The 47021-nt window shown below is 63.8% G+C and carries 28 protein-coding genes; 8 read left to right on the plus strand and 20 right to left on the minus strand.

The window, feature by feature from the left end; translation table 11 throughout:
- Positions 1 to 279: 279 nt before the first annotated feature.
- On the plus strand, positions 280 to 414 hold the full coding sequence (locus tag ABFE16_20755; GenBank protein MEN6347734.1) for a hypothetical protein: 135 nt from the start codon (positions 280 to 282) through the stop codon (positions 412 to 414).
- Positions 415 to 422: 8 nt separating this feature from the next.
- Positions 423 to 848 carry a transposase gene (locus ABFE16_20760; protein ID MEN6347735.1) on the plus strand — a complete coding sequence of 142 codons (426 nt, stop codon included), beginning with the start codon at positions 423 to 425 and terminating at the stop codon, positions 846 to 848.
- Between the two features lie 279 nt (positions 849 to 1127).
- Here ABFE16_20760 and ABFE16_20765 read toward each other — a convergent pair whose 3' ends face one another.
- The 15 genes from ABFE16_20765 to ABFE16_20835 form a co-directional block, all read right to left on the minus strand.
- Entirely contained in the window at positions 1128 to 5372 is a 4245-nt protein-coding gene (locus tag ABFE16_20765; protein MEN6347736.1) for a 3'-5' exonuclease, read from the minus strand.
- Positions 5373 to 5564: 192 nt separating this feature from the next.
- Entirely contained in the window at positions 5565 to 8093 is a 2529-nt protein-coding gene (locus ABFE16_20770) for a hypothetical protein (protein MEN6347737.1), read from the minus strand.
- A 351-nt stretch (positions 8094 to 8444) separates the two neighbouring features.
- Positions 8445 to 11660, minus strand: a complete 3216-nt coding sequence (locus ABFE16_20775; GenBank protein ID MEN6347738.1) for a tubulin-like doman-containing protein — start codon at positions 11658 to 11660, stop codon at positions 8445 to 8447.
- Positions 11661 to 11696: 36 nt separating this feature from the next.
- Positions 11697 to 13832 carry a vWA domain-containing protein gene (locus tag ABFE16_20780; GenBank protein MEN6347739.1) on the minus strand — a complete coding sequence of 712 codons (2136 nt, stop codon included), beginning with the start codon at positions 13830 to 13832 and terminating at the stop codon, positions 11697 to 11699.
- A gap of 21 nt (positions 13833 to 13853) precedes the next feature.
- Positions 13854 to 16106 (minus strand): AAA family ATPase, encoded by a 2253-nt coding sequence (locus ABFE16_20785; GenBank protein MEN6347740.1) that lies wholly within the window; start codon positions 16104 to 16106, stop codon positions 13854 to 13856.
- A gap of 156 nt (positions 16107 to 16262) precedes the next feature.
- On the minus strand, positions 16263 to 17390 hold the full coding sequence (locus ABFE16_20790; GenBank protein ID MEN6347741.1) for a nucleoside hydrolase: 1128 nt from the start codon (positions 17388 to 17390) through the stop codon (positions 16263 to 16265).
- Complete coding sequence (locus ABFE16_20795) at positions 17390 to 18487, minus strand: hypothetical protein (protein ID MEN6347742.1); 1098 nt, start codon at positions 18485 to 18487, stop codon at positions 17390 to 17392. Before ABFE16_20795 ends, ABFE16_20790 begins: the two co-directional genes overlap by 1 nt.
- A 19-nt stretch (positions 18488 to 18506) precedes the next feature.
- A complete protein-coding gene (locus ABFE16_20800) occupies positions 18507 to 19625 on the minus strand; it encodes a hypothetical protein (protein MEN6347743.1) in 1119 nt (372 codons plus the stop codon).
- 206 nt (positions 19626 to 19831) lie between these two features.
- Positions 19832 to 22066 (minus strand): hypothetical protein, encoded by a 2235-nt coding sequence (locus ABFE16_20805; GenBank protein ID MEN6347744.1) that lies wholly within the window; start codon positions 22064 to 22066, stop codon positions 19832 to 19834.
- Between the two features lies 1 nt (position 22067).
- Positions 22068 to 23132: a type III-B CRISPR module RAMP protein Cmr6 gene (gene cmr6, locus ABFE16_20810; GenBank protein ID MEN6347745.1), complete on the minus strand. Its 1065-nt coding sequence runs from the start codon at positions 23130 to 23132 to the stop codon at positions 22068 to 22070.
- A 3-nt stretch (positions 23133 to 23135) separates the two neighbouring features.
- Positions 23136 to 23573 (minus strand): type III-B CRISPR module-associated protein Cmr5, encoded by a 438-nt coding sequence (locus tag ABFE16_20815; protein ID MEN6347746.1) that lies wholly within the window; start codon positions 23571 to 23573, stop codon positions 23136 to 23138.
- Positions 23566 to 24573, minus strand: coding sequence for a type III-B CRISPR module RAMP protein Cmr4 (gene cmr4 / locus ABFE16_20820; protein MEN6347747.1), 1008 nt, complete (start codon positions 24571 to 24573; stop codon positions 23566 to 23568). Before cmr4 ends, ABFE16_20815 begins: the two co-directional genes overlap by 8 nt.
- On the minus strand, positions 24570 to 25682 hold the full coding sequence (gene cmr3, locus ABFE16_20825) for a type III-B CRISPR module-associated protein Cmr3 (GenBank protein ID MEN6347748.1): 1113 nt from the start codon (positions 25680 to 25682) through the stop codon (positions 24570 to 24572). The genes cmr4 and cmr3 overlap by 4 nt, the downstream gene beginning before the upstream one ends.
- A 1-nt stretch (position 25683) precedes the next feature.
- A complete protein-coding gene (gene cas10, locus ABFE16_20830) occupies positions 25684 to 27609 on the minus strand; it encodes a type III-B CRISPR-associated protein Cas10/Cmr2 (GenBank protein ID MEN6347749.1) in 1926 nt (641 codons plus the stop codon).
- On the minus strand, positions 27606 to 28925 hold the full coding sequence (locus tag ABFE16_20835) for an RAMP superfamily CRISPR-associated protein (protein ID MEN6347750.1): 1320 nt from the start codon (positions 28923 to 28925) through the stop codon (positions 27606 to 27608). Before ABFE16_20835 ends, cas10 begins: the two co-directional genes overlap by 4 nt.
- 1016 nt (positions 28926 to 29941) lie before the next feature.
- Between ABFE16_20835 and ABFE16_20840 the strand changes: the two genes are divergently transcribed.
- The 5 genes from ABFE16_20840 (at position 29942) to ABFE16_20860 (ending at position 36070) form a co-directional block, all read left to right on the plus strand.
- Complete coding sequence (locus ABFE16_20840) at positions 29942 to 30625, plus strand: hypothetical protein (GenBank protein MEN6347751.1); 684 nt, start codon at positions 29942 to 29944, stop codon at positions 30623 to 30625.
- Positions 30626 to 30660: 35 nt separating this feature from the next.
- Positions 30661 to 31902 carry an anaerobic sulfatase maturase gene (locus ABFE16_20845; GenBank protein ID MEN6347752.1) on the plus strand — a complete coding sequence of 414 codons (1242 nt, stop codon included), beginning with the start codon at positions 30661 to 30663 and terminating at the stop codon, positions 31900 to 31902.
- Between the two features lie 150 nt (positions 31903 to 32052).
- Positions 32053 to 33546, plus strand: a complete 1494-nt coding sequence (locus ABFE16_20850; protein ID MEN6347753.1) for an arylsulfatase — start codon at positions 32053 to 32055, stop codon at positions 33544 to 33546.
- A 70-nt stretch (positions 33547 to 33616) separates the two neighbouring features.
- Positions 33617 to 35110, plus strand: coding sequence for an arylsulfatase (locus ABFE16_20855; GenBank protein MEN6347754.1), 1494 nt, complete (start codon positions 33617 to 33619; stop codon positions 35108 to 35110).
- A gap of 39 nt (positions 35111 to 35149) precedes the next feature.
- On the plus strand, positions 35150 to 36070 hold the full coding sequence (locus ABFE16_20860; protein ID MEN6347755.1) for an HAD family hydrolase: 921 nt from the start codon (positions 35150 to 35152) through the stop codon (positions 36068 to 36070).
- A 180-nt stretch (positions 36071 to 36250) separates the two neighbouring features.
- Here ABFE16_20860 and ABFE16_20865 read toward each other — a convergent pair whose 3' ends face one another.
- The 5 genes from ABFE16_20865 to ABFE16_20885 all read right to left on the minus strand — a co-directional run bounded on the left by ABFE16_20865 (position 36251) and on the right by ABFE16_20885 (position 44048).
- Positions 36251 to 37411: a hybrid sensor histidine kinase/response regulator gene (locus ABFE16_20865; protein MEN6347756.1), complete on the minus strand. Its 1161-nt coding sequence runs from the start codon at positions 37409 to 37411 to the stop codon at positions 36251 to 36253.
- Between the two features lie 5 nt (positions 37412 to 37416).
- The gene (locus ABFE16_20870) at positions 37417 to 40965 is read right to left on the minus strand and encodes a PAS domain S-box protein (protein MEN6347757.1); all 3549 of its coding nucleotides are present in this window, start codon (positions 40963 to 40965) and stop codon (positions 37417 to 37419) included.
- 83 nt (positions 40966 to 41048) lie between these two features.
- Entirely contained in the window at positions 41049 to 41636 is a 588-nt protein-coding gene (locus ABFE16_20875) for an HdeD family acid-resistance protein (GenBank protein MEN6347758.1), read from the minus strand.
- A gap of 106 nt (positions 41637 to 41742) precedes the next feature.
- Positions 41743 to 42114, minus strand: coding sequence for a response regulator (locus tag ABFE16_20880; GenBank protein ID MEN6347759.1), 372 nt, complete (start codon positions 42112 to 42114; stop codon positions 41743 to 41745).
- 185 nt (positions 42115 to 42299) lie between these two features.
- Positions 42300 to 44048, minus strand: a complete 1749-nt coding sequence (locus ABFE16_20885) for an ATP-binding protein (GenBank protein ID MEN6347760.1) — start codon at positions 44046 to 44048, stop codon at positions 42300 to 42302.
- A 414-nt stretch (positions 44049 to 44462) separates the two neighbouring features.
- On the opposite strand from ABFE16_20885, the gene ABFE16_20890 reads away from it, so the two are divergent.
- The gene (locus ABFE16_20890; protein ID MEN6347761.1) at positions 44463 to 46898 is read left to right on the plus strand and encodes a hypothetical protein; all 2436 of its coding nucleotides are present in this window, start codon (positions 44463 to 44465) and stop codon (positions 46896 to 46898) included.
- The last annotated feature ends 123 nt before the right edge of the window (positions 46899 to 47021 follow it).

Consider the following 47021-nt stretch of genomic DNA (forward strand, 5'->3'; position numbering starts at 1 on the left):
CCCGTAGGGGCCCAAAACTAACCTGCAGGGCCTGAAACGCCCCTCGGGCTTCAGTTGCAGGGTCTGGCTCCTCAGTGTTGAGTTCGTCGTCCAGCGCGGCCATCCTCCCCAGGTGTTCTGGCTGCCCCTCCCGAGACCCGTAGAGCCTGTGGCTGTGGGGGATGTGGCCACAGCAGGACTAGCCCGCATCATTCATGAGTTCCCAAGGAAGTGAAACCGGAGAGACGTCGAAATGGGCTTCTGCGCCAACAGAGTGCCCTTTCGGGAGGTCTCTCCGGTATGACACAGTGTCTGGGCCAACTGCCCCTTGCATTCCCTCGTGGCAAGCAGGTCGTCGGCGAGTTTTCCGGCCGCGACATCTCCAGCGACGGCGGCCTTGTGTTCCTGTCGCGGCCGATGCCCAGCTCGGGCTGAGCCATCGGTTGGCCGCCTGCCTTCCCGACACGCGCCAGGCCGCGAAGGTCCGCCATCAGGTGCAGGAGTTGGTTACCCAGCGCGTGTTCCAGATCGCCGCGGCCTACGAAGACTGCAACGACGCCACGCAGTTGCGCCGCGATCCGGTGCCCAAAACGGTAGTCGGGTGTCTGCCGCAGAGCGGTCATGACCTGGCCAGCCTGCCGACGCTGTCGCGGCTCGGGAACTCCATGGGCCGCCGCGAGCTGTGGCGGATGGCGCAGGTGCTGGTGGCGCGACTGCGGCAGGCCTGGCCAAGGACCCGCGACAGCTGGCCCCACCCGCGGCGGATATGGCTGGGCTTCGGGCTGCCCGGTGCAGGACCTGTGGCGGGACCTGCTGCAGCGCCTCCAACCGCCACCAGAACCCACCGCCACGACGAGGTTCACGGGTAATGCGGGCTAGCATGGTGTGTGCGCGTGCCTTTGGACCTGGCGAAGGGCGAGGTTGACGGCGAAGTGGGCCATCGCCGTGGCGCTGCTGACGCGACGCAACACGCTGTCGGCGTCAGGTCATCACGGGTCTCGGGATGGTTGTGACAGCGCACGTCGGCAGGCACCGGTACGAGAGCAACGGCACCTGCCGACGCCCTGCCGGGACATGCGTGCCCTGAGTGTGGCGTTGCCACCGGATAGCTATGTACCCTCGCGGGCAGGCTGGGGCCGCTAAGGCCGTCACCAGCCGACCAGAACCTCCTGCCCATCGACCCGGATCCTAAGCGCAAAGGTACTGTCATGTCTCCTTGCTTCCACAGAGTAGCCCCCGCCGTCAAACTGCGCGATGGAATGATCGCCTTCGGGACTGGCCGACTCGGGGCTGGCATTGGTGTGCCCGATGGTGAGTGGCGACTCCATGACGCGAATGGTGTCAAAGGTCCGACGGTCAATGATCAGCACCATGCCGAGCTTCGCATCCGCCTGTATCTCCAGGTGTGCAAACTCGAACCGCACTCCTTGGTCGCCGTTGCCAGTGACCTGTGCCTTGGGGATGCCACTGACTGACGGGCGGCGAAGGCCGGGCGCGGAGTCGTGCGCGGCTAGTTCAGTGAGCACAGGGTATTGGGGGATCTCCTCGTGCTCGTCGATTCCCCACGCGCGCCGTTGGTCGTCGAGGACGCTCCGCTGCTTGTTCGCGTTGTCCTCCTGGCGGCGCTCCTTGAGGTATGAGACCTGACTGATCTTCGTTGCCACCCAGCGACGTCTCGCCGCCGGGGCTGCTGCCAGTATCCGCTCCGCGATGCCATGGTAGAACTTAAGGGTGTCACTAAGGAACCCCGACCGCTCGTAAGCTGCCCCGAGCTCCTCCCAGCTCGCATGCATCTCCCATCCGTCTGAGGACGACACGGCCCTGAGAATACCTGAGAGCTGACGTTGCGGGTTGTGCGCTCCCCACGCTTCGTTGGACCGTGCAAGCGCCCGCACCAGGCGACACCGAAGCACAAGCAGCTCGCTGTCGTCCAACTCCAGACGGTGGGGATCACGTAGGGCGTCGATGGCCTCCGAGCCCCACCCCTCTGAGACAAGGGCTTCGATCAGATCGCCGAGGACAGTCTTCCCTTCCTCCCTCTTGGCGCCTGCTACTCCCGCCGAATCCCAGGCGTCGAAAGCCTGTCTGGCCTTCTTCGCCTCACCGATTCTGAGGTAGGCTCTCGCTGCCTCGTCGCCGCGCCCTGCTCGCTGCAGGGCAACCGCTACGTACCGCAACCAAGCAGGGGCATTGGGGCTGCCTTCGGCTTCCCAGGCACCTATGACCTCCTGCGCCGCTTTCGCTCTGTCGCTGAGCCCCAGCAGCCACTCAAGCGCTCCCGGCATACCCACCACTTCGGCCTTCGATCGACGGTATTCGTCGCAGTCTGCCTTGCACTTTTCGAAGAGCTCGACTGCGCGCTGGTGTAGTCCGGACCTGTGATACGCCAGGGCCGCAACCTGGAGCGGAAGGTACCCTCGCCGCGTAAGCTCCTCGGCCGCCCTGCCGACGGGTGCCCCGTCGGGACCCCAGTCTGTGCCTGGGTTGCCGACCTGGTCGCGCATATTGGCGGCCACCGCCACCCACTGGGCTGCAGCTTCCGGTACCACAAGACCCTCGTCAAGTCGAGCGACCAGGTCTCCGGAAAACTGCTGGAGGGACCTTACTCCGACAATGAAGGGAGTAAGGAGACGCGCCGGGTGTCCGGGCCGCAGGTCGGCGTACTCGCTCAGCATCAGGTGCAGCTCCGCCCAGTGACACCCCTCCCAGTAGCAGCGCCACGCATCGTCCTGCATCCCAAGGCCGGCGAACTGCTCGCCCGCTGCAAGGGACTGCCGACGGTACTCGAGCGCATACGCTCCGCATAGTATGGCCTCACGATCCCTGTGGGCGCGCTCGTAGTAGCCCTTGGCCCTGTCCAGCAGGCTCGCGCTTCTGTTCTCAATCCCCCACTCCTTGAGCCGGGTTGCCTGGGCGACGAGGTCGATACCTTCATCCAGGTTGGGGAGAGTGGTTATCCTGTCCAAGCCGGTGGTCAGGTCACCCCACGAGGACCCCGGTCTAGACGCGTCCGCCAGAGCACAGCTCGCCTGGATCGCCTCTGGTGTTGCGTGCTGCCAGAGCCGCTCGTAGCCCTGCGCCGTGTCTATGATGAACAGATCACTCTTCGCTCGTGTCAAGGCGACGTAGAGGCGATTGAGGAAATACCTGAGCTCCAGGGAATCTGAATGGTCAGCGAAGTGGTCCCAGTCTATTGAGGGACAGGCTTCGCCGAACTTGTAGACAACCACTTTGTCGAACTCGAGGCCTTTTGCATCGGCCACGCTGTAGACGTTCACCGCTTGTTCCTCGGTGACCATCGTCCTGAGGACCTCGTCGCCCTCGATGTAGTCCGCGAGTTGGTTGGACCCCACCGGGACGATGATCGTGACATTGCGGGCGTTCTGGCGCAAGCTCTCAGCGTCTGAGCCGTCACCAAGGACGTAGAGACCTGGGGGTGGACCACCAGGCGATGCCCAGGGGCGCTGGGGTTCGATGCTCTCGCCGACTAGACGACGCCAGAGCAGCACCACGTTGCACACCTTGACGATCGGCTCGGTTGATCGGTAGTTCCTGGTAAGGTCGAACCGCTGGAGCCCCAGGGTGTAGTTGCGCTGCCACTGTGGCAGCACGACATCAATGAGCCCTTCTTGCAGCATGACACCAAGGTTCTCCCATCGGAACCCGGTCGGAGACAAGGTCTGGCAGGGATCGCCGCCAAAGGCGAAGGGAAGGCAGGACACAGGTGGGGCAATCTCGTAGCGCGAGAAGACCGACAGACGACGTATAAGGTCGGTCTCGATCCTGGTGAAGTCCTGCGCCTCGTCGCAGAAGACGGCAGTATGCCCGGGCCCGAGGTCTCCCTCAAGCAGCGCTTGCCTGATCAGGTCCTGATCGTCCCAGAAGCCACCGTCGCCAGTCAGTTGCCTGTACCAACCGCTCCAGACCGTGCTGAAGATATCCTGGTACATGTCCTCCGTCAGCGTTCGGTCGTCTCGCGGTAGTTCGCAGTAGTCCTCTGGGGGTAGAACATCATCGAGGCTCGCGATGTCGGTACACCAGCCCTTCACGTACGAGCGTATAGCGTGCCATGCCTCGTCGGCCGAGAAGCGGCGGTTCCCGGCCTGCTGGAAACCTCGGCCGCCTGGCTCCTGGTTGTAGTAGAGGCTACGGAAGCGATGGAAGTCGATGTAGTTGTTCTCTCCAAACCTGCCGCGCATCCCAAGGGGCAGCAACCCGCGTACATACTCCAGGAACACGGAGAAGAGGCTATCCACGCTGCTCTTTTCGGGAGGGGCACCCCCACTGGCCACATACTTCGCGTGGTGCTTGAGTATGTTCAGGACACCTTCACCCGCACGCTCCAGCAGGCTCTCGCTGTAGGTCAGGTAGATCGGCGTCGGGAGGCACGCCCGATGCGGGCTCTGCAGGAACCGATCGCAGTACTGTGCGTAGAGGAACCACAGCATCGTCGTCTTGCCACTGCCTGCCCGACCGTTGATGAGAAGCGGTAAGGTCAGCATCTCACCGGTCGGGGCACTCGTGGTCCGAAGGAGGCCCTCCTCCTCGCCAGACAAAGCAAGGTTCGCCGCTTCGTTCTCCTCGATGGCAAGCCAAGCTCCGTCGTCATACAGGAGGTACTCTGGGTAGGTTCTCTGAGACAACGCGGCGACCTGGTCGAGTTCGGTGATGCCCTCGTGGGCCTGAGCGGGCACCCCGCCGGCGTCGGCGTTCGGCTCCGTAAGGGCAAGGAGGAGTATGACGCTGTGGGCCGATGGTCCGTCGACTACGACGCGACAGTGCCAGATGCCTACCCCTCCGCCCGGGGTGTAGTGTGGCTCCCCCGCTGCATCGCCTTCCCCGCCACGCACCAATTCACACACCTGGACTATCAGGTCGCGGTAGTTCAGCCAGTAAGCGCGATCAACCCTCTCCATCTGTCTGACCCATTCGATGCTCTCGTATACTGCGAGGCCCCCCTTCTTGTCCAGAATGCCTTCCGGGGGCAGAAGCCACTCTTCCAGCAAGGCGGGAAGGGGCTGCGGCTCTTGTACAGCCCCTTCCACCAGACCTGGTGCGATCCTATTGAGGTTCACGGCGACCCACTCCTCAGTGGCCCACTCCTCTGGTTCGCTCAGGTCCTCGTAGTCGAAGCTCGCGTAGGCCGCGTCACCCCGTCTGAAAGCCTTGCACAAGTGCAGTACCGGTCTCCCGCTGATTTGCAGGAGGTAGCCGAACACACGGTACCTGCCCCACTGGAATAGGTAGCGGGGTGAGCGGTGGCGGCGTGCCTGCGCCGCGATGCCCCCCATCCCCTCTCGGCGCATTGCTTCCTCGAGGTTCTCTCGCCGGTTCGTCAGTTGCCATTCGCCTATCTGCCTGTCAACTTCAGCCGTCGTGTACAGAAGCACCATGGGGTCCTCCCACCTAATGCGCCGGATATTGCCCAATGCTGCCTGGGCGTTCGTCTGACGTCGCAGCGTTCGGCGGATTGCGGATTGAGAAGCTGGCGAGCCCAGTCCCCAAGGCGTCTGCATCGGAGGCAAGGGCCACCTGAACGCCAGGCGCCCCCTGGCCCAAGCGTGTTCGGCACCAACTCAGCCCGCCTATTCCTTGGGGATGCAGTCGTGTGCAAAGAGCACCTCAAGGGCCTTCCAGCTCACCGGACATAGTGTCCTCAGCCTCGCGTCCTGGATGGTGTCTCCTTTCTGAAGCGGCTCGAAGGCTCCGGCGTACTCTTTCAGCCATTTCGTTGCCATATCGATCACTTTCCTGTGTTGCTTGGCCCAGGTCGGCTCTACCTCAGCACGCCTGATGAGACGTTGCCTCAGCGAGATATCATCATCGTAGAGACGGTAGTGCTCGGGGGGGATCTCAGGCAGGAGCCTGCCGTCCTCGCGCCCGGATTCACGACAGGGGTTACCTATCATGTGTTCCCTTTGCCAGATCCCGCGCAGGTAGTCGACAGACAGCAGGAGAACCGGCCTTCGAACGAGAGACTGGCGGTCTTCGAGGATCTCTCCGTCCAGAAGCGTGTCTCCTGGACCCAGACTGAACTCAACGGGCCACAACACCTCGATACCGAGCTCTGTGGGGTTGATACTGAACACAACGTTCTGACAGGTCCCGGGCCCATCGTCAGGCATCGATGTATCCTTGACCTCCACCGTCCCGAGCGCGTTGTGGAAGGGGAAGTATGAGAACCCCTCTCTGCTGTCGACTACCAAGAGACCGTCCTGTTCGCGGCGCAGGTCACGATGGCGGCTTGAGTACTGCTTCCAGACCTCCCTGTCGGGATCGTGCCATGGGGGAATGATCCCGTCCAGGAGCGGAAGACGTTGCCGGACCCGTATGGTCTCAGTCCCGCTGTCTACCGCGAAGCGCTCCACGACCATCATCTCTTCACCGAATTCCCGTTTCATCAGGTAGGTCGCGGGGCTACGCCATTCCCGGTCTCTCTCGGACGCCCCGTTGGCCACGTTCCAGCCAATAGGTGCGATGTCGCGGAAGAACAGGGCGCAGTAGAGCTTACCTCCAAGACGGGGGAAGGGAATGATCCCCCCTGAGGCCCACCGCAGGGGAAATTCCACGGGATCCACCACCTTCACCGTGGGTTCCCGGGACAGGAGAGCTTGATGGATCTCATCCGACAGGCGATAGGCGTCCTCCGCGCGGTTCTGGGGCACCATCTCCCGAAGCATCAGGTTCTTGCCCCTGTTGTTGTAGACGCCCCATTCCTGTCCATCAAGTTGGATTTGCAGCGTATGGAGACCACTACGTTCCACCTTGATGATCACGGGGTGCTTAAGATAGAGGACCTCGAAGGCCTTGCGGGGCCAGGCGTGGTGGATGTGACGTCTCTGGACTAGCAGTGGAAAGCCATCACAGAGGCTGCGTCTGCATATGTCAGCATACGGGTCCGGGTCCTGATCGAGGGTGCCTGCGCTGTAGTCTACGTCAAGGAGCCCTCCGAGGCTAGCCGTGTCGCCGATCAGGGGGAGACTCAGCCACTCCTCGATCCGCGTCCGCAGGTCAGCCTCGTTGTCCCCGCCGAGTACAGCGACTTCCTCGGGCAACACGTCCCCCTTCCCAACTAGCTCCACCAGCTCCGCTCGGCAGCTCTCCAGTTCATCTCGGACCATCGTCTGCGCCAGAGCGATCAGGTCTCTATGCGACTCTGCAGGCGCCCCATCCAGCAGCGGCGCCGGGGCCTGATCAAGCCACTGATCGTCTAGGCTGACAGGTTCGATCACAACCATCTCTGGGAGCATATGGACGCGCCGCACGGTGCGATGCATCAGGTAGTGCGTGTTCTGGGCTCTCAGGAGCCCCTCAAGCTCCGGGGTTGGTTGGTCTAGTTTGCGTATCTCCTCTCTCACTTCCGCTGCCTTGGCCTCAATCTGCTCCAGGTCACGAACCCAGCCAGAGCCGATCTGGCAGCCGTCAGACAGCGCGAGGAGGGAAGCCAGAACGCCCACCCGTATGGGGTATATCTTGGCCATTTGCTCATCGCCGTGAAAAGGATACGTATCGTTCTCCTCTACCCCTGCATTACGGCGGTCCGCGCCTCGCCGGTGCAGGCCCACCACCTTGGCGACGATACGGGCCCAACCGCCGTTGTGCGCCATCAGAGGGTTGGCCGCCCTGGCAACGCGCCAAGCACCGATATCGGCATGAAGCTTGCGGATCGTCGACGGGCCGATGATGCCAGACGCGCACTCTTTCTGGACCCGGCCGCGGGCATCGGCCGATATCAGCTCACAGTCCTGGTTCCTCACCTCCCCGAGCGCGGTCTGGCGGAACTGCTCGACTTCGCTATGCGGGCAGGACATGCCCGCATCGTGCAGGTATGCTGCGCACGCTAGGGTGAACCACTCCCCGGGATTGTGAAGGACGGGTTCTTCGAGCTTGTGCTCTATGGCCTGTATGATGCGCGGGACCGCGGCGTAGGTCTGTCTCGCATGGTCCCAGTAGTGGTCGATCATCATCCACATGGGCATATGCGGGGTCGGACTGAGTGCGCCTTGCCACGTCGGGATGAGGACCGTGAACAAGCTCGAAAGGTACTCATCCCGACCGATACCGCGGACGGCGAAAAACTCATTGGCAGCTCTCACCTCGGCGTCGATATCCATGGTACCCTTCCTTCCTGTGTGTTGCAGGAACCTATGAGACTTGATGGCTCCAGACCATCGCCGACCCTCGAACCCCTTAGGTCCCGCGACCGTCGGTCCTCGGCAGACACGCTTGTTAGCCCGGAAGTCCGGCTTGGGTGCGGGAGGCATGCGCCCGTTCACACGAGCGCATGCCCGAGGGCCTGGCTCCCAGGACGTCTGGTCGCCATAGGTGTCAGGCTGTTAGCGTCCTCGCAACCACGGCTACTGCCCCGCTCACAAGTGCGAGGAGTAGAAGGCAGCACCGCCACCAAGGCTTGCGCGGGACGTACCAGCGCTTTGGGTCCCATCGCTTTCGTCTCTGGTGAGTCCTCATATCCCCAGCACACCGTTGCAGTACTGCCAGCAAGCCGCCCAGATGGCCCATTGCAGATGGGTCCTGTTCAGCCCTTCAGGGCCGGTGCTGGTCGTGTCTAGAGGTGGGAGGGCAACAGCGGCGGGGCTTTGCGGCCTCATTGCTGCCTCAACCGCGGGGCTGGCAGACGGGTCGATGGCGAGGTACCTCGGCAAGTCCTCCCGGCAGAACGTGATGAGCCGGGATCGGGCTGATTGGGCCAGCGGGGTGTCCGCCATCAGGGCAGTGAGGGCACCGTCGAGGTTGCAGGCGAGGCCAAGGTCGCAGACGGCCTGTGGGCCGGCTCCAGTCTGGCAGTCGGGTATCTGCAGCCGACGTGCCGCTACCCCTCCGCCGGTATCGGCAAGCGGATACTCGACGCTAAGCGAAGTGCCCAGAAGCGCGAAGCACACGGCGAAGCTCTGGAAGGCTTCCCAGTTCCCCAAGTGGCGACAGACGCTGGGGTGGAGCGGCAGTTGGGACTCCTGAACGACGTGGCCGGCCAGCAAGAACTCCTCGACGTAGTCCGTCGCATTCCGCTCTTCTGCGTGGCAGTGGCAAGGGAGGCCGCCCCTCCACTCATAGTAATCACTCCGTGTTCGTGGGTAGTACTCCCACTCAGGCAGCCGCAGACGAGCGGCGACGCGGGCGACGGCAACGGAGTACCGGAAGGGCGAACCCGCCGCAACCCCCGCAGGGCGGATCTGGTTCGCCGTCAGGGCGGCGTTTACGGCAACGGGGAGCGCCGAAGCGGCACTGGGGATATAGGCGCCAAAGCTCTCCTCAGTGGGCGTCGCGTCTCCCACCAGCAGGAGCGCCGGCTCGGACTTGGACACCAGGGAAGCAGCCATCTCATCGCCGAACTGTTGAAGATCCCGACCGCGCGCCGTTGCCTCCAGGGCGGCGATCTCCCAGATGTCTTTGGTGGCCAGCGGCCCCCCACACTTGTTCCGGCCATCCTGGACGAAGAGCTCTGGCTTGTGACGGTAGGTGAGAGTCTTCCTATACGACCCACTCACCCCATCGGCAAGCCACTGCCGGAGCTGGTCCGGGGGATCGTAGCCCGGCACGTCTGGGCAGACGAGGAAGCAATCGAACGACGTGGCGATGCCGTCCGCTCCCACGGTAGTCCCGAAGGCAAGCCCGCCTCCGCTACGGAACTGGCTGTGGAACTGCCACTGCATCTGGCCGAGGAGCGCGCCGATGATGCCGCTGTCGGTTACCAGACTGACGTAGAGCTGTCGCTCGGTAGGGCCTCCGGGGTCTGGAAGGTAGCAGCGTGGTAGTGCTTTTGCATACTCCTGCCGGAAGGTAAGGTCCTTCTCGCTGGCCGTCTGCATCTGCTCGCGACAGGCCTGAAGATAGCCAATCCACCCGTCTGCCGTCTCACCAACCTTCATCCAGAGGTCGTTGGTTAGTGCAAGCATGTCCGCGAGCGTGAGTTCATACGCCTGGAGCAGCGTATGCCATTCCACGAGGGTGTGGTACCATTGGTAAGGACCCTCCACGAACACCGCCTGATTCCCTCTGCTCGGGGGCTGCGAGAGCAGGTTCTCCTCCTCCCCCTTCAGGACGCCCTCGGCACGCTGCATGACCTTCTCGTCGGCGAACCTGTTGAGCCACGCCCGCACCTCCGCCAACTCCGCATCCAGCAGCTTCCGGCAGCTCAGCAGGACGTCCCGCGCGATGACTAGACTGTACGGGCGCTGCTCCAACGTCCGCCACTTGCCCTGCTGGGTGTCGTAGAACAGCTCAAGGAGTTGGTGGGCCAGTTGGACGATGAAGTCTCGGCATATACCGGCCCGCTGGTAGTTGATCCAAGCCCACAGTGTCGCATCGTGCCCAGGGTCAGGGGTGTCAGTCTGTTGCCCCACTGTCTGCGCGGTGAAGCCATGGCACTGTGAGACAACGTCCTGATTCGGCACGGGGCGGAAGATCCGGCTGAGGTCAAGCCAGTCTACTACAGTCGCATATGGGGGCCTGGGGCCCTCCGCATTTGCTGGCCCGTTGGTGTTGAGATTGCGCCGCAAAGTCACGAGACCCTCGAGCGAATCGGGCTGGTTCAACTCGGGCCACCGAACGGGCAGGCCGCCTGCAGTCGCGACGGTTAGGCTAAGCGTCCCAGGGCCCGTGGTTCGCAGCGCCGCCTCAGCGCGCTGCCGCCCCTTGTCGGCTTCGTCGGGCGGCACAGTGAGCAGCCTGTCGTAGATCTCACGCGCGAACCCGAAAGCAAAGCTGGTTTCCAGAGCCTTCCAGTCATACAGGTACGTGTAGATGCCTGGCACCATGTACCCTGGCTCAGAAGGCCCACCGGGCACCTGCACGGTACAGTGTTGTCGCCAGTTGGCGGCGGATGTCCCTGCCACACCCGTCCCGTAAGTGCACAGCAAGTGGTCGGCCAGTGCAGGGCAGACCCCGAAGAGTGGGGCCTTGCCGTTCAGGTTGACCCCGCCGCGCCCCTCTCCGTCGATGATGAAGCACCCGTCGAACAATTCGCTGTTGCTGACCGACGTTCCAGGGCAGTAGTCGACATGGCCAGGCTTCATAAACAACCGCTCCAGCTCCCTCATCCCCGCGAAACCGCGAGCGTTGCCCTGGCCCCGGCTCTGGTCGTCGCCGAAGATGGCCCGGAACCCATTGGGCAATGCGACGTAGGCGTGGAAGGGAGTCGACGGTGGCTTCTCCTTGCGCAGGATTTGTGCTACATCCAGGAGCATCCCGGAACCGGTGCCACCCGACTGTGACCCGATCATGACGATGAAGTCCTGCCCCTGCACCAGTGCCCGCAACCGGGGCGCCAAGTCGCTGGACTCCAGGAAGAACCCAACACGACCGGCAGGGCGTACCTGGCCGTAGCCTGTCTCAGGGATGATGCCGTTGGGGTTGCTGATCTTCTGCGCCTCTGACCTCCCGAGCCACCGGTCGATGTAGGGATGGGAACGGCCAGCCTGAATGTCTACAATGGCCGGCCCCGGACGCTGCTCAAGTTGGTAGAACTCGGTGGATTGGGGGCTGACATCGATCTGGAACCCGTCAGGCAGCTTGTACTGGTTGTCGTCCTCCCCGGGACCGTCTATGACCAGCATCGAGAACCCGGCGGCGGCGGCGCTTCCGTACTCGTGTTCCAGCCTATGTTTGAGCCAGTTACACACACCGCGCCCCACCCCACCGACACCGACGACGAGGATTGACATGATCGGCCCCTCCTGCGTGATGGTGGAAAGCTCTGTCTAGCTCCGAACCCTGATCAAGCCGATGGCAGTCGCTTGACCCTTCCTGAGGCGTGATGGTACTGCGAGACCCCAGACGAACCGCGCGCAACCGACCTGCACCCCCGCGCGGTCGATGCCCCAGAACGCGAAGCGGCGGGGCCGCACGCGCAGTGCCCGTTTGCCCTTTGCCGGCGTGGGGTCCTTCCAAGGAGTCGTCCTCACCCATGCGACCCGTTTCCCTGCATTCCTGAAGGTGGCGAGTGCCTGACCCGTTCCGGCGTGGGTGATACGTATGTCCATGCTCATGCGCCGGGCACCTAGTAGCCGGCAGAGCAGCCATGCCCAGGAGAGAGCAATCAGTGCAACGTATAACAGGGCGAGAAGGATGAGCACTCGGAGCGGCGTGCTCCACCCCGTTGCTCGGATATGGACAACCTGCATGCTCGTGTCATGGCACGTGGACTCCACGTCTCCTGCTGGCGTCCCGGTATGCTCGACGTGAAGCACGCAGTCGCCCGGCACTGGCTGCTGGATGAACAGTCTCGTCCGCATAGGCACAGCGAACCGCGTTGAGAAGCGGTTGCCGTTGGCCTTGAGCCAGAGAACCGGCGAGTCCTTGCCATCGGGCATCTCTGAGAGCTGAGCCAGGTAGAGATGGTTGGGATGGTTGCTGAACTGCTTTTCGGGCTGGGCAGGCTTCCCGGAGAGCATCAGCGTCCCATCCACCGCGAGGAACTGCTGGGTGAAGGGGAAGCCAGTGAGGGTGACCGGCGTGAGTTCGAGATAGGGGACTGAGGCCACCTTGACGTTGTAGGTAGTGGTGGCATCCAGGACGCTTCCCGCCTGTACACGCAGAGTCAGCTTGTAGACACCGGGGAGCTTCGTGGGTATCGCCGGCTCACCGTAGTACAGACTCCTGGCAGGCTTACCGAACTCAAGGTTGACGGGCCCGCCTGTTGGCCCAAGGACCTGGGCGCTAAGGCCGAGGGGGTAACGCGCGTCTGACTCCACTGGCTTCCCACTGTGCCGAGCGAAACTTGCAACGACGCGGAGGCTCTTTCCCTGCGGGTGAACCGTCTTGGGCAGCACCAGGTTCATCTGCAGAGGTACTTCGTTACGGTAGACCTCGACTCGGCCCGTTCCCTCGGTGATCTCATACTGCCACTGCCCAGTCTCGGGGTCAAAAACCGAGATGATGTCGTAGCCTTTGAACTGGCGCCTGCGGGTATCTGGGTCGGCTCCCGGCGACAGGGCCGTGCCGTCGGGCCGCAGTATCCGGAGCCTCAATTCGGGTGTCGCGGGGAAAACGTGGAACTCCACGCGGTCCAGGTACGGCCTGACCGTGAACGTCTTTCGGCCTGCGGTCAAGATGTCTGGCGGGACGTTGGGGATGCCGAAGATGCGGTTGATGACCTGATTGAAGCGCTCCCTGAGCTCGGACACCGACTTGATGCACGCCACACGCTCGCTACCGGCGATCGCACTCCAAAGTTCGGCGCACTCCGCCCAGGTGTCACCTTGCTGGTCTACGGCGATCACGTAGAGCTCGCAGCCATTCGGGACCAGTTCCTTTTGGACGAAGGCACTGATCTCATCGAAGTAAGCTGAGGTGCTGAGCTTGCGGCTATCCTCAGGCTTACCATCCGTGAACAGGACGATTCGACACTTGCGCCCCTCGTCAAAGCCTCCGGCAGAGCGCAAGCTGCCGGTCGCAGCCTTGAGTGCTGCCAGTGTGTTGGTGCCCCCCATGCCCTTTGCGGCCACGCGGGCCGAAACCTCCTGAAAGCCAGAACTGGGAGTGACTGCAGTGAGTGGCGCAGTCTCCGGGCTCACACGGTCCCCGAAGTCCAGCACCGCGATCCGGTTAGGTTGGTCCTCGGCGCTCTTCTCAGATATGTTGGCGATCAGGTAGCGAGCTGCCTCGACACGCACGCCCTGCGGATCCGTGCCCTGGGGACCGTTCATGCTGCCTGACTGATCCAGAAGCAGAGCCACGTCCACAAGAGGCGGGCTTGGTTCTGGTAGCTTCAGAGTGATCTCCGACCTTGCGGGCGGCGCAGTGCACCCGCCCAGCCCACACAGGGCCACGATCAGCACAGCGAGGCAGGCGGCTGCACACAGGCGCCACCTGACTGTGACGCTCTCTTCTGCCATCGCCAACTCCATCGTGTGCGTTCACTCCTCTTTGCGGTTGATGACCACCTTGCCGTCTACCCAGTCGAGATGCAGAGCTTGCCCCCCCAGTTCCGGCTGAGCGGCCAGGAGTTCGGCAAGCGAGGCCGTCACGACATGCTCCACGGCGCGTTGCATGGCCCGAGCGCCGTAGCGTTCGTCGTAGCCCGTCGCCACCAGGTGCTCGAGCAACCCCTCACTGGGTACCAAGGTCAGCCCCCGACGCTGGACGCCTGTCCGATGCATCAAGGCCGTGATCTCACGCCGGGCGATCTGGCGCACGGTGTCGCGATCTAGTGGTGAGAAGCTCACTACTCGGCTGAGGCGGTTCAGGAACTCCGGTCGGAAGGCTGTGGCCAGTTCCTTGTTGAGGTCCTCGTCAGTGATCTGCCGAGTGCTTGCCTGGGAGAAGCCAACCGGGGCCCTGCCGAAGAGGTAAGCGCCGACGTTCGACGTCATGATGATGATGGAGTTCAGGAAACTGCCTGTACGACCGGTCTCGTCGGTAAGGCGTCCCTCTCCGAGGACCTGCAGAAGCAGGTTGAACACGCTATCATGCGCCTTCTCGATCTCGTCAAAGAGAACCACTGAGAAGGGGGTTGCGCAGACGTCCTCCACCAGCCTACCCGCTTCTTCCTGCCCGCCTCGACGGCCGCAGAGCTTCGCAAAGCCGTCAGCCCCGGCGAACTCCGACATGTCGTAGCGCACAAGTGCTTCCTCCGTGCCAAACAGGTGCTTAGCCAGCGCACGCGCCAACTGAGTCTTCCCGACTCCAGTGGGGCCCGCGAAAAGCAGTGTGCCTACCGGCCTGCTCTCTGGGGCGACCTCTGCCTTGTAGGCCAGCACCACATCGCAGGCGGCGCTTACGGCGCCCTCCTGCCCGATCACGTGTGCACGGAGGGCTTCCTCAACCTGCGCTCTGGTCACAGCAGCGTCCGTACGGACTATGTCCTGACGTAGGCCTGACAAATTGCACACTGCGTTCTCGACGTCCCGAACAGTGATGGGGCCGGCCTCTGGCGACTCTGACCGGTAGGCGATGACCTCACTGAGAAGCTCTAGCGCCTTGCCGGGGTACTTTCTGGTGCGGAAGAAGCGGCCTGACATGTCCACGAGACGCTCGCAGACGCCCTCTCCAAACTCGACGGCGCCACCCGCCGTGTTGCTGTCAGTGAACCTGGCCACCCGGTCTCGGACCATCAGAAGAGTGTCTTCACGACATGGTTCGGGTACGTGCAGTAGGTGGAAGCTCTCCGCGAACCGCGGGTTGAGCTTCAGCATGAGCTTGTAGCCGTCGGAGTCCGTTGCGCCGATGATGGTGATCTCGTTGCGCGAGATGAAGGGCAGAAGAAGGTTGGCGATGGTGCGGTCGAGCTTCTCGTCGAAGCGTCCAGTGGTCACGGCCAGGTGGGTCTGATCCAGAAACAAGATGGCGTTCTGCTCGATGCAGTTCTCAGCCACGAGCTGTGTCTTGTTCTCAAGCTCGTGGGCGTATAGGACCGAGGCTTGAAAGGCTGCAGGCACACATTCGTAGATGTGGCGATCGCGAAGATCACCGCGATCCACACGTGCATCGCCTGCAGCGATCCATGTGGCCAAGGCGTGGACTACAGCGCTCTTGCCGGTCCCCGAGTCACCGACCAAGAGTATCTGCTGCCGCGGCCCACTCAAGGCCGAGATCAGGGACTCCACCAAGTCGTCCCGCACGTACATCGGCAGTATCTCGCGCTCGGTAGCCAGCTCGACGAGGTCACGTCCGAGGTTGGGAAGATCAGCAGCTTCGGGTATCCGATCGGCAGCATCACCTGACAGGGCATGGCGAGCCCTCTCTAGGACCTTCGCGATCTCCGGGCGGGCTGCCGATACCGCCTGCGCGAACACCTGGAGCACTTGGAGGAACTGCTCCTCCGTGGGAGGACCATACTCGATGGGGAGGTACCATGCCGCCCGCAGTTCGCCGTCCCTGGCATCCCACTCATACTTCGGGACGATAGTGTCCCAATGGAGCGACATCAGGCGCTCGAAAACGACCCGCTTTGCCCTCTTGGGCACTCTGGCCAGGCCCACAGCCTGCACAAACAGGAAGTAGGGACTCCACCGAACTAGAATGCTAAGGCCTTCCTGGCCGTCCCCAGCGCTTCCAGCCTCCACCACGAAGGCGTCGAGCGAGGTCGACCATTCATACTCCCATCCCAGAGCCGCCAGGTACCCATCCATCGTGAGCCGCATCGAGGCGGCATCGAGAGGCTTTCCCATCGCAATCGCTCACACCCGCACAAAGAGTACCGTCCTGACAACGAGTGCTACGCTTGGCCGCAGGGCCCAACCTCATCATCTCAACGACCGCAAACTGTCACCGAACAACGATGGCCTCTGGGAGCCCTACCGGCATCTGCCGACGGCAAGACACGGTCAACTCGTCACCGGTGGCAGCCGTTCCGAATCCATACAGACTGCCCTCAGTGAACGCATCAGACGCAGACGGAACTCAGGGCTGTCCACTGCGAGCGCGATGTCCTTCCGTGGCTCACGCTCCCGGTTGCCGCGAGCGCGGTGGTCAATGACCGTCATCCCCCGAACCGGTGAGTCGTGGGCGCCCAAGAAGGCGTCAGCCATTCCGGCCTCGGCAGAACCCAGGGCTCGGTCCCGCGCTGTGATGACTTGCACGTTGTACGGCCTCGTCCAGACCAACTCGGGCCAGATCGCCACCGCCATCGCCAGCGGATCGTGCATGTAGCAGCCGTTGAACCCTTCGTTGTCCCGGTAGAACCCCATGTAGTGACTGGTGATGTCCCGGACGAACTTGCCCCGCTTCCACTCCTCCGGGCGCAGGCCGACCTCGATGTCCGCCAGCGTCAACGGACACTGCAGCGCCACGTCCAAGCCGACCACCGTCATCGGGATGGGGCTCGCGAACACCTCGGCCGCCGCCACCGGGTCCATCCACACGTTGAACTCACCGTAGGGGGCGATGTTGCCCGGCACCTTGAAGGCACCGCCCATGAAGACGATGCGGGGGATGTTGGCGGCAATGCCCGGCTCTCGCCGCAGGGCCTCGGCCACATTGGTCAGAGGCCCGGTCACCAGCAGCACCACGTCGCTGGGCTCGCGGTAGGTCTCCAGGATCAGACCCACGGCGTTCGTTGCTGACAGCCGCGCCGGGTCGGGATCGGGCTGGCAGTTCTGCCCCAGCCCCCCGGGGCCATGGATGAACTCCGCGTCGGGCTTGTCACCCGGCGGCCAGCCGCTCAGCGGCATATCCAGACCCGCACACACCGGGAAGCCCACCTGCAGCCCGGCCGCATCGAAGACCTTCAGCGCATTCAGGGCGCTCTGCCGAGGCCCCACATTGCCGCACGACGTCCCCAGCCCCACGATCTCGACTTGGCCACAGCCGATCGCCAACAGCAACGCCAGTGCATCGTCCACCCCTGGGTCCATATCCAGAAGTAGCCTGGCCGAGTGGTGCGTCAGGCCGGCCACCGCACCATCGATCTCAGAGCACAGAGCATCGATCTCGTGCCATCGCAGACCGTCCATCACCGCTCTGCCTCCTTCGTCTTCCGACTCCACGCTGGAGCGGCGGCTAACCCGAGCGAAGCAAACGCGAGCTGGTAGACCTGCTCAACAACGTGCCACAGGGCCACGTCTCGGGCCGTGACGCGATGTGCTTGCTCGCGTATGAGGTAGTCCAGGTCCATATGCAGCACGTCCAGACGCGTAGGCAGCGCCCAGTATGACTCCGTGTGGTAGTCGTCCGGCTTGCTCCACACAGCTCCCGCAGCGCCCTGCAACTGGGCTGGCTCCAGGCAGCGCAAGACCCCTTGGCTGTTGAACGACCAGATACGTGCGTCCCCGAAGCTTGGGCCGTGCGAAGTCATCGGGCAGAAGAGCGAGTACATCGGGGCCTGACGCCCGTTCTGAGTCGCCTTGCTCCATCGCGTTCCCTGGCGGACCCATAGCCGCAGACCACACCCGCCTTCCCCATCACCTCTCCATAGGAGGGCGTTGGGCATGGCGGCGCGGGTACTCGTCACGCGCATGCTGCGCAGGATCATGGTATGTGGGTGGGCTGATAGCACCACGTCGTTCGAATGGCGACGCTGGGCAATATCCTCGGCAGGTGCGTAGGCGGTGCGCAGCTCGTGGACGATCTCGCTGTCGGCTCGCTCCAGGTCTCGCAGGTAGAGCTTGGACATCTCCCTGAGTGCCGCCGCGTTCCCTTCGCACCACTCAGGGACGGCCCCGGTCTGGCATTCACCCGCTGCTAGCGCCTGCAAGGCGTACTGGTCCACCTGTTCGCGGAGAACCCGCCCATCGTGGCTCTCACGCACCGTCACCCCAAGCAGCTTGACGTGGTCGGAGCATACCTGCCCAGTGCCGGCCAGCTGGCACTGGTGAACAAGAGACACAAAGAAGCACGCCGACGGATGCTGTGTGAAGCGCCAGCCCACGGGGGTCTGATCCTCCAGCGCTGCCAGCGCCTCATCCAGAAGACCTTCCGCCTCGCCTTGCGTCTCTGAACTGCCGCAGCACGCGGTCGTCTGGTCACTCGGCAGCCCTTTGCAGAGAAGCCGCTCGCAGATCCGCTCGACGATGTGCTGCCGGGCCTTCTCCGTGACCCTGAACTGCGCCATCGCTGCAGTTCCTCCCAATTCACCAGCCCGCGACCAGACGACGCAGCTCCTCCAGCAACCAGTCACGGTGGTTGACAGTCTGACAGGTTGTCAGGACTCGCAACTCCAGCCCCATCGCACCGTCGCCGCACACCACACGGAACTCGTCGAGGGGTACCGTCCCCGAAGCCTTGACGAAGCTGCGACCCGTGTTCACGAAGCGTAGGTTCTCCACGCGGGTTACTGGTGACAACCTGGCAAGCTGCTGGGCGCGCTGAAGGCTGTCTTTGGGGGCATGCGGCATCTCTGCCATGTTCAGGTGCAACCTCTGAGCGATCGGTACGTCTGAATCGGGAGGCTGTTCGGCGCGAGCGGGGGGAGAGCACTCGAAGGTCTGGTGCATAAGCTCCAGCACAGGGCTCAGCGCATACAGGGTCTGACCGTCGACCTGCTCAGTGTCCAGCAGCGGCCGCAGACGAACGTCGGGGTCGAGGCGATCGAGCTGCGACTGCGGCACTATCGTCTCCTCGGCCAGGGCCCGGAAGAGAGAGTAGTTCTCTATCCACAGCGACCGATCAAAGTCCACTGGCATGGGCGGCAGCTCAATGCACTGGGCGAACTGCTCGAACAAGTACACCACGGGCACCTTGAGCGCTTGGCCAAGGAGCCCTGTCAGGCTGATCTGCGCCTTGTAACCGCCGGTTGCGTTGATCACGCACTGTACCTGAGGGTCGCGTCGGCGGGCCTCCATGAGACAGCGTGCGGCGGCCTTGACCAGCGCTCTGAGGCCCCTATGTGCGAAACGCTTCGGGTCTCTGCCGTCCAAACCATCAATCATCTCATAGGTGGCTTCGGTCACGTCCTCCCACCCGCCGATGTGCGAGGTGAGCACTTCACCGGACCACTCGCCTTCGGGCGTGTCGGAGACCAGCAAGTGCACTCGGAAGGGGGGCTTCAAGACACCCACAGACAGCTCTTGGCCCTCCAGCAGAAGCGCCAGGGAGTTGACTTCGGCACCGCAAGCACGGCTGGTGCGCCCTTCGCCGTTCAGCACCGCAAGAGCGTCCTGGCGGGACGGCAATCCATCGTTCGTGCCTTTCCCACGACGCATCCCTTGCAGAAGACTAGTGCCCACCGTCACCACAAGGTAGGAGCCCATGCGTACCACCTCCAAAGGCGATGCTCAAGGCGACAGGCCACGCTGCACATCTGCAGATCCGACTCGAGCGGCCATATAGCGAGGCGTCCCATAGGACGTTCTGGTCGCCGCCCTACACTTCACATGGAGCAGCTCCGAGCCGTCGCGATCGATAGGCTCCGAGGAACGCGGCAGGGGGTGCATCGCTTCTGCCCTCGGGCCTCAGGCTAGGAGTCAGCACCCCCAAGATCACCTGTCGGCAGCTTTTGGGCAGCTGGGGTCCCCTTCAGCTCTAGCGGAGCGTCAGAGCAGTCCGACCAGCAGAAGGACAGCGTGAGGGGAGCGCCAAGCTTGGCCGAGAGATAATCCACCTGCGGGTGGTCCTTTTCGTCGCCGGCTTCGCTGCTCACCTCGTCGAGCAAGTACTTCCTCAGGGTCCGGCCATTGAGCTCCCCCTTGCAGTCGTCGCGTTCCTTCAGGGCTTCAGCGTCCAGTTGCTCCTGAAGACTGGGCTCGGGGACGAGCTCGAACCGCAACTCGCAGCCGCCTTTGCCCCAATCGCCTGCCGGGAAGATGGCGATCCGGCGGACCGCCTGATGCTTCAGTGAGTGTAGGTACTGGTTGTCGCGCAGTTGGACTTCGTCTCGAGCCCGGGCGAGCGCCGTGTACAGCGAGTTCCAGACTGGGTCGGCGCATCCGCCCATGGCCAGAGCAAGCCTGTCGCGAGGTGACAGCTTCGGCATCGCGCCGCTACAGCTGCTGTTGACCCACGACCACGCTCCCCTCGCGTCCTCGGCACCAGTTGGGGCGGAGCCGGCCTTGCTGTCGAGATGGCTAACGCAGGCCTCGGCAAGGCGTATGAACTCCGCAAGGTGCGTCTTCCGGTCCTGCTCGAACAGCTTCTGCTGAGCCTCGACCATCAGTGCGCCGCCGACCCGACGCGTCTGGTTGTCACAGCCATCGATCAGGCGCAGCAGGGCAACAAGCTTGGGGAAGTCGACCTTCTCGGAAAGTCCGTACTTCTTCTGCGCGTCCAGGGGTGTAGCCAACTCCATATCGCGGTAGCAGCACTTGTTGCCTTCGCCTGCCCGTGTCCAGCCGGTTCGCCGCCGGTGGTAGGCGCACAAGTAGGCGACCTCTTTTGCCAGGCAGGCCCTTGCGTTCCACCCCAAGTCTTCGCCACACTTTGTCAGTCGGTAGAAGGATAGGAAATGGTGCAGCGACCGCACCTCGGACGGGAACAGCCGCACCAACTGCCCATCCGGGCGGGGTAGAGCATCTATAGTGTGGCCGCAGTCATGCAGTAGCAAGGCCGCGAGCAGTACGAAGCGTTCGTGTGCGTTGAGGAAGCGGCAGTCCTCGGAGTCCGGGCCATTCTCGATGACGCGGTCGAGGAGCGGCAGTAGCACCAACTGGGCGACTTCCAGCAGATCGCGGTGGTGTTCAGAGGCATGCCCGGCAGCCATGGGGAGCTTGTCGCCGAGCCAGATCAGCGGCCCTTGATCGCAGACTAGGCGCTCGAGCCTCGCGACGTAGTCGCCGGGAGCCCCCTTCAGAAGGTCATACACCACATGTAGGCTGTACTCCTGGAAGGGATCTATCTGCGTCTGCCGATCGTACAGCTTCTCAAAGATCGCTTGTGCCGGTGCTGGGTCGCTCTCGCTGCCCGCCACAGACTGCATCCGCGGGTCAAGCTTATCGCGGTAGCCTTCCCAGAGGACCGCTGAACGACGCAGTGCGTCCTCGCGATGCCAGAGCTGGAAGTCCAGTCCAATCGGGAAGGGAGGAAGCGTCGTGATCTCTGTTGAGCCCGAGAACAGGTAGTGCATTTCGTAGGGCCTGTCCATGAGCGCAGCGGCGATCGTGGCATACGGAATCAGCTCTTTGAACCCACCCGTTGCGTTGATGATGACACGAGAGCCGTCGTCCGTGCCCTCTTCTGCAAGTTGGTGTATGTGTTCGATGAGGTTGGGTGCCCCGGTCGTACGGAAGAGCTCCGGGTCCTCGACCTGCAGTCCCTCCACCGGTATGACCTTGATACCCTCGACCCGTCGCCACAGATCATAGGCCGCTTTGGCTGTGTCCTCCTTGCGGGCCTTGACGAACCGGCGGATGATCCTGGCACAGTCGCGTCCCAGCTTCGAACTGGACGCCAGGAGGTGGACTTCCAGGGATTCATCGGGAGGCAGCTTGTCCCGCAGCAGCAGATAGAGGTAGCTCAGCTCCTGTGGCAGGCGGTCCTGGTAGCTGTCGTCTCCACATGTCCGCCATTCCTTGACCTGCTTCTCTTCATCTAGCTTGGTCAGCTCCTTCAGAACCTCGCAGACCCGCTTGGCCTCGTGGGGCCGCTCTTTGAGGTTCCCGCACGCCGTGTTGAGGGAGGAGACACGGCCGCTGCCCCTCCTGCCTCCCGTGTTCTCAACCAGGGACGTACCCACGGTCATGATGACGCGGTGACGCATGTCATTCACCTTCCGCGGCTGCCCTCAGCTCCCCACCCAGCGAGGGTTTGTCTGGATTGCTCTTGCTTCGCTTGTCTAGCCACGATAGGTCTTTGAGCTTCCGCAGGAGGAGCGCGGCGGCCGCCCTCTTGGTCTCTCCTTCATAGGCGTTCAGCTTACAGAGTACCGTTCCCTTTTGGTTGATCTGTGGTGAGCCTTCCAGGAACTGGTCGGCCCAACGCTCCAAGGCCTCGAGAGGGGTCAACGGCGGGTCGGCAGCCGTGGGGGGCCCCTTGGCCGTCTCGCCGTCGCAGGTGAAGTACCCATAGCCGGCAGCCGTTTTGGCGCCGAACCCCAGCTCGGTGAGCCCTCCCACGAGCCACTTGCGCGCCGTTTGAACGTCGTCGTCGAGACTGGCGGGATGCGCTTTGGCAAGGGCGAACCGGAACCGCTCCTCTGGCGCCACAGTCAGGAAGTAGACCATGTTCGGGTTCTCCCAATCGCCTGGGGTCTGCGGAGACGATGGGTTGTAGTACTCTCGGTGGTGACTGTTGACTATGTCCACCTCGACCTTGGGCCACTGTGCCGGCCATGCCTCAAGGAAGACCACCGACCCTCCGGCACTCGTTGTTCCCATGATGCGTCGACGAGAGGGGTCGCTCTCACCCACTCCCATGCTGTCAGCGTAGGCAGTTGCCAGCCCCTTGAGGCCTGTGCCGGGGAGATAGGGGAAGCCATAGATGGGGTGCAGACAGAGGGCAGCGTTCTCCAGCCCCGTCGGACGAGACAGGTGCGCTGCCAGACGCCAGACCGTGCTCATCGTCCACTGGCCCTCTGGCTTCGCGCCAGCGGCAGCCGTCAGGTTGCTCCATCCGGCGAGAAGCGCTCCCCCGCACTGCGTATTCTGGAAGCTGTTGCACGCTCTTGAGATGTCGGTCAGGTGCTTCTTTGCATCTTCGCCCGTGAGGCTTCCGAACTGGTCGTTGGCGTAGGGGACGTAGGTATCGGTAAGCAAACCGGGGTGACGGCGCTGCGTCGGCCACCCTTTCAGTGCTTCCGTGGTCGGGTTCAGAACCGGGTAGGCCATCGCTCAGTTGCCCCCCTCGCCAGCGTTGTCTTCCTCGATGACGTCATCCGGCTCAATCCCCGCGCCCTGGAGGTACCGGCTCAGCCAGGATACGTAGGCCATGGCCTCCTCAGTCGCCCGCATCAGTAGGATCAGGTCCCCGTCCTTGATCCTGTTGATCAGCTCCAGAGCAGGATCGTCTCCCGGGGGCAGCCCCAAGTCTGCGAGCACAGCGCCCGCCAGGTCTGTCGCCGCCATCTTTCCGTCGTTGTCACGTGACCTCAGGAAGGCGAGGGCCTGCCCGATACCGCTGACATGGACGCGTGTCGAGGTCTGCCGAAGCGCGGTCAGGTAGGCTTTGGCTCCCCCATTGCTGTTCCATCGGTCTGGTGCCGCACCGAATCGATCCGTCAGGGCTTTCCAGGCCCGCTGTGCTCGCTGTTGCTCCGCGGTCCTAATCACCGCCACCACTCCCTGTCCATGTCCCGCCAAAGAAGCTGACATGGCAGAGCCCCTTGCCGGTGCTCGCGTCGCCACCGAACTGCAGGTACCTCCCGTGGATCCAGTCCTTCGTCTTGGTCAGCAGGGCGTTTGCGCCTTTGCTCTCCGCGGGCTTGTCGTCTGCTGTCTTCCCTCCATCGGTCTGATGGTCCCGATCGACCAGCAACACGGAGTACAGGACCGTCTCCGGGGGAAGGAACTCCTCATTGAAGAGTGCTCCCTTCCTGACGGTCTTCTTCTCATAGTCCAGGGCGTTACGCGTCACGACTTCGGTGCGGAACTGGACGAAGTAGGAGAAGACGTCATCGGGGACGATCACCAGCCGGTCCTTGGCAGCGGGCGCATAGGCAGCCAGGGCGTTCGCAAGATCCACGACGACCTGATTGTTGGGACTCTCGGTGTTGGCTTCCCACTTGAAGGAGAGGTCCTCCAGCACCGCCAAGTACCCACCGTCCTGATCGTCTTGTGGTGCCGGGAAGAACAACTCTGCCTGGCTCGGTGCGTATGCAGACGGTCTGCCGTTTTCGGGCATGGTCGGCTGATGCTGGGGCAGCGAAGGGCGATTGATACCGGCCAAGACGCAGTCCTCGCCGAAACGCTCCAGGACTGCCGGGCAGGTGACCAGCGCAAAGACGCCCTTGATGGAGCGAACAGGAAACAGCAGGATACGGGCGTCACTCACGGCCAGAGCGCCGGCATGCTCCCCGGCGCTCTCGACTGGAGGCCCGAACACGCAGGTTAGGAGGCTATTGGAGTCAGCCTGCTGGACCGACGTCCCGAGCTCTTCGGCCAGTGCTCGGCGTGCCTGATCTCGGAAGACACCCTTCATGCCGCCGCCCTGGTTCATGGGCCACTGCGTGTGTTTCTCACGCTGGATAGGAAGGTCGATCGCACCGATCCCAGTCCCGGCGCCCAGGTGCGTTGAGGTCAGCGCCCTCATGAAGGCGATGGTGCCGCTCAAGCTTGCCACACTCCTCTCAGACAGTACCCCCAGCCGGCTGCCCGGTCTTCGGGGTCATCGGAAATGCACGTTCCGTGTTGCACCGCAGGCGCTTGGTCCAGGAAGTAGACCGCTCCCGCCTGCACGGCATAGCGCGACTTCATCGGCAGGTTCGCCGCCAGATCCCAGCCAGAGAACGCCAGCGGCCTTCCAGTAGCGGCGGCGCGGATGGTCCCAACTGAACTCGGAGTCGGAGACCCGCCCCCAAACAGGGCCGGTGTTGCCAGATAGATTAGCGTGTTGACTGCTGAAGCAGGAGCGCTCCAGGGCTGCCAAGGCTTGTCAACGATCTCGACCCGGGCAACCTTGCCGTCGCCGCCCAGTCGCAGCCACGGACGCTCCATGACATGCTCGGGCATATGCTCGTACCCCGGACTGTCCAGCTTCAGGTCCACCTCCAGGTACCATCCCTTCTGGAGGCGGCTGAAGGTCGACGTGTACAGGAGGCCCTCGGCTGCCGTGCCGGTATCGCCGTCGATCGCAACGCCGACCCTGGTCTCTTTCAGGATCACTTCTTCGCCCGCGCTCTCGGCAAGGATTTGGTGCTCGGGCAAGGTGCCCTGCTCCAGGTATGCCTGCAGGTCACTCCCATGGATGAACCCATCGGGCAGAGGCTCCCAGTGGAGGTCGGACCCGGTGGCCAGGAGGGTCCTGGCCGGGCTGCTGCCCACGGTGACCGGCCTCAGGGACGCCGGCGTGGGCACGGGACCCGAAAGGTCTCTCACGATAGTCCTGGGGACTGGAAAGTAACGCTCGTCATCCCTCCCGAGGAAGGGTCCAATGATCTCGGCGTCGACAGGCCAGGCGGCACCGGCCACCTCTTTGAGCTTCGTCTTCAGGACCGGCCAGTATCCCGCGAGGCCGGTCTTGCGCCGGGCCTCCCGCATCGCGGTGCGGATGCCTCCGTAGTTGGCCCCACAGGCGTCGAGCAGATAGGTCCGCAGCGCACCGGCGATGGTCCGGGGTGGCGGAAACACGGACTCCGAGGCACCAGCTCCGGTGCCAAACCAGCGTGTCTCGCGGAACATCAGCACATCCACAGGATGCAGTCTCAGGGTCATCGGTGCCATGCTAGTCTCTCCCCCTGTCAAGGAAACTCGCGATCAGCCCGAAGGCCACGAAGGCCTCCAAGACCCTCGGGGGAAAGTCCACGTGGTCTTCGAAGGGGAACTCGTCTTCCTTCACGGACGGGGTACGCAACCGGTCGTAGCGTGCCTTCATCATCTCCCAGGTCCGCAGCCACAGGTCGGCCAGGTACTCGCGAGTCTTGGAGGCCGCCTCCTTGGGAGGGCAGTTGTCCAGAATCTCAGCTACCGTCGTCTGTTCGTCCTCCGTGAGGTGCAGACCACGGGTCGTCTGGCCGATCAGACAGCCGATCGCTGCGCTTTGTGCGTACCAGTTCCGGGTATCCGTCTGGAAGGCGGCGGTCTTCTGTAACCAGCGGTCAGAGACGCCTGCGTGGAAGAGACGCTGGAGCTTCAGCATCTCGTGCGTCATGCACCAGGGCAGCACGAGGCTCACCGCACCACCGGAGCGTTTGACCAGCTCGATCCCGAAGGAGTCCCGGCCCAGTTCCTTCGCGTTGTGCTCAGCCTGCCGGGCCGCGCGCAGGGCGCTGCGCAGATCGTACTTGTAGTGGACGATGGCCATCCCGGCGCTGAGAGTCGGCTTTCTGCCTTCCATGTCCGTGCCGAACTCCGGAAAGTCCTTGCGCAGTCCTTGTGCGCAAGGGAGGGCCTTCTCGAGAGGCACCATGTAAAGCGCGTCATCGCCGCCCGTGTAGACGGCAAACCCGTCGTGATTGCCAACGATCGTCTTTACGCTGCCGGCGTAGCCCTGGAGCGCCGTGCTCATGTCCCTCAGGAAGTCCTCACCGATGCTCCCCGTCTTCTCTCCGCCCAGCCACTTGCCCATCTCGTCGCCATCCTGCACGAGGATCGCGTAGTAGCGCGGTGGCGCGCCGAGCGTCTGTCCTTTCGCCTTTGCGAGCAGAGCGTTGCGCGCGGCCACCATGGCCTTGAAGGGTTCCTTGATCTGGGTCTCGGCGAGGCCGCCCTCGTCTGCCAGCCTCTTCGCGGTGAGGTTCATCTCGAGCAGGTACCGCCGTTCGGTGTCGGCTGCGTTCCCGAGGGCCTGTTGGAGGGCCGAGACGGCGTCCTCGAAGGCTTGGGCCTCTGCCCCGCACTTCTCGACGGCGGCCTTCCACCAAGACGCCGTAGCGATGGAGGCTGTGTCGGGGAACTCCTTGCCGACACGCTTTCGCAGGTCGGCGTCGAGCGTGCAGAACCGCTTCGTCAGGGCAGGCGCGCAGAGCCGATCGCGGGTTGTGAGTCTGATGCCCTCCGGAGAGACCTTGCGGGCCGCCCCCTCCCAGAACTCGTTGGCTTCGTTGAGGCCGACAGGGCCCATCTGCTCCCACTCGCCCATGATCGCGCACTTGTGGCGGCCGATTCCGTTGTCGCCGGGGAAGTGTCGCTGCAGCTTGCGCGAAGCCAGGACCTCCTGCATGGTCCGGAATTGCTGTCCCAGGTCGCCGGGGTCGGCCATTGCCTTACCGAGCATCGCCTGGTAGACAGCGGGGATCTGTGAGAGCTCCAAGGCCACCGTCTGGATGTCCCAGAAGTGCTCTACCTGGCAGTCCCAGCCCCTGTCCCAGCCGGGGCTGCTGCTCAGCTTCTTCCCTAGCTCCTTGTGTACGGTGTCGGCAACTTTCTCCCAGCGCTCTTGGACAGCGTTGCGGCACGCCTCGGCAGCCGTCTCAGCGGCGTCAAGGCTGTCGAACCTCGCCAGGAACAGGTTGGGGATGTGGTCCGACCAGCCTGCGGCGGGCTTTGCAGGGAAGATCGTCGTGCCGCCCTCGCCCTCCACCGTCTCAAGGGCAGCGCGGGTGAGGTGGCTCAGCAACGCAGAGCCCGACTTGAGGTCGCGCACGCTCCGTGCGGCTTCGATGAAGCTCTGCACCGGGGTCAGACTGAAGGAGAAGAGAGCTCCGCTCATAAGATCACCGTCCAGCCACTCGCGACGTAGCCTTTGAAGGTTGTTGTGACGACGACCCCGGCGTTGTCTTTGCCGCTAACGCTTACGGCAGCCGGTGCGAACAGCGGAGCTGCCGCTGCCTGCATGGCTGCGGCATCGGGTTTGGCCACGTCGCTATGGACGAGCGCTGTTTTCGGCCCGCGGGTGAACTTGAGGTCGTAGTCGTCCGGCAAGAAGAGCGACGGGAGCCAGACCACCAGTGGTACATGCTTGCCGTTGTTCAGCTTCAGAACCTTGAAGATAAGCGGGGAAGCTCGACGTTGTTGTCCGTGGTCCTTGGGGCCGACTGGATCGCCTGGACCGAAGACCTCATAGAAGGCCTTCTCGCCCGTGCTGCTGAACTGGTAGTTGTGCGGAGCCCCGAAGACCACGCCCTTCGTGGCAGGGGGCGCCGGCGTACCGACGCCGCTCCCCAGGTAGCCTTGAGTAAGCTGCAGATCATCTCCCATTGGCTTGTCGTTCTCCGTGTGCCTGAAGACGGTCCCCAGCAGACGTCGGTAGTCGTAGAAGAGATGGCCAGCCTGCCTGAGGGTCTGCTCCCAGCCGCTGTCACTGGCGGAGCCCGCGGCGATCTTGGTCTCACTACTGAAGGCCGTGTGGAGGGGCGGTGTCGCAGGTCTCGGCACCCCAAGCGTCCGCAGCCCCTGCTCAAGGGCGACTGCGAGTGCCTCCGCGTCCTCACAGGCGGCTAGGTCAGGCAGTGTCACCTGGCCCTGAGGCTCAGGTGACGCAGGCACGGCATGAGGGACGCCCTGAAGCTGCAGGCTTCCAAAGCCCCTGCGGTTCCTTCGGCCGAAGCCGCCGAAGGCTGAGAGGAGCCACAGGGCACCCAGCACCTCTGCCCACTGCTGTGAAGTGAGGCGAGAAGCCACGAGACGGAAGCGGAACGTGCCCCCTGCCTTGATGCGGGGGTCACCTACCCAGCAGTCCCCCTCCTTGCGCCGGCCGTCAGCCCCATACACCATGTAAAAGAGGGGGCTTTGCTTGTTGGGCCCGTAGGGGGCCAGTGTCTCTCTTTGCCACTCCCCGCCTGCCGGCACCACCCGCAGGCCCTGGCCACCTTTGGTGTCCTTGCCGCGCTTGTAGGAGGTCGAGCCGAAGATCGCCGCCTCTGCGTCGAACAGATCTTCCTCGACCAGCTCAGGATGCATCGCCCGCCACCAGAACCGCAGCAAGGCCTTTAGGGTTGGTGGTCGCAGACCCTCCGGCTGCGCACGGTCCGCTCCACCAGCGTACGCCGGTGTTACCAACTCAAAAGTCACATCGATGGCGTTCAAGGGCAACACCTTCCGTGACCGTCGGCGTTTCTGGGCGGTATGTCCGGCCCACCGCCGCAGGTCTAGGATATTGAACCTCTGATCCCATATGCATCACGCTGAGAAGGCTAATTCAGCAACTAAGCAACCATACCTTCTTGCTACTGGACTAGATGCAGTTTTTTTTTTGCGCATCGTGTCCAGCAGCTCCTCGAGGTCAACGAGGATCGTCCAAAACTCTCAATAGGTACTTTCAGATGGCTTGGTGGACGTGGATATCTACGGACCTTGCTCTATACGTACAGGGGGTGTCTTCGAGGTAACCTGGGGAGATGTCACGCCCCTGGGCTGAGCGCCTGAGGTGGGCTGCAGCCCTGCCTTCAAACAGGCCCCCAAACGGCCCCTGGAGGCCACCGGAAGGGCCACTTTGCGAGCCGACTTGCTAACCTCCGCGGGCTGGGCAGCGACAGTCCCAAGAGGCGGTTGCGAATGAACTTGTCCGGACTTACCGGCTCTCCCCTCATCTTGCTGTAACCTCAGCCGGCTTCCCATGGGCCTGAGGGCTCGGCTGTGCAATCCTCCCATCTAGGACTGCCACAGGGTCACACACGCCAGACCCCGCCATGCATGCCTTCTCTATGGGGCCAAGGTCCAATAGCGCCAGGCACCACCAGGGGCTATTGTATCGTCGTGGGTGTCGTGATCTGGACGATGGTGAAACGATCCAGGCGGACCCTCTGCGCCGGGACACCAAGGGCACAGCAGAGCGACAGCTGAACCCGCGCAGGCGAGTTCGCAGGCGAAGCGGCAGTCGCGTGCCCTGCTGCTTGGGCTTGCCGCGCAGCAGAGACTGGGTCCCGTGAGGGAGGGGCAGACATGGGTAGAGGCCACATGCTCCGTGCGAGTGCCCTGGCGGCGATGGTGGTGTTGCTCGGGATCATGAGCGCCGCGGAAGGTGGCCCGAGCTGCCACCGGTTGCGCTCGAGGCGCTCGTCACCGCCGCAGCACCGACCGGCCAAGCACAGCAGGGGTCGCCCGTGTCCAAGGAAGACAAGACGGGGACCAATCCCGTCAACTTCCAAAACACCATGGTCCTGTGGAACGAGTACCGGGAACTCCCCGGCAACCACTACTTCAACCAGGCCGTTTTCGAGTTGCGTCAGCCAATCCAGAACTCCGGCGCGGAACTCCGCCTCCGTGTGCCAATGGTGGCCTCTGATCTCTCCGGTGACACTGAGTTCGGCCTTGGAGACATCGCCCTCCGGTACCTCAGGTCCGTCAAGCTCACCCGCAAGTACGCCTGGGCCGCCGGCCTGGAGACCTTCTTCGACACCGCCAGCGACGCCTCGCTAGGTACAGGCAAGTACCAATTGGCGCCAGTGGTCTACTACGTCATGTTCCTCGGGCCGGGGCGGCTGATCGCTCCAGGCTACCAGCACAACCTCTCAATCGGCGGCGACGATGACCGCGAGGACATCAACTCAGGCTGCCTCGACCTGTACTGTCTCCAGATGGCCAAGGGCGGGAAGTCCTGGGTGATGCTCGACCCGGGCCTGATCATCAACTACGAGGACGACAACGCCATATCCGGCTACCTGAAGGTGGTCCTGGGCTCCGCCATCGGCGGCGGTGCCAGCACCTACCTGAAGCCGGCGATCGGAATCGGCGGCGACCGCAGCATGGACTGGAGCCTAGAGTTCGGTTTCAAGAGGATCTGGTAACTCGGTTTGCGTTACGACGGTAGCTTTTGGAGTGCATGACCAACATGCTCGCCAACACTCGCCCGCCGTCCTTTCATCTGATGGCCAAGCCGGCCGGCGCGGCATGCAACCTCAGCTGCGCCTACTGCTTCTTCCTCAAGAAGGGCGCTCTCTACCCAGACGGCCCCGCGCGGATGTCGGAGGAAGTGCTGGAGAGCTACCTGCGGCAGACCATCGAGGCACAGCAGGTGCCCTTCGTGACGATCGCCTGGCAGGGCGGAGAGCCCACGCTGATGGGCCTCGACTTCTTCCGCCGATCCGCCGAGATCGAGAAGCGGTACCTGAGGCCCGGGACAGCAGTCGAGCGCACTCTGCAGACCAACGGCATCCTCCTCGATGCCGAGTGGTGTGAGTTCCTGCGCGAGAACAACTACCTCGTTGGCCTGAGCCTCGACGGACCACGCGACCTCCATGACGCCTACCGCCGCGACAAGTCCGGCAAGCCCACCTTCGATCGCGTTCTCCGCGCCGCGCGGCTGATGCAGGAGTACGGAGTGGAGTTCAACCTCCTGTGCACCGTCAACCGGCAGAACGGCTCGCAGCCCCTGCGAGTCTACCGGTTCTTCCGCGATGAGTTAGGTGCTCGCTATCTCCAATTCATCCCCATCGTCGAGCGCGACAACGCGAACGGGTTCCAGCAGGGAGACAAGGTCACGGAGCGCTCCGTGCGGCCGAAGCAATGGGGACGGTTCCTGATCGAGGTCTTCGACGAGTGGGTGCGGCATGACGTGGGTGAGGTGTTCGTGCTCAACTTCGACGGCCCGCTGGCCAACTGGCTTGGATCGCCCTCCACCTGTGTGTACCGGCCAACCTGCGGGCAGGGAATGGCTCTCGAGCGCAACGGCGATCTCTACTGCTGCGACCACTACGTCGAGCCCGACTACCTGCTGGGCAACATCCTGGAGACCCCGCTTGTGGAGCTTGTGGCCTCCGAGAAGCAGTTCCGCTTCGGCCAGAACAAGCGGGATACGCTTCCGAAGTACTGCCTGCAGTGCGAGGTGCTCTTCGCCTGCAACGGTGAGTGCCCCAAGAACCGCGTCCTGCGAACACCGGAGGGGGAACCGGGACTGAACTACCTGTGCGCCGGCTACCGGGCGTTCTTCAACCACGTCAACCAGCCGATGCAGCTCATGGCCGAACTGCTGCGAAGGGGCCGGCCAGCCTCGGAGGTGATGGGGCTTCTCGATCAGATCGAGGCAGCCAGGCCCAGACAGGGGCAGGCTGCGGGCCAAAAGTAGTCTCGCTCCCGGGGCTGCGGCAAGCGGTAGCAGCCTTGCCCTGACGTGAGGCAGTTGCCGCACCGGGCTCCGCCTCGCACAAGAGCCTGGTGGAGGCCTTGTCGGATTCGCCGTAGACGGATTCTGCGCACTCAAGAAGGAGGAGCTGAAATGGCGGAGGCCAGAAAGCCGAACGTCCTGATCATCTGGGGGGATGACATCGGGTGGTTCAACGTCAGTGCCTACAACCTGGGCCTCATGGGGTACCGAACGCCCAACATCGACCGCATCGCCAGGGAGGGGATGCTGTTCACGGACTGGTACGGGCAGCAGAGCTGCACCGCGGGACGGGCGGCCTTCATCACCGGTCAACAGCCCATCCGTACCGGCCTGACCAAGGTCGGCCTGCCGGGAGCTGAGATCGGCATCCAGCCCGAGGACCCGACCATCGCCGAGTTGCTGAAGCCACACGGCTACGTCTGCGGGCAGTTCGGCAAGAACCACCTGGGAGACCGCGACGAGTTCCTGCCCACGGTCCACGGCTTCGATGAGTTCTTCGGCAACCTGTACCATCTGAACGCCGAGGAAGAACCCGAACTCCCGGACTACCCCAAGGACCCGAGGTTCAAGGAGAAGTTCGGCCCCCGCGGGGTGCTGCATGCCTGGTCCCAACCCGACGGCACGCAGAAGATCGAGGACACCGGCCCCCTCACCAAGAAACGCATGGAGACGTTTGACGAGGAGGTGACGGCGGCCGCCCTCGACTTCATCGAGCGGCAGCATGCCGCCGGCGAGCCGTTCTTCTGCTGGTGGAACTCGACCAAGATGCACGTTTGGACTCACCTCAAGGAGAGTGCGGTGGGGGTCACGGGCATGGGGCTCTACCCGGATGGCATGGTCGAGCATGACAACCATGTAGGCCAGCTGCTGGACAAGCTCGACGAGCTCGGCATCGCCGACAACACGATCGTGATGTACTCGACCGACAACGGTGCGGAGGTCATGAGCTGGCCCGACGGTGGCGCCACTCCCTTCCGCGGCGAGAAGGGGACCAACTGGGAGGGCGGCTGGCGCGTTCCCTGCGTCATGCGCTGGCCGGGAGTGATCAAGCCTGGGAGCATCAGCAACGAGGTCTGCTGTCACCAGGACATGCTTCCGACGCTCGTCGCCGCTGCCGGCGATCCCGATATCGTGGAGAAGCTGAAGAAGGGGCTCAAGGTCGGCAACAAGGAGTTCAAGGTCCACATTGACGGCTACAACATGGTGCCCCTGTTCTCCGGAGAGACGACGGAGAACCCGCGGCAGGGGTTCATCTACTGGAGTGACGACGGCGACCTGCTGGCGCTGCGGGTGGGGGACCGCAAGATCCACTTCATGGAGCAACGCGCCCAGGGCGCTGACGTCTGGTCCGAGCCGTTCGTCCCCCTGCGGGCACCGAAGCAGTTCCACCTTCGGAGTGACCCCTTCGAGAGCGCGGACGTCTTCGCGGAGATGTTCTACATAAAGTGGTCGATCGATCACCTCTGGGTCTACGTTCCGGCACAGGCCATTGTGGCCAAGTTCATCGAGAGCCTCCAGGAGTTCCCCCCACGGCAGAAGTCCGCAAGCTGGGCCGTGCAGGACATCGTGCACAGGCTGACACAGGGCGCGCGAGGCAACGCCTAGGCGACCCCACCCGTGGCCTGCCTGCAAGCGCCGTCTCGGCAGGCCACGGGTGAAGAAGGGAGACAGCAGCATGGCAGACAAGAAGCCCAACTTCCTCATCATCTGGGGAGACGACATCGGCCAAACCAACCTCAGCTGCTACAGCAAAGGGGTCATGGGCTACCACACGCCCAACATCGACCGCATCGCCAACGAAGGCATGCTGTTCACCGACTACTATGGTCAGCAGAGCTGCACCGCGGGCCGGGCGGCCTTCATCACCGGCCAGAATCCCTTCCGCACCGGCCTGACCAAGGTTGGAGTGCCGGGTGCAGACCTGGGGCTGAGGCCCGAGGACCCGACCCTGGCCGAGTTGCTCAAGCCGCAGGGCTACGCGACGGCGCAGTTCGGCAAGAACCACTTTGGCGACAAGGACGAGATGCTGCCCACCAACCACGGGTTCGATGAGTTCTACGGGAACCTGTACCACCTCAACGCCGAGGAGGAGCCCGAGCTTCGCGACTACCCGCCAGCGTCTGACTTCCCCAACTTCCGGAAGAACTTCGGTCCCCGCGGCGTGATACACAGCTTCGCGGACGGCCGCATCGAGGACACCGGCCCTCTGACACGGAAGCGAATGGAGACGATCGACGACGACATCGCAGAGCACTCGATGAAGTGGATCGAGGACCAGGCCAAGGCGCGCACGCCGTTCTTCATCTGGGTCAACTTCACCCACATGCACCTGCGCACCCATGCCAAGCCTGAGAGCCTCGGCCAGTCCGGGCGCTGGCAATCCGAGTACCACGACGTCATGATCGACCACGACAAGAACGTCGGCGCGATCTTGGACAAGATCGATGAGCTTGGCATCTCCGAGGACACCCTCGTCTTCTACAGCACAGACAACGGGCCGCACACGAACTCCTGGCCCGATGGCGGCACGACGCCCTTCCGCAGTGAGAAGAACACCAACTGGGAGGGCGCCTTCCGTGTGCCGGCGCTGGTGCGCTGGCCCGGCAAGATCAAGCCCGGTTCAGTCTGCAACGAGATCATGAGTCATCAGGACTGGGTAACGACTATCCTGGCCGCCGCCGGGGACCCCGACATCAAGGACAAGCTGACGAAGGGCCACGAGGCCTGCGGGAAGACCTTCAAGGTCCACCTCGACGGCTACAACTTCCTTCCCTACCTTCTGGGTGAGGAGAAGAAGGGTCCGCGTCCGGGCTTCATCTACTTCTCCGATGACGGCGAGCTCGTCGCCCTGCGCTTCGACAACTGGAAGTTCGTGTTCGCCGAGCAACGCGCACAGGGGCTCATGCGGATCTGGTCCGAACCCTTCGTGCCGCTGCGGATCCCCAAGATCTTCAACCTCCGATGCGACCCCTACGAGCGGGCCGATATCACCTCCAACACCTACTATGACTGGATCTTCGACCACCTCTTCCTCGGGGCCGCCGCGGCGGTAATTGTCGAGGAGTTCGTGAAGACCTGTGTTGAGTTCCCGCCGCGACAGAGGCCCGCGAGCTTCACCGTCGACCAGATCCTCGAGAAGCTGCACAACCCGCACGCCGGCTCAGGCTAGCCGGCCGCGAACACGAACCGGGACAGGAGGGAGCATCCCATGGGCTTTCTGGAATCCTGGCACGATGGGGACGCCAAAGGCTCGATCGTCGAGTTCGTGGAGGCTGTCACGACACCCGGTAGCCCGGACTTTGTGCCCTCGGTCGAGCGTGTAGCTGCCTTTGATAACGACGGCACCCTGTGGTCGGAGCAGCCGGTGGCCTTCCAGCTACTGTTCGCCATGGATCGCATCCGCGACTTGGCCCGAGACCATCCCGAATGGAAGACGCAGCAGCCCTTCCAGGCCGTCCTCGAGAACGACCAGAAGGCTCTCGCCGCAGGAGGAATGCCCGCACTGGCGCAGCTACTCGCGGCCTCCCATGCGGGGAACACCACCACGGAATTCGATGACGTAGTCCATTCGTGGATCACGACGGCCAGGCACCCCAGGTTCGACCGGCACTTCACGGAACTCGTCTACCAGCCGATGCTGGAGCTGCTGGACTACCTCCGGGCGAAGGGTTTCCGCACCTACATCGTCTCCGGTGGGGGCATCGAGTTCCTGCGAGTCTGGGTCGAGGCCGCCTATGGTATCCCCCGCGAGCAGGTCGTGGGCAGCAGCATCAAGACCGAGTTCGTGATGACGGAGAAGGGCCCGGAGCTGCGGCGTCTCCCGGAGGTCGACTTCTTCGACGACCGGGAGGGCAAGCCCGTCGCGATCAACAGGTTCATCGGTCGGCGGCCACTCGCTGCCTTCGGCAACTCAGATGGAGACCTGGCGATGTTGCAGTGGACTGCCGCCGGAGAGGGACGCCGTCTTCCGGTGCTGATCCACCATACCGACGCAGACCGCGAGTGGGCCTACGACCGCGAGGCCGGAGCAAGTTCACTGGACAAGGCTCTCGACGAGGCCGCTGCGCGCGGCTGGCCGGTAGTCGACATGGCCAGGGATTGGCGGGTCATCTACCCACCGCAAGCATGATCCGCGGACCCAGGCCGTCGGGTCAGGCGTCGCCTTGAGCTGATGGCCCGTGGCAACGTATCGATTGGTGCACAGAGTCCCGCCCGGCGCTCAACCTACGCCGCGCGGGACTCTGTGTGTTGGTGGGAGGACGCGACCCTGGGCCGTGCGTCAACCAACCTGCCGGGAGGCCGAGCGGCCTTACTGCGACGACGCCTTCCCGAGCGGAAGCGCAAGCGAGAAGACGCTGCCCACGCCGAGCTCACTCTCAACCCAGATTCGGCCACCGTGGGCCTCCGCTACCATCTTGCAGAAGGTCAGCCCCAGGCCTGTGGACATCTTCCGACCGGCCTTGCGCGTCTCCACCTGGCCGAACTTCTCGAAGATGCGCTCAAAGGCTTCCTCCGGGATGCCCTCGCCCGTGTCGCGGACGGCAAAGCACAGGGCGTTGTCCTCAGGGCTATGGCGGACGGCCAGCGTGACACTGCCCTGGGGAGTGAACTTGATCGCGTTGCCCAGCAGGTTGACGAGCGTGCGTCGCAGCTTCTCCTCATCGGCCTGCAGAACCGGCAGAGACTCCGAGATCTCCACTCCCAGCTCCAGCCCCTTCTCCTGGGCCAGCGTCGCAACCTGATTGACGCAGCGCTGAGCAAGTGCAGCCGCGTTCACCTCGCTGCGCTCAAGCTCCATCTGACCGCTCTCCATCTTGTTGATATCGAGCAGATCGTTGATCATCCCCAGCAGCGTATGGCCGCCCTCGATGGATACCGTCAGCAGCTCCTGCTGCAGATCGTCCAGCTCGCCGAGGGTCTCCATCGTCTCCAGGCCGGTGATGATCGAGGTGAGTGGCGTTCGCAGGTCGTGCACGATCATGTGCATCAGGCTGTCTCGGAGCTCCTCCAGCTCGCGCAGTTGCTCGTAGCTTTGCTCGAGTTGCCGGTGGTGCTCGGCGGCCTCGACCTGCAGGCGCCGGAGCTTCAGATGAGCGCCGACGCGTGCTCGGACCTCCTCGAACTGGAAGGGCTTCGTCACGTAGTCCAGGCCTCCCACCTCGAAGGCCTTGACCTTGTCGCTCGTGTCGCTCAGAGCACTGATGAAGATGACGGGGATGTCGCGCAGGTCGTCGTTGTCTTTGAGTCGCTCGCAGACCTCATACCCGTTCATCTCCGGCATCATGATGTCAAGCAAGATGAGGTCCGGCGGCTCACTCTCCGCGGCGCGCAGGGCCAGCTCACCGCTGGGTACCGGACGCACCGTGAAGCCCTGTTCCTTGAGCATCGCTGCCAGGACCTGCAGGTTGGCCGGCGTGTCATCCACGATCAGCAGATTCGGTGCCGGTGCAGCCTCGGTGGCCTCGGCCATGTCGACTACTCCTCTCTTGTGAAGAGCGCGAGCAGAGCATCGTACTGGTAGGACTGGGCTAGTCTCTCCAGAGCGACGGCGAGGGAGGGGTCCTGTGCGGCGACCTCGCCGATCATCTCCAGGAGTTGGTCCAGGTTGGCGTTCACGGTGGCGGTGCGCATACGTACAACAAGCTCAGCCGGTAAGCCCTCCAGATCGGCAGAGGTCGGACCCGCCGACGCCTCTGCGGCAGCCCTTGGTCCTGCGGCTTCGTCCTCATAGAGGTACTCGACACCCAGATGCTCCGCGAGCCGCGAGAAGAGCTCGTCCTCGCGATAGGGCTTGCCGATGATCGCGTTTGCGCCGGCAGCAACCACGCGATCGCGCTCCTCAGCGAAGGCGCTGGCGGTCACGGCGATGATCGGTGTGTGCGCACCCTCCTCCATGTTACGGATCCGCTGAATTGCCTCATAGCCATCCATGACGGGCATGCGCAAGTCCATCATCACCAGGTCGAACCGGGACTTCTCGAAGGCGGCCACTGCCTCTGCACCGTTCGTCGCCTCGAAGGTCTGGAACCCGACGGCCCGCAGCAGTTGCGAGAGCAGCTCGCGGTTCTCCAGCCGGTCATCCGCAACCAGGACCCGAAAGGCCGGCTGTCCGGGCTTCAGACCGATCACTCGCCGTGCCTCAGTCGCAGAGCTGAAGGCGGCCGCCTCACTCTCCTGCAAGGGGAGGTCGAACCGGAAGGTGCTGCCCTTGCCGAGAGTGCTCTCGACGGTGATCTCGCCGCCCATCAGTTGGATGAAACGCTGGCTGATCGCCAGGCCCAGACCGGTGCCGCCGACTCGAGCGCCGCCGGAGCTCTGCTCGAAGTACCCGAAGATGCGGGTGCGCTCCTCCTCGGCGATGCCCATCCCGGTGTCCTCGACCTCGACGACGAGGCGAGGTCCGGAGGCCTCGGTGCGGGCTCCGACTCGCAGGGCGATGCCGCCCCTGTCGGTGAACTTCACGGCATTGCCCAGGAGGTTGATGAGGACCTGGCGCAGCTTGTTCTCGTCGGTCACCACGTAGCGTGGCACCCCGGGCGCCACCTCAACCGCCAGCCTCAACTGCTTGGCCTCCGCCCGCACCTGAAGCATCATCCCCAGGTCCTCCACCAGGGCGTGTAGGTCGAAGGGCGCCGGGTTCAGTGTGGTGCGCCCGGCCTCGATCTTGGACATCTCAAGGACATCGTTGATAAGCGACAGGAGATGCTCGCCGCTGCGACTGATGGTCTCGAGGCGCTGCCGCTGCTCGCCGCTAAGTGACGGGTCGCGCAGCCCCAGTTGCGTGAAGCCGAGGATGGCATTCATGGGTGTCCGGATCTCGTGGGACATGTTGGCAAGGAAGGTGCCCTTGGCCCGGCTGGCCTGGTCGGCCGCCTCCTTGGCCTGGGCCAGATCCTCCTCGAAGCGCTTGCGCTCCGTGATGTCACGGATGCACTCGATGGCGCCTGCGATGCCGCCGTCCGCTCCGTATAGTGGGGCCGCGGTGGCGGAGAGAAACACCTCATGGCCTGCGAGCGCGGGGACGTAGGTCTCGCCCTGGAGCACGCCACCCAGGCGCTGCAGACCGGCGTACTCGCCCTCGAACTCTGCGCTCGGATGCAGGACGAAATCCGCGAGGATGGGCCTGCGCTCGCCATAGAAAGGTAGCGCATACTCGTAGTCGCCCTTCCCGAGGATCTCCGCGGCGGTGACACCGGTCATGGCCTCCATCGCGCGATTCCACGCGGTCACACGACCCTCGCGGTCGATGACCAGGGTCGGGTCGGGCAGGAAGTCGAAGACGTCACGCAGCAACCGTTCCGTGGCCCGCCGCTCCGCTTCCAGTTTCCGCTCCTGGGATATGTCTTCCAGCGTGCCTTCGAGGAAGCGCGGTTCGCCCGCCTCGTCCTGTACCAGTCGGGCGTGGAGGCGCACCGGGTAGACCTCACCGTTGGCTCGTCGGAAGTCCACCTCAAAGCCCGACACCGGACCCCTCAAGACAGCACACAGTAACCGGCGTCGATCGTGCGCAGTGGCGTAGAGGTTCTCGAGGCCGATGGCGTTGGCCTGTTCTAGGCTGTCTACCCCGAGAGAGCGAAGCAGTGCCGGATTGGCCTCGCTGATGAGGCCGCCGCGCTCCGTTCGAAAGATGCCGATGGGTGCGTTCTTGACGAACTCCCGAAAGCGACTCTCGGAGGCAGCCAGGGCCTCCTCCGCTCGCTTGCGGTCCGTCAGGTCCGTGATGATCTCGACCGCGCCGATGTAGTTGCCGTCGGCATCGTGAAGCGCCCGGGCACATCCCAGCAGGTAGCCTTCCCGTCCGCCGAGGGGCAGGTACGTCTCGCCGATCAGCACAGATCCCTCGCGGTGTACGCTGGCGTACTTGGTCGCAAGTTCCTCGAGTGGCCGCTGGACGAGGTCGATCAGGATCGGGCGGCGCTCGCCGTAGAAGGGGAGCGCGTACTCGTAGTTGCCCTTGCCCAGCATCTCCTCGGCCTTGCACCCCGTCATCCGCTCGAGGGCCCTGTTCCAGGCCGTCACGACGCCGTCACGATCGATGACCAGGCACGCGTCGGGCAGCAGCTCAATCAGGTCGAGAAGGCGACGCTCCGACTCGGCCAGGGCCTGGACGGCACGACTGACCTCGGTGGCATCCACGCCCACTGCAAGGCTGCCGGTGGTGTTTCCCGCGGCGTCGGTGAGGTTCGCGGTGTGCCACGACAGCGTCCGATGCTCGCCGCTCTTGCTACGGAGAACCGTCTCGAAGTGCTCGAGGCCCTCCCTGGTCTGGGCGGCCTCCCTGGCCCGATCAAACACCTCGTGCCGGTAGTGCATGTCCGGGAAGAGCCGGCGCCAGACGCCACCACGGCCGAGAACCTCGTCACGTGAGTAGCCCGAGAGGCGTTCAGCGCCGCGGTTCCAGAAGGTCACCTTGCCCCGGGCATCCAGCGCATCGATCCAGACCATCGGGGTGTCGAGCATCTCGCGCTGAAACTGCATCAGTGCGGCGGTCTGCTCATCTGCCCGCTTGTGGCGCATCATGGCGGCCAGCGCCTCGGCCACCATCCGCAGGAAGCTCTCATCAAGGGCGTTCCGCTGGTATCCCGGCGCGACGAATAGGCACGCAACGCCGAGGAGGTTGTCGCCCAGCAGAATCGGCACACAGTAGTGCTGCAGCCCGCTTACCTCCTCGGGCACGGCGACGCGCTGGGGCTCGGAACCGTCGGCGAAGAGCAACTGGCGGGTCACGGCGGCTTGCCCGCAGACGCACTCCCCGAAGGGCACGCGGGCGCAAGCCTCGATCATGGCACCGGGCAGGTCGCGCTGCGCCCGCATGACCAACTCGCTCGTGTCCTCGTCTACCTCAAGGATGCAGCCGCGCCCGGGGTCTGACAGCCAGGACAGGCCCAGGACAAGGTCCAGCGCCTCCGTGAGCATCTCGGTCAGGGGGAGTTCGGTCAGGATGAGGTGCAGCAGGGCGCCGAGCACCTGCTGGTACTCGCGGCTGCGCTGCAGTTCGTCACGGACCTGCTGTCCGGCGTCCATGGTGTCCTTCCCCGGAGCGACATCCTCCGATAGCGCACTGTGCCCCTTAGCCTTCTCCTCGTGCCTTGCCGTTGCCCTGGACCTTACGAGGGAACGGGCCCGACGGCGTCCGGCGACGCGAACAGCCTGCCCAGGCCTCGCACCTTGAAGGCCAGGAGCACAAGCAGGAGGCCGAACAGCACGGCATACAGGGCGATCACCCACAGCAGGGCGATTGCGCTTGCGCTGGGCTGAGCCATGAGGATCGCGCCGAACAGCACAGAAACCACGCCGGCAACGATGAGGCGCCACTCACCGGTGGTCTCCTTGCGCAGCGCGATCGCGACGACGACCTTCAGGAAGCCGGTGAGAATCGCCCAGGCTGCGATGCAGAACAGGATCGCGAGGCCCATGGCGGCCGGCGCTGCAAAGGCCAGGATGCCGACAAGGACACCCAACAGCCCCTCGATGAGCAGCAACCACCAGTTATCATCCTGTCTGCGTCCGGCCAGGGCGATCGCGATACTGAGAAGGCCGTCGGCCAGGGCGTAGGCGCCGAAGAGCAGAACCAGCGCCGCGAGAGAGATCCCTGGTTGCAGCCATGCGAGCACACCGAACGCGATCGCGACGAGGCCACGCAGCAGCAACACCCACCAGTTCCGGCACAGAACGGCAGCCAGTCGATGCTCCACTTCCGATCCTCTCCCTTCGGTTGGTGTCTGGGGCCGGCTACGGCTCTGGAGACGCTTTCCCGACAGTTGCACGGGCGCAGTCGCGGGAGGTCGGGCATCGCCAGAGCTAGAGAGAGTCCTCAGGCAGTGCCCTGGTGAGTGCGTCGAGGAGTTGCTCTTCGGTGAAGGGCTTTCTCAGGAAGGCGTAAGCTCCACGCCGCAGCCCGATCTCCTCAGGCTCTGTTCCCTCGTGCGCCGTGATGAGCACAATGGGGACCCGGCGTCCGCTGTCAATCAGGACCTGCTGCAGCTCAAGTCCGGTCATCTCCGGCATCTGCACATCGACGACCAGGCACGACGGCTCGGTACCGCTCTCGGCCAGGAAGTCGAGGGCCGAGCCGTACGTGATCGCCTCCAGACCCATCGAGCGGAGGAGGCGCTCGAGCGCTACACGGACGTCCGGGTCGTCATCGATGACTGCGACCAAAGGTGGAACCACCAGGCTGTCCCCTCCGTCCGACCCGGTTGCAGCGCTGACGTGGTCGCCGTCCGGAACGCCTCTCCACCACGGCAGGCCAAGGAACCATACTAATGATAGGCCCACTCGGCTGCCGGTGCATATGGGACGTTAGGGCAATGGGCAGGCTGGAAGGGTATGGGGCCGCTGAGGGGAGAGTGCGGCGTTTACCCCGCCGGTTCGAAGAGAGGCATGCGCAGCTCGAAGCGTGCGCCGCCTCCCTCGCGGGGAAGGGCATGAAGGCTGCCGCCGTGGGTGATGGCAATCCAGCGGGAGATGGGAAGGCCCAGGCCGACGCCGCCTACCTTGGTGGTCATGAAAGCGTCGAAGACACTCTCGGGGCGATCCTGGGGCAAGCCGTGGCCGGTGTCCTCGACGATCAGAACCGCGGCTTTGTCCTCCCTGCAGCAACTGACGGTCACCTGTCGCGAGGCGGTTGGCTGAGCCTCGACGGCGTCGAAGGCGTTCATGACCAGGTTCAGGACAACCTGCTGGAGCTGCACACGGTCTCCCGCGACCGTAGGGTGGCAGTTAGCCTGGAGGATGCGGAAGTCAACTCGGCGCCTTACGGCTTCGGTGGTGAGAACGTGGGTCACCTCGCCCACCGCGGCACAGAGGTCGACCCGCTCAGTTCGGGGCTCACTTCGGCGCAGATGGTCGCGCATGTGGGCGATGATGGCGCCGGCGCGCAGCGCCTCATCGGTGATGTCTGCGACGATCTCCTGGAGCTCCTGCAGGTCGGGCTTGGCGCCGGCAAGAAAGTGTGCGGCGGCCCGTGCGTTGCTGGCGATGGCGGTGAGAGGCTGGTTAAGCTGGTGGGCGAAGGCGGCGGCCAGTTCCCCGGTGGTCATCACGCGCGCAACGTGGGCGAGACGATCATGCAGTTCGCGGGCAGCAGCATCGCTCTGCTGGCGCTCGATGGCCTTGCCGATGAGGTCTGCCACCACGCTCACGCGGCGGATCAGGGCCTCGGGCCATTCCCTGCTCCGGCCAATCGTCTCGAAGCCGAGCGCGTGGCTCACCTTGCCGTCTACTCTGATGGGGATGCTCAGCTGCGCCCCGACCTTGTAACGCTCAAACCAACGCCGTTCGGTGACGGCCTCCGCAGGCAGATCCTTCTCGCCCCTTGTGATCGCGATGATCTCGCCCCTCAACAGCCGACTCGCATGCCAGTGAGCTCGATGGTCCGGCGCGGTGTCCTCCACCAGCGGTGCCAGTTCGGGCCGCACAGCGAAGAGGTGCTCGAAGACAAGGGTGCACCCCACCGGGTCAACACGGCAGAAGAGGGCCCGGTCACACTGGAGCAACCCGGCCATTCCCTCCAGAAGGCTCCTGATCGCCACCTCGAGCTCCCCGGCGGAGGTGCTCGCGAAGGCCGTTGCGATCTCAGTGACTACCTCTTCAAAGCGCAGGCGTTCGACCAGGGCCTCGCTATCCTTCCCCCTGTCGGAAGCGCACTTCGCCCGCTCGCTGCAGAGCACAGCCAGGGCAGTCACATCGGCGTAGGCTTGCGCAAGCTCCGCGTCATGGCAATCGAACCCGCCGGGCTTGTTCCCCAGACCGAGGACGCCAAGCACGCTGCTGTTCACGACCAGGGGCGCCCACAGGACGTTCTCCAGGGATGTGTTGCGATCGGGGAGCCAGGCCGACGCGCCGTTTTGGTCTGGGTGGTTGCAGAAGAGAGCCTGGGTCCGCTCGCAGGCTTCGGCTGGGAGCCCGTCGATCGACATTGGCACACCGGGGCTCAGAAGACTTGGAGGATCGCCGGACTCGGCGAAGAGGAGGAGGCCCTCCGATGCATGCTTGGTGCAAAGAGCCAGGCAGCCCGCAGTCGCCCCGATCAGCTTCCGGCACGAGCTGAAGCTTCTCGTTAGGGCTTCCGTCAACTGGTCAGCGGGCATAGGGTCAGAGATCATGTTGACCATCCGCATCTGAGCAGTAACGAAGGCAGGCGACGATGCTCCCTCTCGAGCCACGACCGCCGCAAGCCGGCGGCATCCCCCCTTGCCGGGCCAGTCGGACCCCATCGGGCCCCAGTATGGCCTCACGAGTACCAGGACTAGGCCAAATGGTGCCCTAAAGTCCCATACTCTCCTAACTCGGACCCATTTACTATATCCCAGAGAGGGCCCTATATCAAGATCACTCGCGCGGGGCCAGGCACGGCCGCGGTGTTCTTTCCTGGCTCGGTGGGAAAGGAGTGGAGCTTGCACCTTAGTGCGCCGGGGCCCTCACAGGGGACCGGCAGGAACAGCCAGGAGCGCAACCTGCGCAGCGGCGACCTGGCAGCGAGGAGGGACGAAGTGCTTAGTGGCAAGGTGACTAGGTACGTGCCGCTTGTATTGTTCGCGTTGGTAGCTCTCAGTACGAGCCATGCCCAGGAGGAGCAGTCGACGGTCGGCGACCCTGGATGGCCCCGCCATTTCACGGCCTCTGCAGGCGAAGAGGTCGTGGTGTACCAACCGCAGCTCGTAGCCTGGCCCAAGTACCTGAGCCTTGAGGTCCTGGTTGTCGTCTCGATCCAGCCAAAGGGGGCGGCCCAGCCTTACGTCGGGTCGGTTCGGGTCACTGCCGACACCAGTACCGACCTTGATAGCCGCACGGTGTTGCTGACCAACCCCAAGGTCAAGGAGGCCAGCTTCCCGGGAGTCGATGAGGAAACGCTCGCCCGAGTCCAGCAGAAGGCCAAGTCCATGATCAAGGCGGGAGCCAAGACGATCTCGCTGGACCGCCTGCTGGCAGCGGCGGTGAAGCTTGACATCCCGGTCAAGGGCGTCGCGGTGAAGTACGACCCACCGTCCATCTTCTACAGCGAGAAGCCGGCGATCCTGATCGTGACGGACGGCGATCCCGTCCTGTCGCCAATCGAGGGCACCGGGCTAATGTACGCGGTGAACACGAACTGGGACCTGTTCTATGAGCAGGCCACGACGTCCTACTTCCTGCGCAATGACAACACCTGGCTGCGGGCCGGCGCTCTGGCGGGACCGTGGCAGCCTGCAGACAAGCTCCCGTCGGGTCTGGCCAAGCTGCCGGATAACGACAACTGGAAGGACGTCAAGGGCACGGTGCCCGGCGTCCCGATCACCGCCGCCCAGATGCCGCAGGTCTTCACGAGCACAAAGCCGGCTGAGTTGGTGGTCATCAATGGGAAACCGCAGTTCACCCCGATCACCGGCACCACCGGGCTGCTATACGTTGCCAACACGGACGCCGACCTCTTCATCTATGGCCCGGAGCCCCAGTATTACCTGCTGATCGCCGGGCGCTGGTTCAGGAGCCTCAAGCCGGCGGAAGGGCCTTGGGTGTCGGTCGGCTCGTCCCTCCCGGCGGAGTTCGCCAAGATCCCACCGGACTCGCCAAAGGCGCGGGTTCTCGTCTCGGTGCCCAGCACCGACCAGGCCAAGGAAGCGGCCATCCTGGCGCAGATCCCCCAGACCGCCACAGTGAAGACCTCCGAGGCCAAGGTGAGCGTGGTCTACAGCGGCGAGCCCAGGTTCGCACCCATTGAGGACACGACGATGGAGTATGCCACCAACTCTCCCTACAACGTGATCCGGGTCGGCGACATGTACTACTGCTGCTTCCAGGGAGTCTGGTTCGTGTCGAGCACAGCCAAGGGCCCCTGGGTTGTCACTGGCAGCGTCCCGTCCCAGATCTACACCATCCCGACGAGCTCCCCGGTGTATGAAGTCACCAACGTGACGGTAGTCGAGGATAAGTCCGACGAGGGCGAGGTGACCTTCGCCTTCGCCGCCGGGATGCTCCTCGGAGCTCTCGTCGCCTCCGACGGCTGTGTGGTGTATGGCACCGGCTGGTACTATCCGCCCTACGTGTGGCACCCGCCCTATGGGTACCTGGGACCGCCGATCTACTACCCCTGGCGCGTGACCTACGGGACGGGCGTGTACTACAACCCGACCTACGGCATCTACCAGAGCCGAGGCAGGTACTACGGGCCCTATGGTGGAGCGGGATGGGGCGCCGCCTATAACCCCGCGACAGGAACCTACGCCCGGGGAGCAGCGGTCTATGGTCCCTACGCAGCCGGAGCTGCCGGTCGGGCCTACAACCCCTACACCGGGGCCTATGCCCGTGGTGCGGCCCTCGCGGGACCGAACTACTCAGCAGCCTACATCAACGCGTACAACCCGAGCACAGGGCGGGGCATCACGGCCTACGGTCGCTCCACTCCCTATGCCAGTTGGGGACGATCCACTGTCACGAACGGGAATGAGTGGGCGAGGAGCGGCTACTACCAGACCTCCCAGGGCGAGATCCACGGCTACCAGACCTCCCGCGATACGGGCGGGGCGAGATGGGAGACCGACCGGGGTTCCGGCTTCGCAGTGCATGGCCAGAACAACACCTATGCCGGCCATGACGGCAACGTGTACAGGAGAACTGACAGCGGCTGGTCGAAGTGGGACGACGGCTCGTGGAACCCGGTACAGCCTCCACTCACCACCTCCAGGCCCACTACGACACCCACGATGGGTGCCACTGCGCCCAGGACCATGAGCAGCGACGTTGCCACCCAACTACAGAACGAGTACCAGATACGAGCCACGGGTGACCAGCGCGCCAACTACTACCAGGGAACACGGCAGCAGCCAACGGGTCGGCAGTGGCCCAGTGACTTCCAGTCGCAGCGGCTGCCGCCGACGGGTGAGCAGTGGACCGGGGGCTCTCAGCGGACGCGGCCACAGGCGTCTGGTGGTGGCGGTCGTGTTGGTGGTGGTGGAGGTGTCCGGGGCCGCCACTAGCCCGCATTATTCATGAACCTGGCCGTGGCGGTGGGTTCTAGTGGTGGTTGGAGGCGCTGTAGCAGGTCCCGCCACAGGTCCTGCACCGGGCAGCCGGAGGCGAAGCCCAGCCATACGCGGCGC

It is taken from the genome of Armatimonadia bacterium (assembly GCA_039679385.1).
In the GTDB taxonomy this organism is placed as follows: Bacteria; Armatimonadota; Zipacnadia; order Zipacnadales; family JABUFB01; genus JAJFTQ01.

Excerpts from the sequence above, each read along its gene's own strand:
- ABFE16_20870 (MEN6347757.1), bottom strand. The coding sequence starts at position 40,965 with ATGGACGCCGGACAGCAGGTCCGTGACGAACTGCAGCGCAGCCGCGAG.
- cmr6 (MEN6347745.1), bottom strand. The coding sequence starts at position 23,132 with ATGGCCTACCCGGTTCTGAACCCGACCACGGAAGCACTGAAAGGGTGG.
- ABFE16_20770 (MEN6347737.1), bottom strand. The coding sequence starts at position 8,093 with ATGGATATCGACGCCGAGGTGAGAGCTGCCAATGAGTTTTTCGCCGTC.
- ABFE16_20785 (MEN6347740.1), bottom strand. The coding sequence starts at position 16,106 with ATGGGAAAGCCTCTCGATGCCGCCTCGATGCGGCTCACGATGGATGGG.
- ABFE16_20790 (MEN6347741.1), bottom strand. The coding sequence starts at position 17,390 with ATGGACGGTCTGCGATGGCACGAGATCGATGCTCTGTGCTCTGAGATC.
- ABFE16_20885 (MEN6347760.1), bottom strand. The coding sequence starts at position 44,048 with ATGATCTCTGACCCTATGCCCGCTGACCAGTTGACGGAAGCCCTAACG.
- ABFE16_20855 (MEN6347754.1), top strand. The coding sequence starts at position 33,617 with ATGGCAGACAAGAAGCCCAACTTCCTCATCATCTGGGGAGACGACATC.
- ABFE16_20845 (MEN6347752.1), top strand. The coding sequence starts at position 30,661 with ATGACCAACATGCTCGCCAACACTCGCCCGCCGTCCTTTCATCTGATG.
- ABFE16_20755 (MEN6347734.1), top strand. The coding sequence starts at position 280 with ATGACACAGTGTCTGGGCCAACTGCCCCTTGCATTCCCTCGTGGCAAG.
- ABFE16_20805 (MEN6347744.1), bottom strand. The coding sequence starts at position 22,066 with ATGCGTCACCGCGTCATCATGACCGTGGGTACGTCCCTGGTTGAGAAC.
- cas10 (MEN6347749.1), bottom strand. The coding sequence starts at position 27,609 with ATGAGCGGAGCTCTCTTCTCCTTCAGTCTGACCCCGGTGCAGAGCTTC.
- ABFE16_20800 (MEN6347743.1), bottom strand. The coding sequence starts at position 19,625 with ATGGGCTCCTACCTTGTGGTGACGGTGGGCACTAGTCTTCTGCAAGGG.
- ABFE16_20780 (MEN6347739.1), bottom strand. The coding sequence starts at position 13,832 with ATGGCAGAAGAGAGCGTCACAGTCAGGTGGCGCCTGTGTGCAGCCGCC.
- ABFE16_20865 (MEN6347756.1), bottom strand. The coding sequence starts at position 37,411 with ATGGCCGAGGCCACCGAGGCTGCACCGGCACCGAATCTGCTGATCGTG.
- ABFE16_20860 (MEN6347755.1), top strand. The coding sequence starts at position 35,150 with ATGGGCTTTCTGGAATCCTGGCACGATGGGGACGCCAAAGGCTCGATC.
- ABFE16_20775 (MEN6347738.1), bottom strand. The coding sequence starts at position 11,660 with ATGTCAATCCTCGTCGTCGGTGTCGGTGGGGTGGGGCGCGGTGTGTGT.
- ABFE16_20850 (MEN6347753.1), top strand. The coding sequence starts at position 32,053 with ATGGCGGAGGCCAGAAAGCCGAACGTCCTGATCATCTGGGGGGATGAC.
- ABFE16_20765 (MEN6347736.1), bottom strand. The coding sequence starts at position 5,372 with ATGGTGCTTCTGTACACGACGGCTGAAGTTGACAGGCAGATAGGCGAA.
- cmr3 (MEN6347748.1), bottom strand. The coding sequence starts at position 25,682 with ATGGCACCGATGACCCTGAGACTGCATCCTGTGGATGTGCTGATGTTC.
- ABFE16_20795 (MEN6347742.1), bottom strand. The coding sequence starts at position 18,487 with ATGGCGCAGTTCAGGGTCACGGAGAAGGCCCGGCAGCACATCGTCGAG.